We start from the raw sequence: 55,416 nt of genomic DNA on the forward strand, positions 1-55,416 counted from the left end.
CGGCATCGGCGCAGCCGCACTCTGCGGCGGCGGCGGACAAGGCGACGCACTCATCATCCGCGTCCCCAAGGCGTAATCAGTTCCTGCTGACCAGACAGGTCACCGAGCCCTCATCGTGCTCGGCGACCTGTCTGCTTCACGCCGGAGTCACGTCGGATCGAGTGTCGTCGAGCGGTTACGCAACAACTTCTCGATCTCCGACCGTCGGTATCTCCGATGTCCGCCAAGCGTTCTCAGCGTTCCGACTTTGCCCTCCCTCGCCCATCTCGATACCGTCGTCCGGTCGACGTGGAACAGTGCCGCAACCTGTTTGGTCGTCAGCCACTCGTCGACTGGTGCTGTGTGCTCTTCTTCTCGGCTCATTGACAGGCATTCGTAGCCGCAGCCCGGATGGACGGGTCCGATAACGAATTGGCTACCCCAGGTGCGCTGTGAAAGACTGGCTGCAAAACTTTACTATTCCTTGGGGAAACTATGTCGAAGTCGGTAACTCTGATCCGTTCCACATCACTCTCTTCGGTCGCTGAATATGCTTATGCAGCAACGGCTCCCACCGAAGCCAGACTGATCTTCCTCGCAGGATCTTGCCCGTTGAACGAGGACGGCTCTACTGCCGCCGTCGGCGATTACGCGGGGCAAGCAGCCAAGGCCGTCGACAACCTGAGAACAGCTCTCTCGGACGCCGGCGCGTCGATCACCGATGTGATCAGCACCCGCGTTCTGGTGGCGTCGAGCAGTCAAGAAGACCTCGTTTCGGCGTGGGAGGTAGTCCGCGACGCGTTCAGCGATCATGACGCCCCGAGCACTCTGATGGGCGTGACCGTTCTCGGCTACGACGATCAGTTGGTCGAGATCGAGGCCATCGCGGCCGTCGTCGACTGAACTTGAACCGAACCGGACGTTCCTACCGGGGATCTTCGTGAGCCAGCGCCTGGTAGCCCTTTGCCCCCGCACGATCGACTGCGGCTCGCACAACAGCGAAGATGGCCCCCTGTAGGGCTGCGGCGATCAGGACTTCCTTGCTCGACCTGCTCAAGTCTTTCGGCTCGGGCGCATTCTTGTCGTCACCGATGCGCTTCCACACCTGCTGGAAGACGGCACCGGCCAAAATGCCGCCGAGGACGCTCGTCGCCAGTGAGAGTGGCTTGTACATCGCTTTCGATACTGCGCTCATTGCGCGGATCCTCCATGGTTCGATTTCGTACCGCCTGAGCGGGCTGACCGACTCTCACTACCCCGCAGGCGAACTGTCGAAACATTGCACCGGCGCGCCGCGAAGTCGACTGTCGCACGTTATGTTCCACGGGTTTGCCACTTCGCGGGCCGGGTAGGATCGTCTTAGCGAAAGAAGGTTGTGTAAGTCATGGAAAACTACAGAATCGAACTACCGGACGGTACAACGGTGATGGAAGATTTCGTCTCGGATCGCGCCGCAATCGCATACGCGGTCGATCTGAATCACGGGTGCAGCGAGAAAGTATCGGTATTCCGTATCACCGACGAAGGGGAAACCATCCCGACTCGGATGTGCCCCAAGCCGAATCCCGGTTCGCGGCGTCGCGCGCGAAGCGCCCGATAGAGGCCGGTCAAGAAGCGTCGAGGCGGGGGAAGAGCGTTTCTCTTGCGAGCAGCAGCAGGGCCGCAGCAACCGGAATCGCCAGCAACGCACCGACAATACCGAGCAGCGCTCCGCCCAACAGAACCGCGACAACGGTCACCAGCGCCGGGACCGCCACTGTCTTCCCGATGATCTTCGGAACAAGCAGGTAGTCCTCGAGCAGGCGTAACGCGATGAAGAACGCAACTGTCGCCAATGCCGTTGGGACAGAGACTGTCAGGGAGACCAAGGCGACGATGACCCCTGCGATCGTGGAACCGACTATCGGGATCAGATCGAGCAGGGCGACCAGCAGCGCCAGTATCAACGGGTACGGCACGTCGAAGATCAACAACCATGCGAAGGTACATCCTGCGGTGATCACGGAGATCAGAACATTGCCGAGGACGTACCCACCCACGCCTGCCAGTATCTGATCACCGATGGCGATTGCTCGTGGCCGCCGCGTATGTGGCACCAACCGATACAGATTCGTGCGGATTCGTGGATAGTCGATCAAGAAGTACGTGGTCAGTACAGCAACGATTCCGGCGTCGGCGACTGCGCTGAACACCGCCCGCCCGGCACCGAGCAAACCCGTTGCGAGCGCAGAACCCGAACCGTCCAGTTGCGTGGTGAGGTGCTGCTCGAGGTGATACTTCTCGTCGAGGTCGCTGACGATGGGATACCGGTCCCGAATGTGCGTCAGAAGTTCTGGAGCGTGCGATGCGAACTGACGCCCCTGCTCGACCAGCGGGGTGATCGCAGCAACGAGAAACAGCGCCAACATCACGGCAATCCCGAACAGCACCACGGTGACCGCGATCCAGCGTCGGAAATTTCTCCGCTCCAGCCAGACGATCACCGGTTCTATGCCCACCGCGAGAAACAGGGCCACCACGATCAGGATCAGCATGCCTCGCGCCGCAAGCAGCACTTCGATCACCGCGTAAGTCACGGCAACTCCGGCAGCGGCGGTCAGACCGATGAAGAACGGTGAACGACGATCGAACCTCGGTCCGGGTTCACCCAGCGGCCGGACGGGCGTCGCCAATGCGGCGGCTTCGCGTTCGGCCACCGCCATCGGATCCGGAGCTTGGACTTCGCTTTCGGGGTCGGGTGACGTGTCCGCGGAATTGGGATCCATCCAAGCCACCTCACGATCCGCGCGACTTCCCGGCTCGAGGGTGAGTACCCGTGCCGTAGTCGGATCAACCTCGAGGCTTCTCCGCTCCACTTCGTGTCAGCGCGAGCCCGGTTCCCACAACTCCGATGATCGACACAGCGATGGCGATGCTCGGCCAGCCGTCACTCTGCCAGTAGACGTCGTCGAGAGTGATCAGTAACGCGGCCTCGTCGACGATGAGTCCGAGCGCAATGCCCAACGCGATGCCCATCCATGTTCGTGCGCGAGGGCTTCGGTCTACGAGGCCGAAGATCGCCACCCCGGCCAACAGGAGAATTCCCCACAGGTAATGGTGAAGGTGCGTCCCACCGGCACTGATGTCGCCGACGTCCCTGGTGTCGATCTGGATCAACCAGGTCACCAGACGTGCTCCACCGAACGTCAGTGTGAAGGCCACCCACGCCAACACCAAACCGCGGCGTGACTCGTCAACTTGATTCCATCTGCGAGGAAACCTGAATCTCTCCACAGGTTTCTCTTCCGCATGATCTCGAGAAAGCATCCTTCATGTTTACCCGACGCAGCTCAGAGCGATACTTTCGGGTAGAGACACCGAAAATCAATTGGAGAACGAAAAAGCGGTACTCGATCTCCGAAGAGATCAGGTACCGCCTTCTCAGCTACTCGCGCAGTATCGATCAATACCAGACTTTTCGTCCGCCCACTGCACGCCCGGTAGCACCGAGGATGGACAAAACTGCACCTACGACGACCAGAATGATGCCGACGGTGGTCAGAATGCTCAACCCCGTGAAAAAGCCGATCAACGCCAGAATAATGCCGAGAACAATCATGTGAGAACCTCATCCGGTATGCGTATAGAAATGATCTACTCAACTGACGCTACTACAAAAACTTCACAATCAAGAAATCCCATAATTGACATCATAAATACGAAACTCGTATTACTACCCAATAATGTCGGCGTTAAAACATTGGTCTTTCTTTTTCTTATCCCTCACGGTTCGATGTCTTCGATCTTGGCCTCGACGGCCGGCGTGATGTGGCTCAACACGCAGCGCCAACGACCGCCTCGCCGGGCGAACACGTCGGTGGTCCACTCCTCGGCGTCGTACTGCCTGCCGTCGTAGTGCGCAGTATTGGTGATCCGCGTGGTGAAAAGCGCAACGTCACCGAAGAAACGCACGCGAGCGCGCCCGACGCGATCCATCGCCGAATGAGTCAGGTCGCCAGAGGCCACGAAACCCAGAAACTCCGCCTTGGGGGATACCCCGGATTCGGAGACGATCACCCAGTCGTCGGCCACGAAGTCGCCGATCCGTTCGGCGTCGTTCGAGCACATCGCGACGTTCCACTCGTCTGCAGTTGCAGTCAGCACCGCTGTTTCCTGATCCGACATGGCCTCTCCCTCTACCGTCGTCACCCTCGGCGGGTGATGCCTCGACGGCGGGGTTCCCGCAAGGTGGACGTCGAACCGACGAACTACGAGAGGGCAGAGATGACAGACTCCAGTCGCACCGAGCTTGCAGCTCAGGCGTACATCTACGGATTTCCCCTCGTTTTCAATCTCGACCAGGTCCATCGGTACGTTCACGACGGTGTCGGAGCGAACCCCGCCGCACCTTTCAACACCTTCAGTCACGCCCGCACACTCGCCGGCCCGGCAGATACTTTTGTCACGATCAACAACGACACCGTGTATTCCATGGCGCAGATCGACCTTTCTGTCGGCCCCGTTGCGCTGCACGTCCCCGATACCGATGGCCGTTACTACGTCCTCCAGTTCGTCGACGCCTGGACAAACAATTTCGCTTACGTCGGGCACCGTGCCACCGGCACCACGAGCGGAGACTTCCTTCTCGTCCCACCCACCTGGACCGGAACCCCGACCGCCCAGACTGCAGTGATCAGATTTCCCACGACCGTTGCATCGATCGTCGGTCGGTGGGCGTGCGGCGGCGACGACGACCTCCCCGCCGTGCACGCCTTGCAGGACGCCACCACCCTGACCGTCGTCGACTCCGCCGGGGCTCCGGCCGGTCTACCGGTCCCCGACTCCGAGGTCAGCCAGGACCTCCTCTTCCTCGAGAAACTCCGCATCTGGTCGCAGGCCTTTCCGCCGGCCCCGCGCGATCGAGAACTCCAGGATTCGTTCTCACCGATCGGAGTCACCGAGCACGGGGCCTCTCCCTATGTATCGCTGTCTGCCGACGACGCTGCGGCGCTCGCAGACGGGTTGACCGCCGGAGAGAAGAATCTGCACGAAGCACTCACGCACGGCTCCAGCCCCGAGGCCAACGGTTGGAAGCTGACTTTCCACGCCTTCGACTACAACCTCGACTACTTCGAGGTCGGTGCAATCGACGATCCACAATTCAAGATCGCCGATCCCAGGTTGCGAATCATCGAACGAGCGGCGGCGGCCAAGGGCGGGCTGTGGGGCAACCACCCCTACGAAGCGGCGTACATCATGACCTACGTCGACGATCAGGGAACGCAATTGAACGGAAACCGCACCTACACGATCAGACTCGACCCCACTCCGCCGGTGAGCGCCTTCTGGTCGCTGACGATGTACTCGGTGCCGGACTTCTTCCTCGTGGCGAACCCCATCGACCGATACTCGATCGGCGACCGCACTCCCGGCATCGTCCACGACGCCGACGGTGCGTTGACGATCACGATCAGTCACGAGGAGCCGAAAGATGCCACGGCGAAGGCGAACTGGCTCCCCTGCCCGCGCAGAGACTTCCGACCGGTCCTGAGAATGTACGAACCTTCGCCCGCCGTACTCGATCAGTCCTACGTCGTCCCCGCTATCACTCGCTCGCGAGAATGACGGCTCACGTCTGACGGCCTGCCCCAGGCCAGGCCGTCAGACGGACACAGAATCAGGCGTGCGTGCCGCCGTCCACACGGATCTCCGTGCCGGTGATGAAGGCACCATCGTCGGATGCCAGCATCGCGATAACTCCCGCAACACTTTCCGGCCCGGCCATGGGAGCACCACCGGACTCCAGATCAGTGCTCAGAATTGGCGACAGCTTGCCGAAGAGCGACCAGTCGGTGTCTTCCGGCAGGTACGACGCCGTGGTGTCGGTGATCCCGCTCTTCACACTGCCCGGAGCTACCGCGACGGCGCGCAGACCCTGCTTGCCGTATTCGAGAGCCAGTGCGTGAGTGAAGGACTGGATTCCTCCCTTACTCGCCGCATATGCGGCCATGTACGGGTGCGCGAAGGCTGCGGAGGTGGAGCTGAAATTCACCACCACTGCGTTGCCGGTGGCCAGGAGAGCTGGCAGTGCCTGACGAGTGACGAGGAAGGTGCCGGTCAAGTTCACGGAGATCACCCGATTCCACAAGTCCAGTGAGGTCTCGTGGGTGTGCCCGCCTCGCAATATCCCGGCGGCGTTGACCAGTACGTCCAATCCCCCGAGAGCCGAAATTGCCTGACCCACAACCGTGATGACGGAACTCTCGTCACCGATATCGACGACGACGGTGTCGAGACGACCCTCCGTCGAGGCATGTTCAGCCGACCTCCGGGTGTCTGCCAGACCCTTCTCGGAGATGTCGGCAGCGACCACGCGGCCACCTTCGGCGAGCAACCGCAGCGCGGTGGCCTGCCCGATTCCCGATCCTGCGCCGGTGACGAGAATACGACGACCTTCGAAACGATTCATTGCTGTGTACCTTTCACGAAAACGAGTTGGCTGGTAATCCAGGCTCGGCGGCGCCGACACTCACAACTCACCCGCGAGAAACTTCAGGTACGGGAAATACGCAGCACTGCAACAGGTGTGGCACTGCGAAATCTCGGCGAGGTAATGCTCGCCGAAGTGGCGAATGTCAGACGGATCCGGCCGGTGCGGCCAAGGCTCTTTCGATCCAGACAAGACCAGAGGGGCGGCGGTCGATCGCCTTACGCCCCCGGCGGAATGTCGCTACGCCGAATCGGGCCGTGCGCAGTGCACGGCCGGAATCGAGAGTGCAGCGGCGTATGGACATCACAGGCACCGTAGCAGCGCGAGTACAAGTCGCTCAAACGCGTTGTTCGCGACGCAGGTTTGATTCAGGTAATCAGATGTCACTTCTGGACAACTGTGCCGACTTAGGCAGCACTAACCTGATGGCATCTCGAAAACCCGATCCAGGAGCACAGTCGATGACACATGCAGACGCCACGAGCACAACAACTCCCCGGGCGAGCGTCCTACGAACCGCTGACCACAATCGCGGACTCAACGACGTTCTCGCCGTCGTCGAAGCAATGGAGCGACCGAGCGACCACCTGCTGCGGATCACGGCTCGTTTGACGGAGTCGACCGACGATCCGACCTGGTCACGCCCGAACGTCACCGTACGTATGAATCTCGGGCCCAATTTCGACGACGCTTCGCGTGTGTACACGGTGCGTTCCTACGGTTCCGCCACCGGATCGATCGTCATCGACGTGGTCCTGCACGGACAGACCAGCCCGATGATGAGGTGGGCAGCGGCGTTGACCATCGGTGACACCTTCGGTCTCACCGGTCCGCGACCACACTTCTTGGTCCCCGACGTTCCCGGTCGACGGATCGCACTTTTTCTGGACGGCACCGCAATACCTGCGCTGTACTCGATCATCGAGCAGCTACCTACCGACGTGGTCGGAATCGGCTGGGTCACAACAGATGACGAGGTCGCTTTCGCCGAACTGCCCGCCCTCCCCGGCCTGGAGCTTCACCGCGTGAGCGCAGATCTCGCCGAGCCCGACGGCCCACTGGCGGTACGAGCACGCGAGCTCGCCGATCCCGCGAGCTACGTCGTGTGGGGAGCCGGTGAACGCAACGAGATGCGCGCAATCCGTAGGCACTTTCGGTCGACCGTCGGACTCGACAAAGACGACGTCGCGATATTCGGATACTGGAAGCGCGGCATCAGCAACACCGAAATCGACCTCCGTCGGCGCGAGAACTACGAGCGCATCCTCGCCGGCGGTGGAACCCTCACCGACATCGACGACCTGGCCATCGAGATCTGATCGCGTACACCGGCCGACCTGACCGGCCGTGCACTGCGGTGATAAGTTCCTCTGTGCCAGCGGACCTCCACACAGGGGGTCAGGGAATCCGGTGTGAATCCGGAACTGACGCGCAGCGGTGAGGGTGACCGCCCGGGCTTACGCCACTGGATGAAAATCTGGGAAGGCGCTCGGGTGGGGCGATCTCGAGTCCGAATACCGGCTGGCAGCAGGGGTCAACAGGCGCCTGTTCACACGGTAACGGGCTCCGCGAACGAGCCCCTGCGAGAACGAGATTCCATGCGTCTGTCCAGACTTCGCCTACCCGCCGCTACCGTCGCGGCCTTGTTGAGCGCGTCGTTGGTTGCCTGCTCCTCCGACGACAGTGCTGCCCGACAATCCAACTCTTCCGAACAATCGCGCGTGACAGTCCAGAACTGTGGCCGAGACGTCACCGTGGAGCGACCGATCGAACGGGCGATCGCGGTAAATCAGCCTTCGGCCGAAATGCTGTTCGCACTGGGAGTGCAGGACCGGATGGCCGGCTACGCCATGAGCGACGACGACGTACTCCCCGAGTTACGTGAGGCACGCGGTCAGGTTCAAGCTTTCGACACCGAGTTCCCGTCCTTCGAGAGTGTCCTCGAACGCGAACCGGACATGGTCTACACGACATTCAATTACACGTTCACCTCGGAAGGCATCGCCGACCGGACCAAGTTCACCGACCTCGGGGTCGCGACGTACCAGTCGCCCAGCGAGTGCACCGGTCAGGATGCCGAGCAGAGCAAGGCCCTCACACTCGACGACTTGTACGCCGAAATCGGCGACGTGGCAACACTGTTCGACGTCAAGGACAAAGGTGTCGAGCTGACCGAGAGTTTGAAGGATCGCGCGGCCACCGCCACGGCGTCGCTGGGAGCCGAAAACGTGACGCTGGCGTGGTGGTATGCAGCCACGAAGACTCCGTACTTCGCCGGGTGCTGCGGTGCACCGGGAATCATGACCGACGCGGTGGGCGCGAAGAACGCCTTCGACGACAACAAACAGTACTGGCCCGAAATCGGTTGGGAGAGTGTGCTCGATCGAGACCCGACCGTGCTGGTGCTCGCAGATCTCGACCGCGGCGGAGACGGCGACAGTGCCGCAGACAAGATCGCGTTCCTCGAATCGGACCCGGTCGCCAGCAAGCTCACCGCAGTGAAGAACGAGCGTTACATCATCCTCGAGGGAACGACGATGGATCCCTCGATCCGCAATGTCGGTGGCATCGAACAGCTCTCCGACGGGCTGCGCCAGTTGGGTGTGGTCTAGATGTCCGCGGAGATCAGTGAACTGGTGCGTCAGTGGGACGACCAGCAGGCGGCATACATCGCCGACCGCGAAAAGCGATTCGACGCGATTCTCGACGTTCTCGAATTGCAGTACGCGCACACCCCGTTCACGGTTGTCGACCTGGCCTGCGGACCGGGCTCACTGAGCGCCCGGATCCTCGAGAAGTTCAAGCACGCGAGCGTTGTGGGGATCGATTACGACCCGATGCTGCTGGAAGTCGCCCGCCAGTCGTCGACTCGTTTCGGAGACCGACTGCAGCTGGTCGACGCAGACCTGCTGAGCACCGATTGGCCGACTTCGGTGACTGCGCCGGTGCAGGCGATAGTGTCGACAACTGCGCTGCACTGGTTACAACCACAACAGCTCGTCGAGGTGTACCGGCAGTGCCGCGAACTGCTGAGTCCTGACGGAGTCCTGCTCAACGGTGATCACTTTCGCTTCGACAGCCGCTCCCCTGTCATCGGTCGATGGGCGAAGGCTCACGACGAGCAGACGCAACGCTCCGCCTTTGCTGCCGGCGCTCCCGAGTGGGACAGCTGGTGGGACGAGCTGCGGGCAACTCCCGGCATCGGACCACTGACCGACGAGCGTGAGCGCAGATTCGCCGGACGCGACGCTACCGCGCCCACTGCCGTCGACTTCCAGTTGGCGGCGCTCGCGCAAGCAGGTTTTCGAGAGTCGGGAACGGTCTGGCAACTGTTCGACGACTACGTGGTCTACGGCGTGAGATGACGACAAGAGTTCGCCTGCGTGACAAACCTACAACCGTCACCCTGCTGTGGGTGATCGGTGTTGTCACGCTGGCCGGGTCGGCCGCCGTGGCGATCACGTTGGGGCCGGCCGGTCTGTCGGTCGGTGAGGTGGCCTCGATCGTCGTCGGCCATCTCGGCGGTACCGCGGCGGACGTCACCCCTATCCGCGACGGCATCGTGTGGGATCTTCGTCTGCCACGTACTCTGCTCGCCGCGCTCTGCGGTGCGGGCCTCGGGCTGTGCGGGGCGATCATGCAGTCTCTGCTTCGCAATCCACTGGCTGATCCATTTGTCCTCGGTATCTCGTCCGGCGCCTCGACCGGTGCCGTACTGATCGTGATCCTCGGAGTCGGGTCGGGGGTGATCGGCTTGTCGAGCGGCGCTTTCATCGGCGCGGTGATCTCCTTCGCCCTTGTGTTGCTGCTCGCCCATGCGGCCGGCGGCACGCCGGATCGGGTGATCCTGGCCGGAGTCGCCGCGACCCAGCTGTTCTCGGCGCTCACCTCGTTCATCGTGATCACCTCGGCCGATCCCGAGCAGACTCGCGGCGTGATGTTCTGGCTCCTGGGCTCACTCGGCGGCGCCGACTGGCTCGACGTCGCGCTCTGCGCTGCGGTGGTCGCCGTCGGCCTCGTGGTCTGTCTGACTCACTCCCGCGCACTCGACGCCTTTGCCTTCGGCGAGGACGCGGCGTCGTCGCTGGGGGTGAACGTGTGGCGAGTGCGCGTGACCCTGTTGTTGGCAACAGCTTTGATGACGGCGGTGATCGTGAGCGTCGCAGGCGCCATTGGCTTTGTGGGCCTCGTCCTCCCGCATGCGGCACGGGCTCTCGTCGGTCCGAGCCATCGGCGACTGCTGCCCGCGTCCGCACTGATCGGCTCGATCTTCCTGGTCTGGGTCGACGCTGTGGCACGTACAGCCATTGCGCCGCAGGAACTCCCGGCCGGTGTGGTAACCGCGTTGGTCGGCGTGCCTGCGTTTGCCGTCATCCTCTGGAGACGAAAGGCCAGGCCATGACACTCGAAGCGGCCGGCGTCAGCTGGCGGGTCGGCGGGGCGCTCATAGTCGACGCCCTCGACGTGTCCCCCACCGTCGGAAGTACGGTGGGGCTTCTCGGCCCCAACGGTTCGGGAAAATCGACACTGCTGAAACTGCTTGCCGGGCAGAACCGTCCGACAATCGGGGAGGTGACTCTGGACCGAACTCCGTTGCCTGACTGGAAACGCCGAGATGTCGCGCGTCGGATTGCCACCGTCGATCAGCACAGCAACACGGAGATCGACCTGACGGTAGCCGAGGTCGTCGAATTGGGACGCACCCCGCACCGCGGATTGTGGGGCGGGCATTCAGGTTCCGACCGCGACGCCGTCCGCGCGGCGATCGAACACACCAACCTCTCCGGGATGCTCGACCGGTCGTGGCACACCCTGTCCGGCGGGGAGCGCCAACGCGTGCAGATCGCGCGCGCCCTCGCTCAGGAACCTCACGAGTTGCTGCTCGACGAACCGACCAATCACCTGGACATCAACCATCAACTCGAATTGCTCGCGCTCGTGCGTCGCCTGCCCACCACCACGATCATGGCATTGCACGATCTGAATCTGGCCGCCATGTTCTGCGATTCGATAGTGATGCTGAACCGTGGCTCCATCGTTGCCCACGGAAGCCCGACCGAGGTCCTCACCGCCGACCTGATAGCCGAGGTCTACCAGGTCGATGCCGAAGTCCGCCTGGACGGTCCCGGCGGAGTACCCACCGTGAGATACCTTCCACCCAGCTCGGATTAGACGCACGCGGATCTGTCATTCACGCGAGAGCATCGCCACTGCTTCGCGTTCGAGGTCGACGTACGGTTCCCCACTGACGTCGATCGCCACCCGGCTGAGCGTTCCACCGGTAAACGCCCATGGTGAGGTACCCGGGTAGTCGTCGGTCACAGGCTCCCCGCTGTCACGGCCTGCATTGAGCCCTTCGCCGCCGCCGATGCTGAACTTGCCTGGCTGAGTGCGGATTCTGCCCTCACCGACTTTCCGATCGCCGTAGTAGAGGCCGAGCACCCCGTGCGCAGTGCCCGACGGATCCTCACCTTCCTTGTCGAAAGTTGCTGCCAAGATTACATTTTCGCCGATGGGAAGGTCTTCGGTGGCATCGATCTTCTGCTGTTCACTGCCGAGGAAGTTGTACACGTAATGCAGTCGGTTGTCCTTGACGTACAGCGAGTGACCACCGAACCTGCCGCCATGCGAGAACAGCACACCGGCCGCACCCGGTTCGGCCAAGTCGACAACTGCCCCGATCGAGTATGAACGATTACGAAGGTTGACAGCGACGGCTTCCGGTACCTCGGCTCCCCCTGGACGGTAGACGTACCGGTTGCGCGGCGGAGCCAGCTGGGGGCGAGGTGTGGTGAGGAGTTCGACACCGGACCGATCATCCAGTGGCAGAGCTTGATTGGCGCCGGCCTCGTGGAACCACAACCCCACGAGCTCGGCGAGCCTGCCGGGTTCTTCGCCGGAAAGGTTCCGGAGCTCGGCTCGGTCCACCTCCGTGTGGTAGAGCTCCCAGGTGTCTTCGGAGAAATGACCCCACCCGCTCAGAGTCGGGTGCGTGGTGACGGCCTTCCACCCGTCATGCCAAATCCCTCGTCCTCCGAGCATCGAATAGAACTGGGTGTGCTTGGCGGTGGGGATGTTGCCTGCGTCGAAGCTGTACCGCATGCTCACGCCTTGGATCGGGTGCTGGGTGTATCCCTTCACCGTGTCGGGCAAGTCGACACCGACGCAGTCGAGCAGAGTCGGGACGACGTCGATGGCATGGTGGTACTGATCTCGAATCTCGCCTCGGGCGTCGATGCCCTCCGGCCACGAGATGATGCAGGGGTCGCAGGTTCCGCCGTTGAACGAGTACCGCTTCCACATCTTGAAGGGGGTGTTGAACGCCATCGCCCACCCGTTGGGATAGTGGTTGTACGTCTCGGTGCTGCCCAACTCGTCCAGCTTTGCCAGGTTCTCGGCGAGGTCGTCGGGTATCCCGTTCGCGATTTTGTTCTCGTTGACTGAACCGTCGGGTCCGCCCTCACCACTGGCACCGTTGTCGGAAACCACCACGATGATCGTGTTGTCCAGCTGCTCGATTTCTTCGAGGTATTCGAGCAGGCGTCCGATCTGATCGTCGCAGTGCGAGAGGAAGCCCGCGTACACCTCCGCCATCCGTGAGAACAGTCGTTGCTCGTCAGCGGACAGGGTGTCCCAGGGGCGGGTGAAATCCAGCGGCGGGAACGGTTCGCCGTCAGGTCCGGTGCGGGTGTCAGGAGTGCCTATCGGGTTGAGTGAGGGCAGAGTCGTGTCGTTCGGGACAAGTCCCACGTCCTTCTGCCTCGCCAGAATCTCATCCCGCATGGCTTCGTACCCTGCGTCGAACCTGCCTGCGTAGCGATCGGCCCATTCGCGGGGCGCGTGATGTGGAGCGTGTGCGCACCCGGGTGCGTAGTAGAGAAATACAGGCCGGTCCGGAGCTATCGACTTCACGTCGCCGATGTATTCGAGCGCTCTGTCGGTGATGTCGACGCTGAAGTGATACCCCTCTTCCGGCGTCGACGGCTGTTCGACGGGGTGGTTGTCGTGGACGAGGTCGGGATACCACTGATTGGTCTCGGCACCGAGAAAGCCGTAGAACCGCTCGAATCCGCGACCGACCGGCCAATTCCGTTTCGTGGAAGCAAGATTCATCTCGTCTTCGGCGCAGAGGTGCCATTTCCCGACCATCGCGGTACTGAACCCCTGCTCGACCAGAACCTCGGCGAGCGTGGCACATTCGGGAGGGATGTGACCGTTCCCGCCGGGAAACCCGACCGCGCACTCACTGATGCAAGCCATTCCGTTGGTCGTGTGGTTCCGGCCGGTGAGCAGACACGATCGCGTCGGTGAGCACAGCGCTGTGGTGTGCCACTGCCCGTACCGCAATCCGTTGCCCGCGATGCGGTCGATGTTCGGCGTCTCGATCGGTCCCCCGTAGCAACCCAAGGCGCCGAATCCGACGTCGTCGAGAACGATGTAGAGAATGTTAGGCGTGCCGGCGGCAGCCTTCGGCTGCTCGTACGGGCTCCAGTCGGGAATCGAATCGCGAATATCGAGGTTGACGACGCCTTTGAATGCGTTGGCCATGACCTGGCTCCTTGTAGGTGATCTGAATGCCAGCCTCTACGGCTGCATGGTCAATCGCATACCCCGATTGTGCTCACCGAAGCGCTGTCGCCCGAAATGGGCGATGCCATCTTCGGCAGGAGGTCCGAGTATGAAAGTGCTGGGTCTGTCATCGCCTCACTGGAAGCCAGGGACCACATGAGCAGTCAATTCGTTGAAGCCTCCACCTCCGATAACCCTGACCCGCTTCCGAGCTGGCAGGACGGCACGCCGAAACAGGCCATCAGGCAATTCGTCGAACGCGCGACGACTGAGGGAAGTCCGGACGAAATCGCACCGGAAGACCGGATCGCAGTCTTCGACAACGACGGAACTCTGTGGTGTGAGAAGCCGATGCCGATCCAACTCGACTTCATCTTGCGCCGCCTCGTCGAGATGACCAACCAGGATCCGACTCTTCGCAACCGTCAACCGTGGCAGGCGGCCTTCGAACAGGATTACGTCTGGTTGAACGATGTGATCTCGAAGCACTATCGCGGCGACGACAGCGCACTGAAGGTGCTCGCGGCCGGTGTCCTGGCGGCATTCGCCGAAGTCACAGTCGACGAATTCGAAACCCACGCCGATACCTACCTGCGCACTGCTTCGCATCCCACTCTCGATCGCAAATATTTGCACTGCAGCTATTCGCCCATGGTGGAGTTGCTCGATTACCTTGCGGCCAACGGCTTCTCCAACTACATAGTCTCTGGCGGCGGACGTGATTTCATGCGGCCGATCAGTCAGGAGGTCTACGGCATCCCCCGAGATCGCGTCATCGGCAGCGGCGTGGCATTGACGTGGAAGGACGACGGTCACAGCGGCACGATACTTCGTCAGCCCCAAACCGATGTCGTCGACGACGGGCCGGCCAAGCCCGTACAGATATGGAACCGAATCGGCCGACGACCTGTCATCGCGGCCGGAAACAGCAACGGTGACCTACCTATGTTGCAGTTCGCCGAACACCCGAACATTCCGGCACTTCGTCTTCTGGTGCTCCATGACGATCCGGAACGCGAGTTCGACTACGTGGACGGAGCCGAGCACGCACTCGACGCCTCGCGCGCAAACGGGTGGACAGTGGTGAGCATCAAAAACGACTGGAAGACAGTCTTCGAACCACTCGCCGAATGACAGTATGGACGTGTGACCCTCGATGATGTCGCCGACGAACTCTACGGCCTCGACCCCGGCGAGTTCGTCGAGGCGCGTACAAAGCATGTGAAGGCTGCCCGGGAGGACAACGACCGCACACTGGCCGCGGAGATCGGAAAACTTCGGAAGCCAACCACCGTGGGATGGTTGGTCAATCTCATTTCGCGCAATCTATCCGAAGATCTGGATGCACTTCTCGCGCTTGGCGAATCGCTACGCGACGCCCAACGCCATCTCTCAGGTCAGGACTTGCGACGGCTGACGACACAGAGGCAGCAGGTGGTGCGAAGTCTCGCCCACAAATCCGGTGAGATCGCGGCTTCGCGTGGAAAGAATGCCGGTGAGGATGCGTTACGTGATGTCGCGCAGACCCTCAATGCCGCCCTGTCCGACGAGGAGACTGCCGCGCAGGTCCGACTCGGACGAGTTGTGACCGCTGCCAGTTACAGCGGTTTCGGGCCGGCGGGACTTGCTGTAGTGGAGGAGAATTCCGTACAAGATGCCCCTGCGATCCACACCGAAGACAGCGCTCCGGCCAAATCCACTGCTCCGGATCGCAAGGCCGAACAAGCCAAGGCGAAAGCAGAATTGAAGGAAGCCAGGGCAGACCTCGAGAAAATCCGACGACGGGTCAAGGCCGAGACCGCCCAGTTCGAGGATGCCAGGTCAAAGCTGTCCGACCTCGACCGCCGCATCGAAGAACTCCGCGCCGATCTCGAACACGCAGAACAGGAACGACAGTTCGCCAAGAACACAGAGAAGGCTGCCGGTGTCGCGGTTCGAGAGTCCGAGGATGAGCTTCGCGAGGCCGAGCGCCGGGTCGACGAAGCAGAAGAGAGCCTTGACGAGACGGAATGAGTTGCACGTTCGGAGATCTTGACCTCTACAGCAGTTCAGGTTCTAGCGTGATTTCATGACATTCACCCGAATCGAACTCGACTACCTGGCCACACAGACTCTCGGACGCCTCGCGACGGTTCAACGGAATGGAACGCTGCAAGTCAGTCCGGTCGGATTCCACTACAACCCGGATACAGCCACGATCGACATCAGCGGTTACAACATGACGGGCAGCCGTAAGTTTCACAATGTCGCGGAGAACGGGCGGGTCGCGTTTGTCGTGGACGACATCGCATCTGTAGATCCATGGCGGGTCAGGTGTGTCGAAATCCGTGGACGGGCAGAGGCTTTGGATGTTACGGGTGCTGGTGCGCATGGTCTCGACGCACCGATCATCCGTATCCACCCCGAACGCATCATCAGCTTCGGCCTCGACGACAAAGAACTGGACGTCCACCAGTTGGTCGTCAACGGACGTGACGTCTGAATGCCCGAATCGAATTGATCAGCCTGCTGCGGCTTCTAGTTCACTCAGTGATTCCTCGAGGTGACCGAGAAGCCGCTGCAGGTGCGGGACATTGCGGCGGCAACCGACGAGACCGAACTGCATGGTGTCCGCATAGCCGATGACGGTGATGTTCATTGCCTGCCCGTCCAACGGAATCGATGCCGGATAGCAGCTCTCGAGCTTCGCGCCGTTCCAGTATCGCGTCGTCGTCGGGCCGGGGACGTTGGAAATCACCAGATTGAAGACTGGGCGCCCAGTGATCAGTCGGGATGAACCAGGGATCAGCGGCAACCCGAGGCCGGCAACATTCAATGCACTGAGCGCCGTGATCTGCAGGGGCGTCAGGCCCGACATCAGGGACTTGGCGCTACTCATCGAGTCGTGAACTCTCTGAAGTCTGGCCGCCGGATCCGCCAATTCGGTTGCCAGATCACACAACACCGCACCAACAGCATTGCCGGAAGCCTCACCCTCATCGCCTTTACGAAGTGATACCGGCACCATCGCGATCAACGGTTTGTCCGGCAACTCGTCCAGTTCGATCAGGTATCGCCGCAGCGCGCCCGCACACATAGCCAACACCGCATCGTTGAGCGTCACGTCTGCAACGCAACTGACCTTGCGCAGGCGCTCGATCGGCCACGACTGTGCGGCGACACGCCTCGCTCCGGTGATCGGGACGTTGAAGATCGATTTCGGGGCAGCAAACGGCAACGGTGCGACGTGGTCCTTCACTGCCGAGGCAGCGGCGTTCACTATCGCAGGGCCCACCCCGACCACATCTTGCACGGTCTCGATCACGGAGCCCACCCGCCTCTGCAGGTCCAGCCCGCGACTGGTTCGAACCCGCCCCGAAGAAGGTCGCTGCGCCCACGGAGGCATCGATTCTCGATCGAGCGGGTCCGACGATAGGCTGCGGTACCACGCCTGAACAGCAGACACACCATCCATGAGTGCATGGTGCGTCTTCATGTACACGGCAACTCGGCCGTCGGCGAGACCTTCGATCACGTACGCCTCCCACAGCGGCCGATGCCGATCGAGCAGCGTGCCGTGGAGCATGGAGGTCAGCTCGAGCAATTCGCGGACTCGTCCCGGCTTGGGCAGCGCGAGCAACCGGACGTGATACTCGAGATCGACATCCGTGTCCTCCGTCCAACGCACCGGCGCGAAGTTCGACAAGAACTGCACCGGCTTGCGGCGGAAGAGGGGGCGAATCGAGTCGACGTCGGTGAGCGAACGGTAGAGCGACCTGGCGAATTCGCCGTCGTCTCCTTCCGGCGGAACGAAAAGCGACAGTCCACCGACGTGCATGGGATGCTCCCGCGACTCCATCAGAAGGAACATCGAGTCGAGCGGCAGCATCAGCGTCATGGCGATCCGTTCTCTCGGGCAGCTGCCCGGAGTACCGATCAGCCGCTGTTCGACAAAGTTACTCGCCCTGACTTCCCACATTGGCGACTCCGACAAAACATTGCCCCCTCGATTTCGACAGGAGTCCGATATTCCCGTCGACGAACGCCTTTTCGGGTCGTAGCACCTCACAGCGATGCGTGGGTGAATGACGAGACACAGAGCACTGCAACAAATTTCAATCCTCACAGCCACAAGTAGTAGCGAAGGCGATCGCAGTAATACTTTTGTCGGAATTGTTTCAAATTGTCTGTACATCCAAGTCACACGTGACTACCGTCACTCATCATCACAATCCCGACTGGTCGGTTGCAACCAAAGGAGAAATACATGTCCCGACGTTCGACGTCGCGTGGGCTTTTCGGCGCACTCGCCACCGCAACTGTGTTCGCCACCGTCACAGCGGTGGGAAGCTTGTCAGCAGGTATTGCAGGAGCCGCCCCGGCAGCGGAGATCCCCTTCGGAGGTTGGGATTCATGTCCGATCGACAATCCCGAGACCAGCACCTGTATGGACGTCACGGTTACCGGCGGAAACATGAAGATCGGCAAGCTTTCCGTCGGCATTCCCGCCGGAGCGATGCGCATCGCAGGCGGAGTTGCCTACCGCGAGAATCCAGAGGCTGAATTCGGATTCGACCAAGTCTTCATCCCACCGAACGACAACAGTCGGGGGATCTACGCCGAACCTATCGACATCCCCGGGGGCGCACTCGGAATCGACCTACCATTCAACAATCTCTTCGGACTGAACAAGGCCTCGGCCACCGTCGAGTCGACGTCTGCACTCCCCACCGTGGATGCATTTCAGCTTGGCGTGAAGCTACCCGTCAAATTGAAGATCGCGAACCCTCTCCTCGGCGGCAAATGCTACCTGGGCTCGGACAGCAACCCCGTTCAACTCAACTTGGATGTGACCGAATACGGCGTCCTCGAAGAGGTTCCAGGTTTCCCGGATACTGCCGTCGTTCGAAACACCGGACACACCGGACAGCCCTTCGCCGTCCCGACAGCTTCCGGATGTGGCCCGTTCGGCGTTCTGAATCCAATCGTCAACTGGCGCGCCGGGCTTCCCTCGTCCACCACGTCCAACTCCCTCACCACGACGAGTGACGTCTACAACATCGGTGCCGACAGCCTCAGGCCACAGCCGGCCGGCTCACCCGAACCTGCTGCCGTCGCCGCCGAACGTAGCGCCAAGTAAGTAGGTCGGACTTCATTCATCGCCGGCTTCGGTGGCGTCGAGTAACGCACCGAGGGCGCGGTGGAGCTCGGCCAGTTCCCGCCCACCGGTTTTCGTCAGCACTTCCGTATTCTTTGCATCCAATTGGCGGACAATGTCTTTAGCGAGTTCTATGACTCGTTTCCCCTCGTCACTGAGATCGAGGCAAACGGCTCTCGCATCGCGACTGTCTCGTTCGCTGACAACAAACCCGCTCTTCTCCAACGCTCGCACGAGCTTGGATATGTAGATTCGCTGCAACCCCGTGTGCGCGGCGAGTTCTCGCTGACTAGGCCTCTCCCCCGCACTCACCAGACCATGGAGAGACGCGAGCACCGAATACTGGGCGTGGGTCAACCCGAGGTGGGCGATCGCTCGGTCAACCCCCGCCCGCCAGCGCAAGCCAAGGTGCCACACCAGCGACCCCGTCGTCCATAATTCTCGATCTTGCATTCAAATAGAATACATGGCTACTATCTCAATTAGGGTACATGGAAACTATTCGAGGAGTCGCAATGCCCACAATTCCCGTGCTCGACTCGTCTGTGGCCTACCGCTCGTGCGGAGACGGAATACCCTTCGTACTTATCCACGGGAACCCCACATCCTCCTACCTGTGGCGAAACATCCTCCCGCAGATAGGAAATCTCGGCCAAGCGCTTGCCCCTGACCTCATCGGAATGGGCGCGTCGGGCAAACCGCCAATCGACTACGGTTTTCTCGACACCGCCCGCTACCTCGACGCATGGTTCGACCAGATGGATCTCGACGACGTCGTACTCGTCGGACACGACTGGGGCGGGGCACTTGCACTGGACTGGGCTGCCCGCCATCCCGAACGCGTTCGAGGTGTTGCCTTCTTCGAAACGATCCTGCGTCCGATGACCTGGGACGAGCACTTCCCGGGAGACGCACGAGCGCGGGTCGAGGCCCTGAGAGCTCCCGGTATCGGCGAGACCAAGGTACTCGACGAAAACTTCTTCCTCGAAATTGCGCTTCACAGAACAGTTCTCGGAGAACTGTCCGAAACCGATGCTGAAACCTATCGCGCCCCTTACCCCTCGCCGGAGAGTCGCCGGCCCCTTCTCGAGTGGCCACGGTCCTTCCCCGTCGAAGGAAGTCCAGGCGACGTGAATGCACGAGTGGCGGCGTACAGCGATTGGCTCGCAGAAAGCAGCGAGGTACCCAAACTCCTTCTCACCTTCAGCGGCCCCGCCGAACTTCTCATGATCGGACCTGACGAAGTCGCGTGGAGCCGATCGAATATCGCAAACCTCGAGGTGAAACAGTGCGGTCCCGCAGGACATCTCGCCCCCGAGGATCAGCCTGCGGCCATCGCGGCGGCGATCACCGAATGGACACAGCGGCAACACTGCTTCAGCCGCGACTGAAGTGGGACCGTCGCCACGTACTCTGAGCGCCGGTTTCCCCGACCCATGCGGTAACGATCCAGACGGTGCTCCGAAATATGGGACCGACACCACCTCCGCCGGATTTGTCCGATATAACTAACTGGCGAGTACGCCGGTTGGGACGAGGTCGAGAACGAGGGGGCGTGTGTGGTGAACGAGGACGGGTTGGGGCGAACGTCGGGATCGGGGGCTCCACACCGGGTGGGCGGCTTTCTTTATCACCGCAACGGCGACCGGTGGGAGTGGTCGGACGAAGTCGCACGGATTCACGGATACGAACCCGACCAAGTGGCTCCGACGACGGAATTGATGCTCGCGCACAAGCATCCCGACGACCGAAGACACGTTGCCCAAACACTGCATGCCATCCGCACTTCAGGCGGCCCGTTCAGCAGCCGCCACCGCATCATCGACACCGCAGGGGACACTCACTCGGTAATCGTCGTCGGCGACAGCGTCGTGGACGAGTCGGGTGCTGTGGTCGGCAGCTCAGGCTTCTACATCGACGTCACCGAAACCCTGGACAGCACGGTGAAAGCATCTGTCGACGTGCTGGTCAACGAAATCACTGCTTCTCGCGGGGTGATCGAGCAAGCCAAAGGCATGCTCATGGTGATCTACGGAATCTCTGCCGATCGAGCTTTCGACATCCTCGTATGGCGTTCGCAGGAGACCAACGTGAAACTCAGGGATGTTGCCGAGCAGTTGATAGTTCGCACGCTGGACGATTTCCGGGTCCCGACACTTCTGCGGACCCGGTTCGATCACTTGCTGTTACAGGGTTGAACTTCTCACCCGGCTGAACCACGAACTGGGAGATGCTTAAGGCGGTTCCCGTGGCTGGCTGCTCAACCTCGAGGAACCTCGCCCGCATTGATTCCGGGACGGTCCGATGCGGCCTATCCCCGTTGTTACCCAACGCGGAGTAAAAGGAAACTACTTGTCGTCAGACTTCTTCTCGGAGTTCTCCTCGACCAGTTCAGGCGCCTGTTCTCGAGTTGCCATTCCGCCGTCGCCGCCCTTGTCCACGGGCCCTGGGTGCCCACCCTTGGGCGACTGGTCGTTGTTGTCTTTCTCGGTCATGCGGTCATCCCCGTCATTTGGTCCTGTCAGTCATACGGCGTGCGGCCTTTCAGGAGCCTCGGCCCGCCTCCCTCTCAATCTAACGCTCTCAGCACTTCCCGCAACCCTCACCGGTTTTGTTTGCATTTCAGCGCTTTCGGGCAGGTGACTGCGAACAGCATTTCCGCGATGAGAGGTCGATCCCAGTGCGCGCAGTGACTTGGCAAGGCAAACGAAAAGTAAGCGTCGATACGGTTCCGGACCCGAAGATCGTCGAACCCAGTGACGCGATCATCAAGGTCACCACGACGAATATCTGCGGATCCGATCTGCACCTGTACGAGACTCTGGGTGCGTTCATGAATGCCGGCGACATTCTCGGTCATGAACCGATGGGCATCGTCGAAGAAGTCGGCTCGGAAGTCACGAATCTCGAGATAGGCGACCGCGTCGTGATCCCGTTCCAGATCTCGTGTGGCAACTGTTTCATGTGTGATTCGAGCCTCTACACACAGTGCGAGACGACTCAGGTCCGCGATCAGGGAACGGGCGCAGCGTTGTTCGGCTTCTCCGAGCTGTACGGCTCGGTGCCAGGCGGGCAGGCCGAGTACCTTCGAGTACCGCAAGCACATTTCACACACATCAAAGTTCCCGAAGGTCCCGCGGATTCGCGATTCGTCTACCTCTCCGACGTGCTTCCCACAGCCTGGCAGTCGGTTGAATACGCCGACATCCCGCCGGGTGGGTCCGTGACCATCCTCGGTCTCGGACCGATCGGTGACATGGCGGCCCGCATCGCTCACCACAAGGGATTTCGAGTAATCGGCGTGGACCGTGTACCCGAACGCCTTGCACGCCTTGCCGAACGCGGGATCGAAACCCTCAATCTCGACGACTACGGCAGCAAGATCGGTGACGCAGTCAGAGATGCGACGAACGGCCGTGGAACCGATTCGGTGATCGATGCTGTCGGAATGGAAGCTCACGGGTCTCCGATCGGAAAGCTCGCGCAGCAGTTCGTCGGACTCCTTCCCGATGCTCTTGCCGCGCCTGCGATGCGTAACGCAGGAATCGATCGACTCGGTGCGGTCTATTCGGCCATCGACATCGTTCGGCGCGGGGGGACGATTTCTCTGATCGGTGTATACGGCGGCATGGTTGATCCACTGCCGCTGATGACTATGTTCGACAAGCAGATTCAGCTCAGGATGGGTCAGGCGAACGTCAAGAAGTGGGTAGACGACATCATGCCTTTGCTCACTGATGACGACCCACTCGGCGTCGACACCTTTTCCACTCATCAGCTGCCGCTCGATCAGGCGCCACACGCCTACGAGATCTTTCAGAAAAAGCAGGAAGGCGCGGTCAAGATCCAACTGAAACCGCACGGGTAATAATCAGCACCGATTCCATCCACGTTCGACAGAAAGAAACTGAAACCGAAATGGCTCGCGAACTCACCGTCTCCGACAGCGTCGTCGTCAATGTCGACGCGCTTTCTCTCTACGAGCTCATCAGCGATCCCACTCGCATGGGCGACTGGAGTCCCGAAAACCTGGGAGCTACCTTGCGGGGAGACCGCGAAAGCGCTTTCCTGGGTATGGAGTTCGACGGGCACAACAAACGTGGGCGCGCGCAGTGGACCACAAGATGCACCGTCACCGCTGCCGACACCGGGAAACTGTTCGAATTCCGTGTTCACAAGATCGGCCTTGCCACGCCACGAATCTCTGCCGCTATTGCAACCTGGCGGTACCGATTTCAGCCCGTCCCCGGTGGAACCCGAGTTACCGAAACGTGGATCGACGACAGACGGGGCTGGCCGGATTTTGCGGCGGACATATTCGACAAGGTTGCCACCGGCGGAAAGACGTTCGCCGACTTTCAGCGCGGCAACATCCGCAAGACGCTGCTGAACATCAAGAGCGCCGTTGAGCAGGAGGTATCCGGCATCGAAGGCAGCACCGGCTGACCGACCGGCACAGCTTGTGGCAGTTTCTGCCACTTTTGGTACAGTGCGGATATGGCAACAGCCCGCCGCACTGCACTACTTCTCCGCGTCTCGCAGAGTTGCGCTGCCGCTTTCGTCGAACGCGGCGACACTTCGACGACCATCGCGGAGCTCGCCGAACGGGCAGAAATCTCCGAGCGCACCTTCTATCGCTGCTTTGCCACCAAGGAAGAGAGCATCTGGCCGATGCTCGATGAGGGAAACCGCAGTCTTGCCACCGCCCTCAGCGCGCAATCCCGCGAATACGGACTCTCAGCGGCAGTGAAGACGGCCTTTATCGCATCGGTCGGCGAGTCCTTCGAGCCGATGACTCGGTCACTGATGCCCATCATCTTCGGCGACGCGGCGCTCCGGAGAGTTTGGGAATCAGCAACTTTCGAGACGATGGAACTGATCCGCCCAGAAGTTGCACGTCTGATCGATCGGCCAGAAGGCTCGCTCGACACGACAGCGGCTTCGGGCCAGGCAACACTGGCGGTAGTGGCCGCACTGCGCGAGATGGCAGACCTCCGGACCCCCGCACCCAAGGCCATCACCCGCGCGCTCGGCGCGTTCTCGAAGCCATATCTCGCAACACCAACAGGTTAGGAACAATCATGACTCAGGATCTCTCCGGAAAAATCGTTCTCGTCACTGGCGGCGCACGCGGCCTGGGCGAAGCGTTTGCGCGCGGCATCGTCGCGGGTAACGGCCGCGTCGTCATCGGCGACCTACTCGACGACGACGGCCGAGCAGTGGCCGAATCTCTCGGCGACGCAGCACGTTACGTTCACCTCGACGTCACCGATCCGACGTCTTGGAAGTCCGCCGCCGAGTACGCGGTATCCGAATTCGGCGCGATCAACGGTTTGGTCAACAATGCCGGAATCTCGGCTTCCGGCCAGACGGTCGCCGAAGAACCGCTCGAGACGTTCCAACGCATCATCCAGATCAACCTGGTGTCCGTACACACCGGTATCCACACGGTGGTGCCGTTCATGAAGGCAGCAGGCGGCGGATCCATCGTGAACATCTCCTCGGCCGCCGGCCTGATGGGCATGGCTCTGACCAGCGGTTACGGCGCAGCCAAGTGGGGCGTGCGTGGGCTGAGCAAGATCGCCGCCGTCGAACTCGGTCGCGACAAGATTCGGGTCAACTCCGTACACCCCGGCATGGTCCTCACCCCCATGACTGCGCCGACGGGCATCAGCCTCGAAGAGGGCGCATTCCCCAACAATCCGTATCGCCGTGTCGGTCGCCCGGAGGAGTTGGTCGGTGCGGTCACCTACCTACTTTCCGACGATGCCTCGTACACAACAGGTTCCGAGATCGCCGTCGACGGTGGTTGGACCGCCGGACCGTCGATCGAATACATCGCCGGCCAGTAAGGCAGGGATCCGTTCCCGCCTGAACCTGCGCATTCCGAACGTCCTCAGGTAGATACCAACGTCTCCCTGATTGCATTCGGAGAACTCAACTTTCGCAGGCGCTGCAGCGCACGATGCAGGTCGAGTGACACCTGGTCGGTCGTACGGGCGAGCGATGTTGCCGTCGCCTCACTGTCGAGGCCGACGATCAACCGCAACACCAGGACATCGCGTTCGACAACCGGGAGCGCTGTTGGAGGCGGGAGCGGCCCACTGCTGAACCGGTCGGATGCCGCCCGAGCAATCGCGACGCTTGTACTCACGTACAGCAGGCGCAGGAAAGGCTGATTCGCCGCCGATCCGTCACAAACTGCCGTGAGAACAGAGATGCATGCAGCATCCGCGGCGGAGTCGGAGACGGCCCGATCAAGCTCGGCGCGGCACCGCAGCACAACCATCGGGCGAAACACTGCGTACAAATCGGTCATGGCTTCATCGATACCGCTCCGTGCCGCGGCGGCCAACATCTCGAGCGAGCCTTCCTGCAACATGGGCTTACAATCTCTCTCGACCCGAAATTCGTCGTGTAGCCGGGGGATCAGCTGGATCCGAACAGTCCGGCGAAGGGGTTCACTGTCGGCGCGGGTGCCTGATCTTGCCCGCCTTGCCATTGGTTCTGATTGCCCCAGTCGTTGCCCTGATTCCAGTTACCACCCTGGTTCCAGCCGCCGTTTCCACCACGGTCCCAATCGTGCGAGTGATCGCCCCCCTGATCTCCGGGCCAACCGTTATCGGCCTGTGTTACATCATGATTCACAGTATCTGCCGAGGCCGGTGCGGCGAGCACGGCAATGGGTACGGTCAATACCGCACCCGTCACCGCGAGCTTGGTCCAGAAGTACTTCCTACGTTGTTCCGGTGCGGATAGTCGTGTCATGATCGATCCCTTCTCCGAAGATTTCTCCAGACTCTCTCTGGCTGTCCCGAACGGGGCACACACCAGTGAAGTCCTGCATCCTGGCCGTCCACTGGCACAACCCTGGCAGATTCCTGGCAGGGCTGACTTCAAACCGAACGCCTTGCACTACACAATGTTCCGATGCCGGCTCGTTGTTGTTCGCGCCCCAGTTCCGACCGTTCCGTTCCAGGCGGCAAGGGGTCGCTCGGGCGTAAAGTCGAGAGGGTTCGGCTCAGTCGTCCAGAGCGGAAGGACACCCAGAAAATGCGGAGCGATGGAGATACGTGGGACATCGTCAGTAGCGTCGGACTCACCGCGCTTGCAGTGGCGACCTTCCGCGCATTGGAAAGCGCCCGCTCGGACGCGATCATCGAAGACAAGTTCGCATCGTGGTTCGTAGAAGCTGCAGCGGAGCCGCATTTCACAGCTCTTCTGAAAGATCCGGCACTCCTCGACGACACACCCTTCGGCGGTTTCATGGGATTGCGAACCAGGTTCTTCGACGAATTCTTCTTGTCGTCAACCGAATCCGGAGTAAAGCAGGCGGTAATCGTTGCGGCGGGGTTGGATTCGCGTGCGTACCGGCTGGATTGGAACTCAGAATCCACAGTGTTCGAAGTAGATCAACCAAAGGTACTGGAGTTCAAAGCCGAAGTGCTCGCGGCGCGCGACGCCCAGCCGAAAACTGATCGACGCACTGTGCCTACGGATCTGCGCAACGACTGGCCGGCTGCGCTCGCGGAGGCGGGTTTCGATCCGAAGGAACCTACTGCATGGTCCGCAGAAGGCCTGCTCGCTTATCTCCCCGGCCCGGCCCACGACGCCCTGTTCGAGCGGATCGACGAACTCTCGGCCACTGGTAGTCGGTTGGCAGTGAACGACTTTCCGGCCGGCACGGACCCGAAGAAGCTGGCGACCATCAGATCCAAGTACTTTGCCGAGAACCCGTTCGGAGACCTGGACATTTCGCAACTGTTCTACAGCGACAAACGATCCGATCCCGGCCGGTGGCTCACTGAACACAATTGGACCGTCCGACGCTTCAGCTCGGTGGAGTTGGCAGATCTGTACGATCGCCGGATTCCTGATCTCCCCGAAGAGATCGCCGCACTGTCGACGCAGCCTTCTTTCCTGGCCGCGACCAAGAACTAACTCTGGCAGTCCTCACGAAAGTTACTCGGGTGCAGTATTTCTCCGTCTTGTCCAGCTTCACTATGCGTGTCACCACGACAAGTAGTTGACGGTACTCGAGGATGAACCGATTCAGTACTTCAGGCTGAGTACGTCTACACCTCAGACGGACGCGCGCCGAAGAGAACGCTGATGAAATGAGTCCATGAAACTCGAACACGCACGCAGGAAGAGTCGCCCGCTCACGCTGGTGGCACTTGCCTCCGCAGCGGTATTCGCCCTCGCCGCATGTACTTCCGGGCCGGATTCTGCACAAACCTCGGACAACAGCACAAAGGTCTCCGCCACCGAGACACCCACGACAGTCACGATCCCCGACAGCCCCGTCGGCAAGCAGATCAGCTGGCTTCTCAGTGCGTTCAACACGAGCGCGCCATTGCCCCAGGAAGAAATCGCCGAGCACTTCGGACCCACCGCACCAGTTGTCCTGACGCCTCCGGACTTCGACTCCATCCGAGCCGGACAGCCTTGGGCAACAGTGAATTACAAGGGAGGCGATACCGACGGCACCGTTTCCATCACCAGTACCACCGGCGGCGCGTTCGACATAAACGTCGTCGTCGACGGCGACGGGTTGGTCCTTGGAATGGCGATAACACCGACCAAAGACGATCATGTGCCTGCCGCATCGTGGCAAGAGCTCGAGGCAACTGTCAAAGCACTTCCCGCGCCGACGAACTTGACCGTCACCGAGGTCACCGGCGGAAAGAACGCCGAAGTCTTCGGTGTCGGCGACACCTCACCACAGCCCACAGGGTCAACGATCAAGCTGTACGTTCTCGGCGCGGTCGCGACGGCTGTCCAGAACGGGACACTCTCGTGGGATCAGAAGCTCACCATCACCGACGACCTCAAGTCGATGCCCGGCGGGACAATGCAGGACCTGCCGTCGGGAACCGAAGTCACGGTCCGGGAGACCGCCGGCAAGATGATCTCGATCAGCGACAACACCGCCACCGACATTCTGATCGCTGCTGTCGGGCGCGAGCAGGTCGAGGCGGAGTTCGCCCCGATGGGCATGGCGGATCCTTCGCTCAACATTCCACTGAAGCCGACCCGCGCACTGTTCCAACTCGGCTGGGGCAACGATGGCGCACAACGTATCGCCTGGCGCGACGGAACCCCGGACGAGCGTCGAGCAATACTGGCGGCACTACCTGGCGGCCTGGTGGACATCCCGGCGTCAGCATTCACCACCCCCGCATGGCCTTTCGACATCGACTGGTTCGCCTCGCCCGCCGACCTGCGTGCCGCGTTGGTCTCGTTGCAAGAGATGGCGAAGACCGAGAGCGGTGCACCGGTTCGAGACATACTGGCCGAAGATCCGGCGCTCGGTGACGAGTCCGCGAAATGGTTCACCTACGGCGGATTCAAGGGCGGCAGCTCCATCGGGGTCCTTGCGGGTGCCTACTACGTGGAACACGACGATCGCGCCTGGGTCGTCACCATGCAAACTCATGGTGACGACGCTGCACTGGTTGCCGATCCGGCTCTGTACTTCGATCCGGTCGACGACGCGATGCTCCTGATCCAGAAGGATGCGACCAGCTAGAACGATAGAAGGTTGAGATTTCGCAACAGTCTCCGACTGGGTTGACAGATGAGGTCCGGATACAGAGAAGCCGCTGTGCTTCCAGTGTCGTCCGGATGCACAGCGGCTTCGCCAAGTCTTAGCCCGTGGGGGGCTCGGTCTCGTCCGACGAGAATCCGTCGAAGAATGCGATGACCTTCTGAAGAAGTGCCGCGATGTCGAAATCTTCCAAGCTACCCATTGCGTTCGTCCTTTCGTTTAACACTGGAGGATGAAACGTGCATCTTGCAATTTCCAATGTAAAGCATGAAGAGCATTATTTCTCGACCACGTGGCACTTCGGTTGCAAATACCTCACTCAGCAAGATATGAGCAAATCACCGCAAATAACAGCTCCCACCCGCAATATTTCCACTTTCCACAACCCATTAAATTCCCTAATTCGCAAGTGGGTAAATCTTGAGGAAAATTTCCGGACGCGTCGATTACGAAAGATCCTCCTGGTGAAACTCTCAATCCAAGACCACAAGGCAGAGGAAGTTGCGACACGGATGACACGCAGTTTTCCCTCTTCCAAGAGGCGCCATCCACATACATGGTGGGCATTCGGCGGCGATAACGAACCGTTAGCAACACAATCCCAGGCCCTTTCTCCCACCTTCTGACTTTCACCCATGACCACTGGATATTCTCGCAGATGAAACGCAATACCAGTTCGAAAATTACATATCTTCAGTGGATACTGTGCACGCGATTAACTGATCAAATGTCTGTTGACTCACCGAGTCCCCCAGAACTTCACATCCGAATGCTGGACGTTAGTTTAGATGGGTTCGTATTTCTCGAAATCTGCCCGATAAAGGCGGCCCCACGGATAAACCTCGACTGGACCGCCGCAGGCCACCAGGTCACGATCCGCGCCTCGACGAAGGGCGTGCAGGCACCCTCGTATGAGGGTGAAATCGGGGGTGAGACATGCCTTGGGGTCTCGTTTTACCGAGTCCGACACAGTACGTTTTCCCAGGCACGCCAGTCCCCAGATTCATACGGTGTGCAAGGGCTCGTTGACGCTTCCGAGATGTTGGCAAGACCGACCACAGGCCCCGTTCTCCCGACGAGAACGGGGCTTCCTCGGGTCGGTTTCCGCCTTCGACCGACCGGGTAGACGCGAGCATGGGCGCCACCTGCTCGACCGGATCCACCGCTGGCCGCTACGAATCGACGACCCCGACCGTCGGCGTCGAAGAAGAATTCATCCTCGTCGACCCGACATCCTGGCTGCCGTCCACCGACAATGCCGCGGTTGCGGAAACCGCGTCGACACTCGGTTTGGATCTTCAGCTCGAGTTGTCCCGCTGCCAAGTCGAGACCAACTCTCCCGTGTGCCAGAACATCGACGAACTCCGAACCCACTTGATCGACATGCGTCGGCTCGCGGCGAAAGCGGCCGAGTTGAACGGCTGCAGGCTGTTGGCCGTCGGCGCACCGCTTTCGGGGCCTTCGCGTTTCGAGATCAGCGACTCCCCTCGCTACCGCCAGATGGGCGAACACTTCGGCGCCCTCGCCGCCGAACAAAGTATCTGCGGTTGCCACATCCATGTGGGCGTCGCTGATCAAGTAGAGGCCGTGCAGGTCTGCAATCACGTGCGCATCTGGTTGCCTGCCCTGCTGGCACTGAGCGCCAACTCCCGTATCCACCAAGGAGTCGACACCGACTTCGCGAGTTGGCGGGCGATCCAATGGTCCCGGTGGCCCGTCGCCGGGCCGCCGCCGTACTTCGAGACCGCCGGGGACTTCGACACCGCGGTCGCGAAGATGGTGGATTGCGGCGTGATGCTCGACAAGCGGATGGCCTACTGGGATATCCGGCCTTCCTGCCACCTACCGACCGTCGAGATCCGGGTCTGCGACGTTCAGCCGACGGTCGACGACACCGTATTGCTTGCAGCACTTGTGCGCGCGCTGGTCGCCACTGCACTGCGCGCCGTCGAACGAGGAGTCGTCGCTCCGCGCACTTCCCTCGAGAACCTCCGCCTCGCAACCTGGGTGTCCGCGAAGGAAGGCGTCCTGGGAGCGTCGATCGATCCGGTTACCACACAAAGAATTTCGGCCACGGAACAGTTGCACCGACTCCTGATCCATGTCCGTGACTCCCTCGACGAGACAGGCGAGTACACGAGCGTGGAATCAGCACTGCGCGACAAATGCGTGACCGGCGGCGGCAGCGACTGGCAACAGCGGACGCTTCGCCAGGTCTGCCTGCGGGAACTGATCGCACGTGCCGTTGAGCGCACCGTCCCGACGGGCACGGATACGCATGACGGGCCGACCCCCTGATCAGTAGTAATGCCTCCGACCACCGATAGCGTGCCCGGCCGCGCCCAGCGCGTACAGGATGATTCCGATCACCAACAAGACGACACCGATCGTCCAGAGGATCGGAATGTTCACCACGAAACCGATAATCAGCAGGATTACGCCGAGGATGATCATCACAAGCTCCTTCAGTGCGTTCACTCGGGCGGATACGCCCGCCTCGAGCCGCATACATCAGGGATACCCGTCGGCTGAGCGTTTCATACCCACTCTGACCGGGTATTTCGCTGGGCATCATAATATTTGAAGAATCGAGCCCGCCATGATGAGAATTGTGACTCTGATCGTTCTGATCTGGCTGATAGTCGGGGCCGTCGCGGCCGGCCAACGCGGCTACTACAGCAGTTCGCCGACCAACTGCGCCGGCGTCGGGACCATCGCGCTCACGGTCATCGCCGGCCCGCTGAATTACTTCGGCGTCAACCCCAAAGTCACGGATTGCACGCTCCCCCAGCCCACCGAGTGAGCTGCCGGAAATCCGCGCTAAACCGACTAGTCGTTACCCTGGAGGTGAGTCGACACACTTCGAAGTGAGGGGCCACCATGACCACTGCACCAGATCGCACCCGAATCGAGTTCCCGGACATCAGCTCGCGTGCGTGGGAACACCCAGCCGATCGGGCCGCATTGGTGACGCTCCGGACGCTTCGGGGGTTCGACACTGTTCTGCGGACGCTGTCCGGACTGCTCCAAGAACGTCAGCACCGCCTCATGTACCTCGCCACGTCAGTGCGAGTCGACGAACGCCAGTTCAGTGACCTGAACGATCTGCGCCGTGACTGCGTCGAGATCCTGCAGGCCGACGAGACACCAGAGCTGTTCGTACTCCAGACCCCGATGGTCAACGCCTTCACCATCGGCATGGACAAGCCGTTCATGGTGGTCACTACTGGTCTGCTGGACGTGATGAACTACGAGGAGCAACGGTTCATCATCGGCCACGAACTAGGCCACGCACTGTCCGGCCATGCCGTGTATCGCACTATCTTGATGCATTTGATGCGACTGGCCGGAACCATCGGATGGCTGCCGGTCGGCGGATGGGCACTGCGCGCGATCATCGCCGCCCTGATGGAATGGCAACGCAAGTCCGAACTGTCCGGCGATCGTGCAGGACTACTGTGCGGCCAGGACGTACACACAGCGATTCGCGTGCAGATGAAATTGGCCGCCGGATCCCGAGTCAGTGAAATCGACATCGACGCGTTTCTTGCCCAGGCCGCCGAGTACGACGCCAGCGGCGACCTCCGCGACGGTGTACTCAAGCTCCTCAACATCGAACTGCTCTCTCACCCGTTCTCGGTGCTTCGCGCCGCCGAACTCAAGAAGTGGGTGGACAGCGGAGACTACGCCGCGATTCTGCGCGGAAACTACCCCCGCCGCGGCGATGACGACGGAGCGAAGATCAGCGACGAGTTCAAGAATGCAGCCAAGACCTACAAGCAGAACTTCGACGAGTCGGAAGATCCCTTGGTCCGGATGGTGCGCGACATCGGTAGCGGATTGGGCGGTGCCGTGGGCGCCGTCGGGAACGGCGTCGGCGACGTAGCGACGGACATCAAGGAACGATTCACTCACTGGCGCAAGAGTTCCGACAGGTCGAAGGGCACTGACGACGCCGATTAAGCAGAATCGGGACCTGCCACCGAAGGCAGTCGGCGGCAGGTCCCGGGTTCTTGGCGTGAAGGTGATGCAGGCTTCCCTCTGCACCACCCTCACGTTCACAGACAGTACCAGCAGTCGAACAAACGTGCGAACTGAAAGCGGTCGTGTCGAATCACCAGTTGTCGGGTACGCGGCATAGGACCACTACAGAAGGGAGCCGACATGCATGCTGGGCGGCTGAAGAAGGTCGGTTCGAGTGACGGCCCGTTTGCCTCCGTGTACTTCGAAGACGTCCGCAACCGGGAAGATGCACGCGAGCGCTTCGAACTCGAATGGCGCTCGATGCGCAATCAACTGACGAAACAGGGAGCATCGGAGTCGCTGATCGCGCGACTGGACGAGGTGAAGGACAACCATCACGGCATCTCAGGTCGCGCCGGACGCGCGATCGTCGCCACATCCGAGGCAGTGCTGATCGACGATATTCTGCTCGAACCTGCCGGCTCCACCATCGCGACCTTGGGCGAACTGCCTTACTTGATTCCACTGATCGCACACGGATACGACACCGAACCGTTCCTCATCGCAAAGGTCGACCACACCGGCGCGGACCTGTGCGTGCGCGATGCTCGCGGGCGTGACGTGTACGGCGAAACGGTAGACGGCGACGGCTTCCCGGTCCACAAGGCACACGTGGGCGGCCAGGAGCGGTACACCGACAGCCAAAGCCTCGTGGAGGAGAACATCCGAAAGAACCTGACACAGGCCGTGGAGCGCGCGGCGGCGCTCGCCCGCGAACACAAGGTCGCACTGGTGGTCGTGATCGGAGAAGTACAGTCCCGCAAAGCTTTTGCACAGCTCCTACCGTCGACGCTACGGGTGGTGGACGTCGAAAAAGGTTCGCGTTCAGTCGGTTCGACACCCGCCGAGGTGTCGAAGTCGATTCGTGAACTGATCGACACGCAGCGACTACGCAGAATGGATGCGGAAACCGAACGCTACGTCGCAGAGCAGGGCCGGGACTCCGGCCTCTCCATCGACGGGACCGCACGCGTCCTCGACGCCCTCGAACAGGGCAAGGTCGAGACACTGCTGCTCACCGATCCCGACGACAAGGAAGTCACCAGTGGAAAGCTGATCGGGCCCGCCGATCGCGTACTCCCCTACATCGCAATCGGGACCGGCACCGAGCTGGTACAGATCGACGAACGCCTCGTTCTCGCCGACGGATACGGCGCGATACTTCGGCACCCCTGAACACCGGCCTGATGATCAGATTCGGGGGCGAGCACGTTCAGCGAGAAGCGTGCTTGCCCACCGAGTCCGGGAAACCATCGGCAATCGCTGCGACGAGTTCCAGATATGCCCGTGCAGTGCGCTTGTTCAACAATTTCAAGTCGATCGGACCACCCTCACCGAGGTGATCGTCATAGGGCAACGTCTTGACCGCTCGCACTCCACGCTGAGCGAAAACGTCCTCGAGTTGGTCGAGGTCGAGCGAAGACGAACCCGGCCGCGTCGCATTGATCGCCACGACCGACCTGCTCACCAGATCTGCGTAGCCGTGCTTGGTCAGCCAACTGAGCGTTGCTGCAGCACTACGGGCACCGTCCTGCGCCGTCGGGCTGACGACTACCAAAGCGTCTGCTTCGTCGAGAATTCCGTACATGGCCGAGTGCATGATTCCGGTGCCACAGTCGGTGATGACGATGTTGTAATGCACCTCGAGAATTCGCAGAGTATCGAGGTAGTCCTGCTCGTTGAAAGACTCCGAAGTTTCCGGATCTGCCTCACTCGCAAGGATTTCGAGTCGGCTGTCGCCTTGCGAGGTGTAGTAGCGAACATCGCTGTACGTACGAATGTCACCGTCGGCCAACAGATCACGAACGGTCAGGTGATGTTCACGTCGTTCACGATCAGCCAGAGTTCCCAGGTCGGGATTGGCGTCGATGGCTACGATTCGATCGCCACGGATCGACGCGAACGTCGAACCGACGGTCTTGGCCGCCGTGGTTTTTCCCACACCACCCTTGAGTGAGATGAAAGCAATCTTGTACACGCCGCGCACTGTTCGGTTGGCACGGCGCACCAGAGCTTGATGTTCGAGTTCGGCGGCCGACTGCCCAGTGTTGATCCGACCCCCGGTTAGTTTGAACAGCACACTGCCCAAACCGCGTTCGGGTGGACGCTTCGCCCGCTTGATGATGTCCAGATCGTCGACGGACGTCATAGCCCTGGGCGTCGAGGTCCGAAAATCGGTCGGCTCTTCACGACGTTGCTGGCGCATCCGCTGACTGGGCAACGGTTTTGCCGCGGGTTCGTCGAATTGCGGCGTGAAGGTGACGGTTCGAATCGACGTTGCGTAACCGTCGTCGGACGCGTCGAAAAGGCCGTCGCCCTGAGTCGTTCCGGAGTTGTTCCCCAGGACTCCGTTATTCGAACCGTTGTTATCGCTGCGCACCGTTTTCCTAGGTCGAGTTCGGAATCATTTCGGACATAGCCTCTCGGACGCTATCACTCTGGCGGGCTTGCCGTTCTCTGCTCAATACCGTCACGGCACAACAGACCGTTACACCCGCACTTCGATGACTTTGGTCCCCACGCGTGTGCCGATCTCAGCAAATACGAACGTCGTAACGATATGCGGCACATATATCTTCATCTGCCGCTGAAAACAGCCTTCCGCAATGTCAGGGCAAATCCCTTGGTAACAAACGAAAAAAGGGAGGGTGATCACCTGGGTGATCACCCTCCCTTCATGGACAAGTGTTCAGCTGCTGCTGAATTCCGCACTCTCGAACGAAGTGCCTCCACCCCTACGGATCACTCGTACCATTCGACCGCCATCACGGGCAGAGCACACTCTCCACGTATGCACCACTCGGTTTGACGGTGCCGTCCGACCTCACTGCGCCGAAATATGACTCTCGATCCGTCGTTGCCCCGTAAGGCGCGTAGTCGTTGAGACGGTAGAAGATGAGCGGCCCCAACCAAGACTTGGTTTGCTTGTCTGCCATCGCTGCCTGATAGATCTCGAGTTGACGTGCTTCGCTGACGCTGTCGGGAGTCCCACTTGTAGGCGCCCCGAACTCGGTAATCCAAATCTTTTTTGCAGAATCTCCGTTGGCAGTCATGATTCCGCGAAGGCTCGGCCGAACGATCCCGCCGCCCGCGAACGACTCGACACTCATCTGAGACCACGAGTTCCAGTCATGTTCATCTGTAGGCAGCGCCGGATACGAGTACGGATGATGACCGACAGCGTTGAACGATGACCGTGCACCATTCGTATACAGGGATTGCAAGAATGTGAGTGGCGCGACCTGACTGCCGTCGGCAGCATCCGCGGCAGGTGACATACCGCCGCTGATTACGGTGATCGAGGGATTCGCCGCGCGGGCCGAGGTAGCAGCCGCTTTCAGCAATTGCGCGTACCGCACGGGATTAGGCTTCGGATTAGCAACCGAGTCCTTCCAGAACATACTGATATTCGGCTCGTTCCAGATCTCGTACGACATGATGCCTTTAGGCGCGTACCGTGCAACAAGCTTGTTCACGAACGTCGCATATTTGGAAATGTCGGCCGGTGCATACTTGTCGTCCGCAGGAGCTCCTGCGGGTCGAGCCCACGTCGGAGTTGTATGTGGCAGGAGAATAATCTTCTTTCCATGAGCGAGAGCCGCGTTCACGACCGTGTCGAGCGGACCCCAGCTGTAGGAATTAACACCCCCAGATTGAATCTGCGACCAAAACGCATCGATACGAACCCAACTCACGCCTGCGCTGTCAATCAGGTTCAGCGCAGCTTCACGCACAGCTGGAGCGGACGATTGGTTCGCGTAGACAATGCCGTAATCACTGACCGGACAAGCCGTTGGCACGGCACTCACAGACGGTGGATTGATCAACAATGACATCAACCCCAGAACCGCTGACACGGCAAATAATCTCATTCTGGACATTTCACTCCCCCGTTGAAACCTGAATGTCTGCCGAACGTAACGGCGCCCGTCAACGGCGTCAAACCGACTCGGCCGGGCTCGACTACTAGCCCTCGTAGTAGCTGCCTGTATCCTTTCGCGTATGACGCCGGGTCCGAAAGATGTCGCGCAGCTGCGCGGCGCTTTCGTGGGCGGTACCTCCGGCGCGGTTTCCGTCGCAGCCCACGCGCTCGGTGGCGGCGGCATGGCCCCGTCCGAGAGCGCGGTGGTGTTGTTGATCCTCGCGTGCGCGAGCGTCGGCGCGGTGGTCACGTCCATCGACACTCGCCGATCCCCTGCCCTCTTGCTCGCCCTTATGCTCGCTGCGGGTCAGGCCATCGGTCACGCGACATTGACCATCGCTTCGGATCATCAACACGGTCTGCTCCTGTCGCTTCCGATGCTCGCAGCGCACATCGCTGCCGTCGGAGTGTGCGCAGTTCTGATCCGCGGCGCAGAACACGGGTACGTCGTGGCGGCATCGACGGTGGCGGCAATCGTCGCCGTCCTATTGCGCCCGTGGGCACCTGAACCCTCGCCGTTCACTGCCCGTACTCGATACCGCGCCAAAGTTGTTCTGCGTCAACTTCTCACCTCAGGCCTGGGCACTCGCGGCCCACCGGCATTCGTGTAACTCACCTTCCCTTTCCTCTCACGCACGTGAATACGTGCGCCACTTTGCTGTGCGCCTTTATTAACCGCGGGCGGTTAATAAAGGCGCACGGCGGGATCGAGTACACGCATGTCCGCACCCGAATTGGAGCGCGCACAGACACGCGCTTCCAACGACAGCTCTCCCCCGAAGAAGCAGGTCGGCGGCGCCAGACCGCTGATTCTGCGCCTGCACTTCTATGCCGGAATCCTCATCGGGCCGTTCATCCTCATCGCCGCGCTGAGCGGTGGTCTCTACGCGATGGCGCCCACCATCGAGAAGTTCGTCTACAGCGACTATCTCCAGACCGACACCACCGGACAGATCGCATCACTGAACGACCAGATCCGTTCCGCTGAGCAGTACCGCCCTGACCTGACCGTCTCGGCAGTACGTCCGTCCCCTGCGGCCGGAGAAACCACGCGGGTCCTGTTCACCGATCCGTCGTTGGGCGAATCGGAGAGGCTCGCAGTCTTCGTCGATCCAGTGCTTGCACAGCCGGTCGGCGAGCTGGCGGTCTACGGAAGCAGTGGTTCGTTGCCACTGCGCACCTGGATCTCTCAGCTGCATCGCCACCTTCATCTCGGTGAACCCGGCCGCCTCTACAGCGAATTGGCCGCGTCGTGGATGTGGGTGGTCGCACTCGGTGGCGTCTACCTCTGGTTCCGTCGTTACCGCACCGCCCGGAACGCTCGACTGCTCACGATCGACCGAGCATCCGCCGGACGAAGCCGGACCCTGAACTGGCACGGTGTCGTCGGCATCTGGATAGCAGTTGCATTGGTCTTCCTCTCGGCGACCGGCCTCACGTGGTCGACCTACGCCGGAGAGAACGTCAGCAATCTGAGAACCGCATTGAGTTGGACGACGCCCTCGGTCGTGAAAACTCTCGGCGACGCTCCACCACCGGCAACGGGCGGGCACGAGGGTCACGACATGGCCCCCGCCGCCGCCGGCACGCTGACAGACACCAACGTCGGACGTGTCGACACCGTCCTCGGTATCGCCAGGTACAACGGGATCACCGGTCCGGTCGAAGTATCGATACCCGCCAACGCCGAGACAGCCTTCACCGTCGCCCAGACGCGTCAGCCGTGGGTGTACAGCAACAACACCATCGCAATCGACGGAGCGACGCAGAAGGTCACCGACGAGTTGTGGTTCTCGGATTGGCCACTCGCAGCCAAACTTTCGGCTTGGGGAATCCAGCTCCACATGGGCCTGCTGTTCGGCCTTGCCAACCAGATCGCACTCACCGCACTGGCACTCGCGTTGGTCAGCGTGGTCATTCGTGGCTACATCATGTGGTGGCGCCGACGCCCCACCCGTGGCTCCGACTGGGCTGTCGGCCGGGCCCCTGCCCGCGGCGGGATTCGCAACCTCTCCCCGCTCAGCATTGTTGCGCTGGTTGCGGTAACCGCACTGGTGGGCTGGTTCGTTCCGCTACTCGGCATCAGTCTTCTCGCATTCCTGCTGATCGACGTTTGCATTGCGGCGTTCAAACGCCGCGTCACCACCTGACACCTCACGAATCACGGAGACACACATGACTGTTCGAACAAAGATATTCGCAGCTGTTGCACTGACCGCAGCTCTCGCCTTGACCGGCTGTTCTTCGAACTCCGACAAGGAAACCGAAGCCGCACAATCCATCACAGTTCAGGATCAATGGGTCAAGGCAGCACCCGAGGGAATGAGTGCGGCGTTCGCCGAACTGGTCAACTCCAGCGACAAGGACGTACGCGTGGTCTCGGCAACCAGTCCCGCGTCATCGCGACTGGAACTGCACGAGGTCGTGACCGGGGACGGCGGCACGATGACGATGCGCCCCAAGGACGGTGGGTTCCTGGTCCCTGCCAACGGGTCCGCCAGCCTCACCCCGGGCGGTGACCACCTGATGTTCATGGACCTGTCCGCGCCGCTGCTCCCAGGCGCAGAAACCGACCTCACATTGATCTACGACGACGGTTCCAGCACCACGTTCACAGCCCAGATTCGCGACTTCTCCGGTAATCAGGAGAACTACGACCCGAATCACGGTGGCTGAGAACACGAACCCGCCCAGCCGAGCACTCAGCCGGCGGCGCCTTCTCGGAGGAGGTGCCGCCGCGCTCGGCGTCGCGGGAATAACTTGGGGCGCAACCACAGTGGTGGAGCGCAGCGAACACGAACAGCAAGCAGGCAAGCTGGTGGAACCGTTCTACGGCGTCCACCAAGCTGGGATCGCCACCACTCCGCAAGCGCACGGCACGTTCATCGGGTTCGACCTCTTGCCTGGAGCCGATCGAGCAGTCGTGGTCGGGATCATGAAGATGTGGTCCGAGGATGCGTCACGGCTGACCGCCGGTAACCCGGCGTTGGCCGATACCGAACGGGAACTGGCCGTGGATCCGGCTCGCTTGACGGTGACCGTCGGCTACGGCCCTGGCCTGTTCACCAAGCTGGGATTGCAAGCACGTCAACCGGACTGGTTCGAGCCGTTGCCGAGCTACGAGATCGACCGACTTGACGATCGATGGGGCGGATCGGACCTGTTGCTGCAGATCTGCGGCGACGATCCGGTGACCATTGCTCATGCTGTGCGAGTTCTGACCAAGAACGTCCGATCACTGACGACAATCCGGTGGACACAAAAGGGATTCCGCAACGCTCGCGGCACCACGCCCGAGGGAACCACGATGCGCAATCTCATGGGCCAAGTGGACGGGACGGTCAATCCGGCTCCGGGAACAGTGGATTTCGATTCACTGATCTGGCACGACGGCGCCGGTCAACCGTGGCTGGCGGGCGGAACCTCGTTGGTACTACGACGCATTCGCATGGAAATGGATACCTGGGACGAACTCGATCGCTCGGGGCGTGAACTCACCATGGGGCGCACGTTGTCCAATGGCGCTCCGCTCAACGGAACCAACGAATTCGACGAAGCGGATTTCACACTCACGGACAAGTTCGGCATTCCGGTGATCCCGCCAGGATCACACATCGCGCGAGCCCACCAGACGCATGAGAAGGAGCAGTTCTTCCGTCGGGCATACAACTACGACGACGCACCCGAGGGCGGGCAGACCTCGAACTCGGGATTGATCTTCGCAGCATTCCAACGGGACATCGCCGAGCAATATCTACCGGTCCAACAGCGATTGAGTGACTTCGACGCACTCAACGAGTGGACGACGCCGATCGGTTCTGCGGTGTATCTCATTCCGCCGGGATGCACCGAGAACGACTATGTGGGAAGCGGATTGCTCGGCTGACAACCCCGGGTAACGATACTGTGGGGGCGGGATCCGAACGGATCCCGCCCCCACAATGCCTTGTACCTGAAGTTGTTGCGTTACTTGGACTTACGAGGTCCCGGCAAAACCGCCCCCGGACGAGCGGTAGTCAACCTCGTGACCCAACCGCTGACGGGCCACTTCTTCAGGCCGACGTTGTGCGGGGTCACCTCGGTTCCGACGTACTTGGTAGCGAGCTCGTCGTCGACGGTTCCGTTGAACCGCCACAGTTGGCTTCCGTCGGCATTGCGAGTGGACACCTCCCATGACTGAGCGCGGAATGCACCACGAATGATGCTGTCGGCAAACACCAGAACGGGGATTCCGATCTCGGCACGAACAGCTGCACCGGCAGACCACTCGGCGCGCGCGAGTTCGTAGATCTCTTCCGGCGTTGCTCCCGGACGAGCGGAGGCCGGCACGTGGAGGACGATGCTCGGCGTCGGGAGTTCCGGCGCGGGATCGGCCGAGTAGCGCAACGCGAGTTCCTCGACGCGGGTCGCACGGGCGTCCTTGTCCGATGTATCGCCCGCGAGGTTGGTCAGGCCGTCTCCCGCATCGGTGATTCGCAAGGCTTCCACGATGCCGCGGACGACCTCGTCGGCAGTGGCGGCCGAATCCGTGGCGGCAGCGACCGAGCGGAGAAGAACGAAGTGCTCCACCGCCGAACCCGCGTCGTAGATTTCACGGATGCGGGCGATCTTGGCTGCTGTCACAGCAGCATTCGACTCGGCTGGGCCGTCCGCTCCTTCGAGATTCGCAAGTTCACCGAGCGCTTCGAATACCGGCGCGAACACTTGATTTCCCGTGCCGTGCCCGACATGGAACACCTGATCGTTGCGCGGGTCACGCAGGGCAAAGACGTACTGCCCCAATCTCTTCCCAACCTTTTCGGTGAACGGCTGCGGAGCCGGCTTCCTGACGACCACCTCGGTGGACAGAGTGCGCATCACGGCCAGACGGAGTGCGTCGGGCACGCTGGTGGAACCGGCAGCACCGGAAAAGATTGCCGCCGAAGCAGCGCTGATCGAGGTGAACGTGCGGCCGACTTGCTTCTCGAGAGATGCCGAGACCGTACCGACCGCAGTCAGTTTTGCATCGAGGGTGCCGTCACCCTCGACAAGGAACTCCTTGATCAACGGAGCAACGAGCAGGGTGGAGCCGATAGCGCGAGGAACTGTCCAGACAATAGCCATGCCACGAGCCTAGGCGATCACCTCGAGACGCGAGGCGAACGCGACTCAGCCCGCCGCTGCCGGCCCGGCCAGTCCCTGCACAAGAAGGTTCCAGGCCGAGTGCGCGACTTCTTTCCGCGAGCTCTCGGCAGTCCGTTCCATGATCGCGGCGAACATGGCGATCGCCAGGATCACGTCCTCAGCAGTCACGGACTCTCGTATCTTCCCAGTTCGACGCGCCTCGTCGAGGCGCCCTTCGAGGAGATCGGTCAAACGGGCGCCGGCCGAATTCAGTCGCGAGTCGCCGAAGGAGACCGGCTTGATGACCTCCACGAACACGATGGAGGTAGTGATCTGGTCGACCAACAAACGAAAAAGATCGTCGAGAGTCGAATCCGGATCAGCCGCCAGATCTTGCAGTTCGACGATGTTCTCGTCGAACACCGCGAGTGCGAGACTTTCGCGAGTGGGAAAGTGCCGGTAGAGGCTGCCCTGGCCGACGCCGGCCGTGCGGGCGATCAGGCTGAGCGGAGCAGCAAATCCCTGGGTGGCGAACACCTCGCGAGCTGCTGCAATGAGTGCAGCACGATTGCGCGCGGCATCTCTCGGCCCTCTGTTGAGCGATCCGCTATTGACGCGGCCAGACGATGTCACGCACACTACGATACCAACCGGACAGCATTGTCCGGTTGGTTGCGGCCCGACACCGGTTCACACCCCGACCCGATCGTCGTGAGCGCTCGAACGCGCGCCTGCCCTCCGTGCTGCCTGTCCGTGAGATACGTCTGCCCGTGAGATACGTCTGCCCGTGAGATACGAAAGGCAATCCCGCACCGGGAGTTGGACTCGATGAAATCGTTCACGACCATCAGAACCAGATCTGCCATCGCGCTCGTCACCTTGATCACCGTCCTTCCCGTGTGCGTCGCTTCTGCTGAGCCCGCCACTGCCCCGGGCTCGATCCACGAGAACCCGGGTGTCGCTTCCAACGCTGCAAGCCGCGCCGAATGCGGCCCGGGCTCGATGCCCGAGACCGGGTTGCAGGGTGATGTTCCGGCCGAGGACCGAAACAGCGGACGCAGCCGAGACGGATACAGCTGCAACATGTCTCAGATCGGCGGCTACTCGGGTCGCGGCGGCGGGATCACGTCCACCAACTTCGAACACTGCTCGTACGTCGGCAGCTTCTTCCCCGGGAACCTCCTGGGCCCCGCGCAGGGCGTGCAAGTTCTCGACGTGTCGGATCCTGCCAATCCTGCTCTCACCGCCACGCTGACCGAACCTGCGATGCTGGCCGGAACGTGGGAGAGTCTCAAGGTCAACACCGCGCGAAAGCTGCTGGTGGGCACGGGCGTTCCGCTCTTGACCGGCGTCGGCCTGATGTCGGTCTACGACATCTCCGATTGCGCGCACCCGAAACTGCTCAACCCCGGACCAGGAACCGATCTGGGGATGCTGCTGCCGATCACCAATCACGAGGGTGGATTTTCACCGGACGGGAACACCTACTGGTCTTCCGGCACCGCTCCCGGCGTGGTGAGCGCCGTCGATCTCACCGATCCCGCCAACCCGCGTGTCGTCTGGCAGGACCTCATCGGGTTGTCGACCCACGGCTTCGGAATCACTCCAGACGGAAATCGCATGTACTTGTCGAACAATCTCGGCGGAATACATGTTCTCGACATCAGTGAGGTTCAGCGCCGCGTCCCGAATCCTCGGGTGCGCCAACTGTCCCAGCTCTCGTGGACCGACGGTTGGGCCACCCAACACAGCATTCCGGTCACCTACGACGGTTCGCCGTACCTGTTCACCGTCGACGAAGGTGGTTCCGGCGGAGTGAAATTGATCGACGTCTCCAATGACGACGAACCGGCGGTCGTCAATTCGGTGAAGCTCGAGATCAATCTGCCGGAGAATCAAGATGCTGCGCTGGCGTCTGCTGCCGGCGGATCGCTGTTCGCGTACGAATCTCACTACTGTTCGGCCGATCGCCCGGTCGACCCGACGGCGCTGGCATGCGGATGGATCTCGAGCGGGATTCGGGTCTTCGATGTTCGAGATCCCTTCGACGTCCACGAAATTGCGTACTTCAACCCACCCGCTCGGACCGGCGACAATGTCGAACTCGCCAACTCGCCGCACGCTCTCGCCTCGCTCATCGGGGTACCCATTCTCAGCACGCCGGCAATCGCGCAGTCGATCGCGCAGGGCCAGTTCGACCCCGGCCAAGCGCTGAGTTCGCGATCGGGCATGCTCGCTCTCGGCGACATCTCGACCGATTGGTGCTTCTCCCCACCCGAATGGCGCGGTACCACGTTGTGGGCGACGTGCGCCGACAACGGCTTTGTTGCCATGCAACTCGAAAACGGTGTCTACACACCACCCGCTGACCAGAAGACGACCGTGGGATCATGACGGCGCCGCGATCGGTCAAAGCCGTCGCACTCGTGGCTGCGGCACTGATGCTGCTCGTACTCGGCGCAGCATTACGTCCGCTGTTCGCACCCGAGAACCACACGCAGACAGCTGTTCTGAGCGAAACCGAAATCGGATTCGTGCATGACATGGCGGCCCACCATCAACAGGCCCTCTTCATTCTCGCGCGTCTGAGTCCCGATGTGGACCCGGCGGTTACGCGACTGGCCCAGCAGATCGACGATGTTCAGAGAACGGAAATCGGTGTCATGCTCGGCTGGCTGAGGTTGGCCGGTGTCCCACCGAACAGTAGAACGCCGATGGCGTGGATGGAGGCGTCACCGAGCGGCGCTGGCGACTCTCATCATCACCCGGCAACGCTGGACACCGAGGCCGCCTCCATGCCGGGTATGGCTACGACCGAAGAACTCGAGAAACTGAGTAGCGCTCGCGGGTTCGACGCCGAGGTTGTGTTCCTTCAACTGATGGAACGCCACCACCGTGGCGGGATCGCTATGGCGCAGGCCGCCGATGCTCTGCTCGAGCGCGGACCGGTGAAACAGTCGGCCCGCGACATGATCAATTCCCAGAGTCAGGAATCCGGGCTGATGACACTGATGCTCGGACAACGTGGGGCGCAACCACTGCACTGAACCGCATCTGCACTGACTAGCATGGGTGTCGACCTGTGAACTACAGAAGGAATCGACACTTCAATGACCCTGCTCGTTCGCGGAATCGAATGGTCGAACCCGACAGCACCGCGGATCCGATGCGTCGACGACACCACTTCCGCTACGACCTTCTACACTCACGACTCGGTTCTGCGATTCTCCGTCGACGAGAAGAAGGGCCGCCGCTGCCTCGGCTGGCGAGATCTCACCGCAGAAGGTCGAGGACACTCGCCGTGTGACCGCGGGGCCACGGTCGTTACCGGGCGCCAGTGCGATCGGTGCCGAAATCGTGAGGGATTCACCACCGTTCATCAGGCACATGTCAGCGGCGCGCACATTCATCCGAACGTGCGCACCTATCTCACGCAACCACAATGGCTCTACATCGACATCTTCGCCGGCGGTCAGATGAAGGTGGGGACGGCGGCCGAGTTCCGCAAGCATCCGCGAGTCGCCGAACAGGGAGCGGTCTGCGCATTGTTCGTAGCGCGGTCGACGGACGGTTACAGCATTCGTTCCCTCGAAGCCCGAGTTTCGGAGCACTTCCGCTTGAGCCAGGCCATACGTACGTCTCGGAAGATCGAAGCGCTGACAGGACCCTTGGATCGCGAGAAACTGCGAAAGTCGTTGCACCACTTCGTATCGTCGATCAAAGACGAGCTGAATGACATCGGATCGGACATCGACGGAATCGAGATCCTGGAGGCTCCCGAAGAATGGACGGCGCCGGCGTGCGCCGACGTTGTCTTCGATGCGGCACCGTTGATCGCGTATCCGCACACTTTCGAGTCCGGGGAACATTCCTTGTACTTGGAGGGCCTTGCCGGTTCGATCGCCTCGCTGCGGATCGACCCAGATCCTGAATCGCCACGCTTCGTCGCGGATGTGTCCGGACTGGTCGGTCGAACCATCACCGTCGGCGAGTTCGAGTCCCCTGGCGTGGCGATTCAGGAATCGTTGTTCTGAAAGTAGGTCAGCAACTTCCCGCGGTCGCTGCGGCGAATCCGCGAGTGACCTCAGCCTGCTCGTCGGCAGACAAGCTCGACCACTCGGGATAAGCCTGGATGGAGGTCAGCATGTCGTTTGCCAATGATTCACGCGTCATGCCCATTTCCTCGCCCGACTCGTCAATTGCCGGCTGGTATGCGTCGAGGTACCGGAGAACGTCGGAGCACGCCTGCGCGTAGGTCCGTGGCAGTGCCGAACTCACATTCGGGTCCGACGGGACCTCAGCCGGGACGCTCGCGTCGACCGACGGTGCCTCGGTAGTCGATTCCGACGATGTCGCCGGAGCCTCGGATGACGTCGTCGGTGACGCAGTGGTGGTCGCCGAAACGGAGGAAGTGAGTGTTCCGACCTCGGTCGGCTTGTCTCCGTCAGAACCGCAGGCAACCAGCGCCACCAGCGAGCAGGCACCGATGAACCCGGTGATCGTTTTCTTCATCCTTCAAGGATGCCAGAGGGCGTCTGGCGCTCGAACGGACCGGCATCGTCGACCGGCGAGAATCGTCCGGGCAGCCTGTCGATTCCGAGCGCCTCGTCGGCCCGCCTACAGGATTGGACCATATGCCCCGTCTGCGAACCCATGCTACGGTGACTTAACTGCAAAGTAACTATGGGTGGGATTGTCCGGTCTGCCGCGTTCATCCGGAACGCTCTGATCGGAAAATAGTTCGTCTTTAAGGGGCTGGAACGAGTGGGACTTTTTCGTCGACGAGGCTCCCGGGAGGAAGACGACGATCGCGGGCAGAACCTCGATCGCAGCGACCCCGGGTATGCCGCCTGGTTCGCGAACGTCTCCGACGCGGGCGGTCAGCCGGTTCCGTACAAGCGGCCGCTTACCGCGCCGGTGTATCCGCAACTTCAGACGCCGGTGCCGGACTTCGAGACGGATACGAGACGGCCGCTCAGCGCACCCCCCGGGGACGGCTGGCTGCCCGCAGACCGCATCGACGAATTCGAGTCGTCGAATGGCCGCTCATCTGCACCGAACGGAACGAGCCCACAAATCTCACAAGCTGAACAGTTGCCGCCCAGCCCACTCCCGACACCGCAACCAACGATTCCACCTCGAAATGTACCGATGACTTCATCACCGAAGCATCACCTGGAGTCGCCCCGCGCGACTCTGCCCTACCAAGGAGAAGCAATGAGCAACATCGACAAGATCCTCGGCGAACTGATGCGCATCGACGGTGCCAGCGGTGCAGCCGTCGTCGACGCCGACAGCGGGATGGTTCTCGGTATGAGCGGCAACCCGTCATTCAGCCTCGAGTACGCCGGCGCCGGCAACTCCGAGGTTGTGCGAGCAAAGCTCCGCACGATGAGTAACTTGGGGATTACCGACACCCTCGAAGACATTCTGATCACCCTGAGTAACCAGTACCACCTCATTCGCGTCCTCGAGACGCCCGGACTGTCAACGCTGTTCGTGTACCTGGTTTTGGATCGCGCGCGTGCGAACCTGGCACTGGCCCGCCACAAGCTGGGCGAACAGACACCCAAGATCGAGATCTGACGCTTCCACTCCCTTCCCGACAATGCCCGGTCCTCGCCAACGGCGAGGACCGGGCATTGTTCGTTCCGCATCGTCGATTGGTGAACGTCGCGCCGGCACCGATACTGGGACAGTGACTATCGCGGATACTCCTTGCGTGTGGTTGACCACCCTTCGAAGCGACGGCTCGCCGCACACGACTCCGGTCTGGTTCTTACTGCGTCAGAACACATTCTGGATACCGAGCGCCGAGCAGAATCGGAAGGTTCGGAACCTGCTGGACGATCCTCGGGTCTCGTTGGCAGTCGACGGATCCTCTCGCGACCCATGGGTCGCACAGGGGCTCGGGACAATTCATCACAACGTCGGCGAGTTCGGCGGTCTCCTGAGACTTTTCGGCGAGAAGTACGACGGCTGGGATGCCGCAGACGAAACTCGTGAAGGTCCGCGAGTTCTCGTGGCGGTTCCGGTGACGCGATGGCTACTTCGACCGGACTGACAGACAGTGCCGGTTCAGCCCGAAATGTCGTGAATGACATACTTGTAGTTCATCTCTCGCAGAAATGGACTCTCACACATGGCACGCACGGCACATCACAGGCGCGGCATCACCGGCGTCACCATCGGCATTGCTGCCGTGATCGTGCTGGGAGGTTGCGCCAATTCCAACGCCGACGCACCCGAAACATCTTCTCTCGGTTCGGGAATCGGATCCGGCGTCACGACGACGGTATCAGCCGGAACTTCGGCTCCGTCGTCCGCCGCAATTGAACTGCTGGCACAGATCCCCATCAAGGGACGCGCACCCAAGACCGGATACGACCGCGCACTGTTCGGTACCGCCTGGACCGACGACGTCACCGTCGAGTTCGGCCACAACGGCTGCGATACCCGAAACGACATCCTGCGGCGCGACCTCACCGACCTGACATTCAAAGACGGCTCCAAAAGCTGCTCGGTCCAAACCGGTACGCTCCGTGACCCGTACACGAACAAGACCATCGCCTTCACCCGCGGCCAGGACACGTCTTCTGCAGTCCAGATCGACCATGTTGTCGCACTCTCGGACGCCTGGCAGAAGGGCGCGCAGCAGCTCGACACGCAAACGCGAACCAATCTGGCCAACGACCCTCGAAACCTGCGCGCTGTCGACGGGCCCACCAACCAGAAGAAGTCGGATTCCGACGCGGCGTCGTGGCTGCCGCCCAACAAGGCATACCGCTGCCAGTACGTGACTGCTCAAGTGGAAGTGAAAGCGGCATACGGTTTGTGGGTTACCCAAGCCGAACACGACACCATCGCAGACATTCTCGCGACCTGCTGAACTCTTGCGGTGATCAGCCACATTTGATCAGACGACTCTGATCAGCGACATTTGATCAGAGGACTCTGATCAGCGACCTTTGATCAGATACCGCACAATCGCCATCCCGAGCGCGAGGCCCAACACGGTGGCCAGCGCTGCAACCAGACCGTGGCCGGTCAGTGCGACGAACACACCGGTTATGACTGCGACGACGGCAATGATCCCCGCGTCCACTCTGCTTTGACCACGTTCAGGCATGGCACTCTCTCGTGCTGTCAGGTCCGTCCGCTCCCCTCATAGCGGACGGACCCAGCGGCAATCTGTCGAAATGCGCGAACTCTGGTGGCCTCACCGGGCTGACTTTGCGGGCGGTCCTGCGAGGCCGGCACGTCCCCCGGAGCCAACTCACATCAGTTCACGAAGTCCGTACCTTCGCAGAATATACCGATTGGTAGGTAATTACTGAGGGCTAAAGTCCCTGGTCATGGACTCATGCGACGAGTGGTCGAAAACTCGAGACGAACGAGCGCATCCGCGAGCCGAGCGTTCAATCGAGATGGCAGAGGGCCGTGGTCACCTCCAGAGGTCCATCTCGACATAGAGCGGAGACGTCTAGGACCCGAAAAGCGATCCGAGATCCAACGATCCGACTGACGACACTCTCTTCCAATCAGCGCAATACGCGGTGGTGAAGCGAGAATCCGTCAAGAGAATGGTGACTGTCGCCGGTTCGAGGGTGCTTTCGAACTCGAGGACATTCAATTCACCGTCGCCGTCGACTTTTGCCCGACCGTATATGCACGGCATATCAGCTGATACGGGCCCAGACGTCGTGTAGGTTCCCGGCAACACCTCCCACGGCACGTCGAACAGCCCATGACCGGGAATCGTTCCCGGCGCTGCTGAGGCCGCAGACGTCCCGATCATTGCCACACCGACAGCTACTGCTGCAGCGGACGCGAGCAAACTAACCTTGCGCATTTTCCCTACCTTGTTCATACCTGAACCGCAGCGGCGAGTTCGAAGGCTTGTTGACGTAAGAACCCGCGGTTCGCGCAGTTCTTCAACTAACGGTAGTAAAAGGGCACGAGTTTTGGTGAGCTACCTTTTGTGGTTCTGGCCCGATTTCCGTGACGGAGACTCCCATTGAGAAAAATAGGGAACGCCGGCGTTGCGGCTCTCGGCATGATTCGAACCTGTCATTCCAGTATTCGATCACACAACCGTATTCGAGCCGAAACGTCGACGCTCCCCTGCCGTTTGGGTGACTCAGCCTCCAAGTGAGCCCGTCGGCAGCTTCGAGAAGATGTCCCCGAGGCTTCCGGTTCCACCAGGAGTTTCCGGTTCCGTCGGATCCACCGGCTCGACGACGATGACGCCGGGCACGGTGACGGTCACGGTCTTGTCCGCAGATTCCGAAGAACTGAACTTCTTGGTACCCAAGAACTTTGCGGTGATGCGATGCTCGCCCTGGTCGCGGAACGGCCAGACCAGTTCTGCATGGCCATTGGAATCGACTGTGGCGCTACCGATCTTCGTCTCGCCGTCGAAGAACTCGACCGTGCCCTCACCCGGGTTCGGGTCGATACTCGCCGCAATCTTGACGTCTTCGCCCGTCAGTGCCTCCAGTGCGACAGCGACCGTCGTCTCGGTCTGGTTGGTCGCGAATACCTCGGTAGTCGAGAGGGCGCTGCGTCCCTCGCCCGAAGCAACACAATACCCAGCGGCATTGACCCACCGGGACTCACCGAAACTCATGCTCGTGTCTTTGATCTTGATACTCGGGCTCGTCGCCCCGGCGCGCAGGTGCGTCGTCGCGCTTCCCTCGTCGGACCGAGCTTCGAGTTTCAATTCGACTGCCGGCAAACGAAAGTCCGTGTTGGCCTTGACTTGCAGCCCTTCCTTTGGCTTGTTGTCGTTCGCGCTCGGACCGTCGTTGACTGTCTTGTTGCCGGTACCGGTAATTCGCAGGTACTCACCCGCCGGGTTCGCGTTTCCGTCTGCGCCCACCCGGAGCAGCACCGCAGTCTCGCCGGTCAAGTTCGACGACGAATCACCGACGAGGGAGTACGAAACCAGGGTTGCCCCTTGCGGTAGTGCGATGTCGTACTTGATACGACCGGTGTCCGAATCCGAACTACGCATGGTGCCCGGATGCAGTTTCACTGTGAACTGTTCGCCGGGACGCACGGACGTGGGCGCCGTGACCTCCAGGTTGTCGGAGAACGACGAATCCCAATCGGTGGCGCCGTCGACCCGGCACTTGTGTTCGAAGGAAACTGTTCGCGTCACGGTATCGGAAGCCGCTGCTACCGGAGCGGACACAGCGAGGAGTCCGGCCGCGACAGCTGGTACGACTGCGCAAACAGCCAGAGAACGGGAGTTCATATGTTGCCTTTCAAAAAGACTCGGTCATCGAGTGTTCGGTGAAGTAGGACCGTGATCACTTGCCACCGAGCGAACCTGTGGGCAGCTGCGGCAGAACGGACTCGAGGCTGCCGAGACCACCCGGAGTGCCCGGATCGGTCGGGTCGGGATCGACCGGGCCTGTTGAATCCCCGGTCACCGTGAGCATGTGTGCCGCCGACGTGTACTTCGCCTCGTCACCGGTAGCTGTGAAGACTGCAGTCACGGACTTGGTACCCGCCTTACCGAAGGTCAGATCCAGGCGGGCAATACCGCGAACCACCGGCCGCGGGTCACCGACGGGCTTACCGTCGACCATGAACTGTACTGTTCCCGTTGCGTTTTCCGGATCGACGTGAGAAGCAAAAGACACCTTGGTACCGGTGGCGGCCGTCGTCGGTCCTTCGAGCGTCGTCACGATGTCTGCTCCAGGCTCGGGATCAACAGGTCCGAGGTCTCCGTCGATTTTCGTGGATGCCAATGCGCCGGCACCGGCGTTGAGGGGACCCGTCTCACCGTCGCGAGGAGAACAGGATGTGGGCGCCCAGATGGTTCCCGCGAGCCAGTGACTTACCTGAGGGAGGAAGGTCAAAAACGACTCCGGTCCGCCGAAAGTACCTGCAGCACCCGAAGTCCGGACATTGGTTTCGACTGCGCCGGACGGCCCGGCCTTTACGGTGATTCTGATCTTCGGAAAGACGATGTTGGTCTCGGCTCCGGACTGAGCGTTGATCGCAAGCCCGCCGTGCGCACCCGACGACGATGACGGACTGTTGCCGATCGCTTCGTTTGCGCCGGACAACCGGAGTATCGGACCGTCCGCTGCGGGAGTGCCGTCTTCGTTGACACGAATCACCGAAGCAGGTTTCCCGGCAACAACATTGCCCGGATCGGTGACCGTCGCCGAAACGAACTCCGCGTTGGTCGGAATTGGCAGATCGATCTTCAGACGCGAGATCTTCTTGACACTGGCGCCGCTCACATCGTTCGGGATCTGGACGCTACCTGGATCCACGTCGATGTCGAAGACTTGACCTGGCGCCACGACCGAAGGAGCCGAAACTCGCACCGTAGCAGGCTTTCCGTCTGACGAAGGACCGGAGAACGCACTCGGAACTGCGCGGCACGTGACCTGAAACGTTGTCGACGTGGTTTCTGCAACGGGCGCCGCGGTCGCCGGAATCACGGCCACAGCGGTTCCACCGGCAAGGAGGCCGGTAAGGAGCGCAGCATTCAGTAGGCGTTTTGACATGATGTCCTCTCGGAACAACCTGATTGACGTTTGCCGCCGAACTGTAACGGAGCCAGCGCCCGAGTTGACCCGTTTTCAATAAACAAAAACCACACAGTAGGTAAATACTTGGTAAGGGTTACTGGTCGTCACATCTGACCGCCACCGCGAGCCTTGCCCCTCTCGATCAATCTCGCGATTTGAGATTCACTGCAGGGAAACATAATTCGACAGAAATCCGCGCCGTAGTGAGAACTCCGTTCATACTCTACCCTTACGGGAGGGTAGAGTATGAGAACCTCGTCAGGACGGAATTTCATGGCAGTAACCATCGCTTCATCCACCAACGACAATTCGGTTCGGGCCGCGCTCCGGTCACCTCGCCGTCTCAAAACGGAAGTTTTGGCCGGACTGGTCGTGGCGTTGGCACTGATTCCCGAGGCGATCTCGTTCTCGATCATCGCCGGCGTCGATCCGCGGGTAGGACTGTTCGCGTCGTTCACGATGGCAGTGACCATCGCCGTCGTCGGCGGACGACCCGCAATGATCTCCGCAGCTACCGGCGCCGTCGCACTGGTCGTCGCTCCACTGACGCGCCAGTACGGAATCGACTATCTGATTGCGACAGTCCTTCTGGCCGGCCTGCTCCAGATCGTGTTGAGCCTCCTCGGCGTCGCCAAGCTCATGCGCTTCATCCCGCGCAGCGTCATGGTGGGATTCGTCAATGCACTGGCCATCTTGATCTTCATTGCCCAACTCCCCCACCTGATCGATGTTCCGTGGCTCGTCTACCCACTTCTGGCCGTCGCCCTCCTGATACTCGTATTCCTGCCGAAACTGACCAGCGCGGTCCCGGCTCCACTGGTGGCGATCGTGTTACTGACCAGCGCCACAGTCATTTTCGCGTTCAACGTCCCCAATGTCGGCGACGAGGGCGAGCTTCCGTCGAGCCTGCCGACGATACTGTTCCCCGACGTCCCTCTGGACATGCACACACTGTCGATCATTGCTCCGTATGCATTGGCCATGGCGCTCGTCGGCCTCCTCGAATCGTTGATGACGGCCAAGCTCGTCGACGACGTCACGGATACTCACTCGAACAAGACCCGAGAAGGGTGGGGCCAAGGCGTCGCGAACATCGTCACCGGCTTCTTCGGAGGCATGGGAGGGTGCGCGATGATCGGCCAGACCATGATCAACGTCAAGGTCTCCGGCGCTCGCACTCGAATCTCGACCTTCCTGGCGGGCGTGTTCTTGCTGATACTCGTGGTCGGCCTCGGCGATGTCGTGGCGTTGATTCCCATGGCCGCATTGGTAGCCGTCATGATCATGGTCTCGGTCGGCACTTTCGACTGGCACAGCGTCAATCCGAAGACCCTGCGCCGCATGCCGATCGGCGAGACAGTGGTCATGCTGGTCACCGTGGCGGTCACCGTCGCGACCCACAATCTTGCCTACGGCGTGATCGTCGGAGTGATCACCGCGATCGTCATCTTCGCCCGCCGCGTCGCGCATCTCACCGAAGTAGTCGACGTCGCGCATCCGGACGAGGACACCCGTGTCTATGCGGTTCGAGGCGAGCTGTTCTTCGCATCCAGCAACGATCTGATCTACCAGTTCGACTATGTCGACGACCCGAAGAACATTGTCATCGATCTGTCCGAGTCTCATGTCTGGGACGCGTCGACCGTGGCGACACTGGACGCGATCACCACCAAGTACGCGGCCAGAGGCAAGAATGTCGAGATCGTGGGGCTCGACGATGCATCGGCCGAGCGCCATCTGCGCCTGTCCGGACGCCTGGGTGACGGTCACTGAGAGTATGGAAGCCCAGCGCGACGAAAGTAGGAGTGATGTCTGAGCCGGAACATGCGGTCCAGGGACAGAACATGCAGATCGGGCAGGTTGCCGAACGCACCGAACTGTCGATCAAGACGATCCGTCATTACGACGAGGTCGGTCTGGTCACTCCATCGGAGCGGACCGCCGGAGGATTCCGCTTGTACACCGAGGCGGACGTCCAACGTCTACTGGTAATCCGACGAATGAAGCCGCTCGGATTCAGTCTCGAAGAAATGAAACAACTCCTCAATTCCCTGGCAGTGCTCGGCGACGAAGCTTCGGACGCATCAACACGAACCGCCGCAACCGAATTCGTCACCGCCTGCCATACCCGGGCGGAAGAAAGCTGCACACACTTGCGTAAGCAACTCGCCTACGCCGAAGAGCTGACGGGATTGCTCGCCGACCACAGTCTGAACGGTGAACGGCATTCGTGATCTTCAAGCTGAACTAAGCTGGGTTGATGGCCCGATATTTCGACGTTCACCCGGAAAACCCGCAGCCGCGCGCGATCAGCCAGATCGTCGAAATGCTGCGCAACGACGCGGTCATCGCCTATCCCACCGACTCCTGCTACGCCCTGGGTGCCCGAATGGACAATCACTCGGGCACCGATCGGATCCGCGAGATCCGTCACCTGCGGTCGGATCACCACTTCACGCTGGTCTGTGCCGACTTCGCGCAGCTCGGGCACTTCGTCCACGTCACCAACTCGGCGTTTCGCGCGGTGAAAGCGGCTACGCCTGGGCAGTACACGTTCATCCTTCCCGCCACGAAGGAAGTTCCGCGTCGACTGGCACACGCCAAGAAGAAGACCGTCGGAGTGCGTATCCCCAGCCACCCGGTAGTGCGGGCGCTCTTGCAAGAGTTGGGTGAACCGATCCTCTCCAGCACCCTTCTCCTACCCGGCGCCGAGGAGCCGATGACGGACGGCTGGCAGATCAAGGAAGAACTCGACCACCAACTCGACGCCGTCATCGACTCGGGTGACTGCGGCACCGAGCCCACCACGGTGGTCGACTATTCGTCCGGTGCCCCCGAGATCGTGCGCATCGGCGCGGGAGATCCTTCCCGTTTCGAATGATCCCCCCGCCCGTGCCACATCACGGATGGCAACGTGTCACGGCGTCACGATGTCGAACCACAGATCGAAGTCCTCCAGCAGCGAGATGAACGTCTCCAGTTCAGACTGATCTCCCAAAGCTTTTGCCGTTCCGGCCTTGATGGATTCGGTGAGCGAGGTCGTTCCCAGATACACCTCGTTGAACACGGCACGGGTCAAGGTCAGAGTCAGGGCGGCCGAAGCATCTGCCT

At 61.0% G+C, this 55,416-nt stretch carries 61 protein-coding genes, 1 pseudogene and 1 riboswitch (1 of these 63 only partly in view); of the genes and pseudogenes, 37 read left to right on the forward strand and 25 right to left on the reverse strand.

Translation table 11 applies throughout. From position 1 onward, the window contains the following. Positions 1–147: 147 nt before the first annotated feature. Positions 148–363 carry a BldC family transcriptional regulator gene (locus QM596_RS15715; RefSeq protein ID WP_095971307.1) on the reverse strand — a complete coding sequence of 72 codons (216 nt, stop codon included), beginning with the start codon at positions 361–363 and terminating at the stop codon, positions 148–150. 111 nt (positions 364–474) lie between these two features. On the opposite strand from QM596_RS15715, the gene QM596_RS15720 reads away from it, so the two are divergent. Next, on the forward strand, positions 475–882 hold the full coding sequence (locus tag QM596_RS15720) for a RidA family protein (protein ID WP_283309359.1): 408 nt from the start codon (positions 475–477) through the stop codon (positions 880–882). Positions 883–904: 22 nt separating this feature from the next. Here QM596_RS15720 and QM596_RS15725 read toward each other — a convergent pair whose 3' ends face one another. Beyond that, positions 905–1,174 carry a DUF4235 domain-containing protein gene (locus tag QM596_RS15725; protein WP_007734706.1) on the reverse strand — a complete coding sequence of 90 codons (270 nt, stop codon included), beginning with the start codon at positions 1,172–1,174 and terminating at the stop codon, positions 905–907. Positions 1,175–1,363: 189 nt separating this feature from the next. Between QM596_RS15725 and QM596_RS15730 the strand changes: the two genes are divergently transcribed. After that, positions 1,364–1,579: a hypothetical protein gene (locus QM596_RS15730; protein WP_095971309.1), complete on the forward strand. Its 216-nt coding sequence runs from the start codon at positions 1,364–1,366 to the stop codon at positions 1,577–1,579. Between the two features lie 7 nt (positions 1,580–1,586). On the opposite strand, the gene QM596_RS15735 is transcribed toward QM596_RS15730, so the two are convergent. The 4 genes from QM596_RS15735 to QM596_RS15750 form a co-directional block, all read right to left on the reverse strand. Next, the gene (locus tag QM596_RS15735) at positions 1,587–2,744 is read right to left on the reverse strand and encodes an AI-2E family transporter (protein WP_283309360.1); all 1,158 of its coding nucleotides are present in this window, start codon (positions 2,742–2,744) and stop codon (positions 1,587–1,589) included. A gap of 64 nt (positions 2,745–2,808) precedes the next feature. Next, a complete protein-coding gene (locus tag QM596_RS15740) occupies positions 2,809–3,285 on the reverse strand; it encodes a hypothetical protein (RefSeq protein WP_349307322.1) in 477 nt (158 codons plus the stop codon). Positions 3,286–3,421: 136 nt separating this feature from the next. Continuing rightward, positions 3,422–3,577: a DUF6131 family protein gene (locus QM596_RS15745; RefSeq protein WP_003945564.1), complete on the reverse strand. Its 156-nt coding sequence runs from the start codon at positions 3,575–3,577 to the stop codon at positions 3,422–3,424. Positions 3,578–3,741: 164 nt separating this feature from the next. Continuing rightward, entirely contained in the window at positions 3,742–4,143 is a 402-nt protein-coding gene (locus tag QM596_RS15750) for a nuclear transport factor 2 family protein (RefSeq protein ID WP_283309363.1), read from the reverse strand. 99 nt (positions 4,144–4,242) lie between these two features. Between QM596_RS15750 and QM596_RS15755 the strand changes: the two genes are divergently transcribed. After that, on the forward strand, positions 4,243–5,583 hold the full coding sequence (locus QM596_RS15755; RefSeq protein WP_283309364.1) for a DUF1254 domain-containing protein: 1,341 nt from the start codon (positions 4,243–4,245) through the stop codon (positions 5,581–5,583). Positions 5,584–5,635: 52 nt separating this feature from the next. Here the strand turns inward: QM596_RS15755 and QM596_RS15760 are convergent, their stop codons facing one another. Together QM596_RS15760 and QM596_RS15765 are read right to left on the reverse strand one after the other, a co-directional pair. Then, positions 5,636–6,427, reverse strand: a complete 792-nt coding sequence (locus QM596_RS15760; protein ID WP_020968659.1) for an SDR family NAD(P)-dependent oxidoreductase — start codon at positions 6,425–6,427, stop codon at positions 5,636–5,638. 166 nt (positions 6,428–6,593) lie between these two features. After that, positions 6,594–6,752, reverse strand: a complete 159-nt coding sequence (locus QM596_RS15765) for a hypothetical protein (RefSeq protein WP_283309366.1) — start codon at positions 6,750–6,752, stop codon at positions 6,594–6,596. 157 nt (positions 6,753–6,909) lie between these two features. Here QM596_RS15765 and QM596_RS15770 point away from each other — a divergent pair, with 157 nt between their 5' ends. From QM596_RS15770 to QM596_RS15790, 5 genes are all read left to right on the forward strand, one after another. Beyond that, positions 6,910–7,767 (forward strand): siderophore-interacting protein, encoded by an 858-nt coding sequence (locus QM596_RS15770; RefSeq protein WP_283309368.1) that lies wholly within the window; start codon positions 6,910–6,912, stop codon positions 7,765–7,767. Between the two features lie 40 nt (positions 7,768–7,807). After that, positions 7,808–7,988, forward strand: a riboswitch (cobalamin riboswitch). A gap of 58 nt (positions 7,989–8,046) precedes the next feature. Further along, a complete protein-coding gene (locus tag QM596_RS15775; RefSeq protein WP_283309370.1) occupies positions 8,047–9,060 on the forward strand; it encodes an ABC transporter substrate-binding protein in 1,014 nt (337 codons plus the stop codon). Continuing rightward, a complete protein-coding gene (locus QM596_RS15780) occupies positions 9,061–9,813 on the forward strand; it encodes a class I SAM-dependent methyltransferase (protein ID WP_197941669.1) in 753 nt (250 codons plus the stop codon). It begins immediately after the preceding gene. Further along, positions 9,810–10,850, forward strand: a complete 1,041-nt coding sequence (locus QM596_RS15785) for a FecCD family ABC transporter permease (RefSeq protein ID WP_283309372.1) — start codon at positions 9,810–9,812, stop codon at positions 10,848–10,850. Before QM596_RS15780 ends, QM596_RS15785 begins: the two co-directional genes overlap by 4 nt. Next, positions 10,847–11,620 (forward strand): ABC transporter ATP-binding protein, encoded by a 774-nt coding sequence (locus QM596_RS15790; RefSeq protein ID WP_019747215.1) that lies wholly within the window; start codon positions 10,847–10,849, stop codon positions 11,618–11,620. The genes QM596_RS15785 and QM596_RS15790 overlap by 4 nt, the downstream gene beginning before the upstream one ends. Before the next feature lie 15 nt (positions 11,621–11,635). On the opposite strand, the gene QM596_RS15795 is transcribed toward QM596_RS15790, so the two are convergent. Then, positions 11,636–13,996, reverse strand: coding sequence for an arylsulfatase (locus QM596_RS15795; protein ID WP_283309375.1), 2,361 nt, complete (start codon positions 13,994–13,996; stop codon positions 11,636–11,638). Between the two features lie 177 nt (positions 13,997–14,173). On the opposite strand from QM596_RS15795, the gene QM596_RS15800 reads away from it, so the two are divergent. From QM596_RS15800 to QM596_RS15810, 3 genes are read left to right on the forward strand one after another with little or no spacing between them, the layout of a single operon-like run. Next, the gene (locus tag QM596_RS15800) at positions 14,174–15,151 is read left to right on the forward strand and encodes an HAD family hydrolase (protein ID WP_283309377.1); all 978 of its coding nucleotides are present in this window, start codon (positions 14,174–14,176) and stop codon (positions 15,149–15,151) included. Between the two features lie 12 nt (positions 15,152–15,163). Then, a complete protein-coding gene (locus QM596_RS15805) occupies positions 15,164–16,030 on the forward strand; it encodes a hypothetical protein (protein ID WP_283309378.1) in 867 nt (288 codons plus the stop codon). A gap of 55 nt (positions 16,031–16,085) precedes the next feature. Further along, positions 16,086–16,499 carry a PPOX class F420-dependent oxidoreductase gene (locus QM596_RS15810; protein ID WP_019747211.1) on the forward strand — a complete coding sequence of 138 codons (414 nt, stop codon included), beginning with the start codon at positions 16,086–16,088 and terminating at the stop codon, positions 16,497–16,499. Between the two features lie 18 nt (positions 16,500–16,517). Here QM596_RS15810 and QM596_RS15815 read toward each other — a convergent pair whose 3' ends face one another. Further along, positions 16,518–17,894 carry a WS/DGAT/MGAT family O-acyltransferase gene (locus QM596_RS15815; RefSeq protein ID WP_070387167.1) on the reverse strand — a complete coding sequence of 459 codons (1,377 nt, stop codon included), beginning with the start codon at positions 17,892–17,894 and terminating at the stop codon, positions 16,518–16,520. Between the two features lie 369 nt (positions 17,895–18,263). Between QM596_RS15815 and QM596_RS15820 the strand changes: the two genes are divergently transcribed. Then, positions 18,264–19,136 carry a hypothetical protein gene (locus QM596_RS15820; protein WP_069147093.1) on the forward strand — a complete coding sequence of 291 codons (873 nt, stop codon included), beginning with the start codon at positions 18,264–18,266 and terminating at the stop codon, positions 19,134–19,136. Positions 19,137–19,148: 12 nt separating this feature from the next. Here the strand turns inward: QM596_RS15820 and QM596_RS15825 are convergent, their stop codons facing one another. Beyond that, positions 19,149–19,607 (reverse strand): MarR family winged helix-turn-helix transcriptional regulator, encoded by a 459-nt coding sequence (locus QM596_RS15825; protein WP_175413858.1) that lies wholly within the window; start codon positions 19,605–19,607, stop codon positions 19,149–19,151. 62 nt (positions 19,608–19,669) lie between these two features. On the opposite strand from QM596_RS15825, the gene QM596_RS15830 reads away from it, so the two are divergent. Both QM596_RS15830 and QM596_RS15835 read left to right on the forward strand, forming a co-directional pair. Next, positions 19,670–20,545, forward strand: coding sequence for a haloalkane dehalogenase (locus QM596_RS15830; protein WP_019747204.1), 876 nt, complete (start codon positions 19,670–19,672; stop codon positions 20,543–20,545). 168 nt (positions 20,546–20,713) lie between these two features. Further along, entirely contained in the window at positions 20,714–21,352 is a 639-nt protein-coding gene (locus QM596_RS15835; protein WP_019747203.1) for a PAS and ANTAR domain-containing protein, read from the forward strand. A gap of 150 nt (positions 21,353–21,502) precedes the next feature. On the opposite strand, the gene QM596_RS15840 is transcribed toward QM596_RS15835, so the two are convergent. Further along, positions 21,503–21,649 (reverse strand): hypothetical protein, encoded by a 147-nt coding sequence (locus tag QM596_RS15840; protein WP_211918362.1) that lies wholly within the window; start codon positions 21,647–21,649, stop codon positions 21,503–21,505. Between the two features lie 185 nt (positions 21,650–21,834). On the opposite strand from QM596_RS15840, the gene QM596_RS15845 reads away from it, so the two are divergent. Genes QM596_RS15845 through QM596_RS15860 form a run of 4 tightly spaced genes read left to right on the forward strand, consistent with a single transcriptional unit; the run spans position 21,835 to position 25,006 of the window. After that, complete coding sequence (locus QM596_RS15845) at positions 21,835–23,022, forward strand: zinc-dependent alcohol dehydrogenase (RefSeq protein ID WP_019747201.1); 1,188 nt, start codon at positions 21,835–21,837, stop codon at positions 23,020–23,022. A 50-nt stretch (positions 23,023–23,072) separates the two neighbouring features. After that, positions 23,073–23,600 carry an SRPBCC family protein gene (locus QM596_RS15850; RefSeq protein WP_019747200.1) on the forward strand — a complete coding sequence of 176 codons (528 nt, stop codon included), beginning with the start codon at positions 23,073–23,075 and terminating at the stop codon, positions 23,598–23,600. Between the two features lie 51 nt (positions 23,601–23,651). After that, complete coding sequence (locus tag QM596_RS15855) at positions 23,652–24,227, forward strand: TetR/AcrR family transcriptional regulator (RefSeq protein WP_019747199.1); 576 nt, start codon at positions 23,652–23,654, stop codon at positions 24,225–24,227. 8 nt (positions 24,228–24,235) lie between these two features. Continuing rightward, positions 24,236–25,006 carry a glucose 1-dehydrogenase gene (locus QM596_RS15860; RefSeq protein ID WP_019747198.1) on the forward strand — a complete coding sequence of 257 codons (771 nt, stop codon included), beginning with the start codon at positions 24,236–24,238 and terminating at the stop codon, positions 25,004–25,006. Between the two features lie 44 nt (positions 25,007–25,050). Here the strand turns inward: QM596_RS15860 and QM596_RS15865 are convergent, their stop codons facing one another. Further along, positions 25,051–25,536: an RNA polymerase subunit sigma gene (locus QM596_RS15865; protein WP_283309383.1), complete on the reverse strand. Its 486-nt coding sequence runs from the start codon at positions 25,534–25,536 to the stop codon at positions 25,051–25,053. Between the two features lie 47 nt (positions 25,537–25,583). Next, a complete protein-coding gene (locus QM596_RS15870) occupies positions 25,584–25,922 on the reverse strand; it encodes a hypothetical protein (protein ID WP_019747196.1) in 339 nt (112 codons plus the stop codon). 285 nt (positions 25,923–26,207) lie between these two features. On the opposite strand from QM596_RS15870, the gene QM596_RS15875 reads away from it, so the two are divergent. The 3 genes from QM596_RS15875 to QM596_RS15885 all read left to right on the forward strand — a co-directional run bounded on the left by QM596_RS15875 (position 26,208) and on the right by QM596_RS15885 (position 31,002). Beyond that, complete coding sequence (locus QM596_RS15875; protein WP_029537649.1) at positions 26,208–27,095, forward strand: SAM-dependent methyltransferase; 888 nt, start codon at positions 26,208–26,210, stop codon at positions 27,093–27,095. A 184-nt stretch (positions 27,096–27,279) separates the two neighbouring features. Continuing rightward, positions 27,280–28,686, forward strand: coding sequence for a serine hydrolase (locus QM596_RS15880; RefSeq protein WP_283309387.1), 1,407 nt, complete (start codon positions 27,280–27,282; stop codon positions 28,684–28,686). A 1,152-nt stretch (positions 28,687–29,838) separates the two neighbouring features. Next, positions 29,839–31,002 carry a carboxylate-amine ligase gene (locus tag QM596_RS15885; protein WP_047889156.1) on the forward strand — a complete coding sequence of 388 codons (1,164 nt, stop codon included), beginning with the start codon at positions 29,839–29,841 and terminating at the stop codon, positions 31,000–31,002. On the opposite strand, the gene QM596_RS15890 is transcribed toward QM596_RS15885, so the two are convergent. Continuing rightward, positions 31,003–31,158, reverse strand: coding sequence for a DUF6131 family protein (locus QM596_RS15890; RefSeq protein ID WP_003945912.1), 156 nt, complete (start codon positions 31,156–31,158; stop codon positions 31,003–31,005). A 145-nt stretch (positions 31,159–31,303) separates the two neighbouring features. Here QM596_RS15890 and QM596_RS15895 point away from each other — a divergent pair, with 145 nt between their 5' ends. The 3 genes from QM596_RS15895 to QM596_RS15905 all read left to right on the forward strand — a co-directional run bounded on the left by QM596_RS15895 (position 31,304) and on the right by QM596_RS15905 (position 33,903). After that, positions 31,304–31,507: a hypothetical protein gene (locus QM596_RS15895; RefSeq protein ID WP_003945456.1), complete on the forward strand. Its 204-nt coding sequence runs from the start codon at positions 31,304–31,306 to the stop codon at positions 31,505–31,507. A gap of 77 nt (positions 31,508–31,584) precedes the next feature. Then, a complete protein-coding gene (locus QM596_RS15900) occupies positions 31,585–32,667 on the forward strand; it encodes a M48 family metallopeptidase (protein ID WP_283309388.1) in 1,083 nt (360 codons plus the stop codon). Positions 32,668–32,868: 201 nt separating this feature from the next. Then, positions 32,869–33,903: a baeRF2 domain-containing protein gene (locus tag QM596_RS15905; RefSeq protein WP_019747188.1), complete on the forward strand. Its 1,035-nt coding sequence runs from the start codon at positions 32,869–32,871 to the stop codon at positions 33,901–33,903. A 37-nt stretch (positions 33,904–33,940) separates the two neighbouring features. Here QM596_RS15905 and QM596_RS15910 read toward each other — a convergent pair whose 3' ends face one another. Both QM596_RS15910 and QM596_RS15915 read right to left on the reverse strand, forming a co-directional pair. Then, positions 33,941–35,107: a MinD/ParA family ATP-binding protein gene (locus QM596_RS15910; protein WP_020906466.1), complete on the reverse strand. Its 1,167-nt coding sequence runs from the start codon at positions 35,105–35,107 to the stop codon at positions 33,941–33,943. Between the two features lie 385 nt (positions 35,108–35,492). Next, the gene (locus QM596_RS15915) at positions 35,493–36,833 is read right to left on the reverse strand and encodes a cellulase family glycosylhydrolase (RefSeq protein WP_349307323.1); all 1,341 of its coding nucleotides are present in this window, start codon (positions 36,831–36,833) and stop codon (positions 35,493–35,495) included. Here QM596_RS15915 and QM596_RS15920 point away from each other — a divergent pair. The 4 genes from QM596_RS15920 (at position 36,730) to QM596_RS15935 (ending at position 40,535) form a co-directional block, all read left to right on the forward strand. Then, positions 36,730–37,260 carry a hypothetical protein gene (locus QM596_RS15920; protein ID WP_020906463.1) on the forward strand — a complete coding sequence of 177 codons (531 nt, stop codon included), beginning with the start codon at positions 36,730–36,732 and terminating at the stop codon, positions 37,258–37,260. The two genes, QM596_RS15915 and QM596_RS15920, sit on opposite strands and share 104 nt — an antisense overlap. Before the next feature lie 108 nt (positions 37,261–37,368). Beyond that, complete coding sequence (locus QM596_RS15925; RefSeq protein ID WP_283309391.1) at positions 37,369–38,799, forward strand: PepSY-associated TM helix domain-containing protein; 1,431 nt, start codon at positions 37,369–37,371, stop codon at positions 38,797–38,799. 25 nt (positions 38,800–38,824) lie between these two features. After that, positions 38,825–39,325 (forward strand): copper chaperone PCu(A)C, encoded by a 501-nt coding sequence (locus QM596_RS15930; RefSeq protein WP_019747182.1) that lies wholly within the window; start codon positions 38,825–38,827, stop codon positions 39,323–39,325. After that, positions 39,318–40,535: a Dyp-type peroxidase gene (locus QM596_RS15935; RefSeq protein WP_019747181.1), complete on the forward strand. Its 1,218-nt coding sequence runs from the start codon at positions 39,318–39,320 to the stop codon at positions 40,533–40,535. The genes QM596_RS15930 and QM596_RS15935 overlap by 8 nt, the downstream gene beginning before the upstream one ends. Positions 40,536–40,615: 80 nt before the next feature. Here the strand turns inward: QM596_RS15935 and QM596_RS15940 are convergent, their stop codons facing one another. Further along, a complete protein-coding gene (locus QM596_RS15940) occupies positions 40,616–41,752 on the reverse strand; it encodes a GIY-YIG nuclease family protein (protein WP_021333182.1) in 1,137 nt (378 codons plus the stop codon). Between the two features lie 45 nt (positions 41,753–41,797). Beyond that, a complete protein-coding gene (locus tag QM596_RS15945; protein WP_264613978.1) occupies positions 41,798–42,385 on the reverse strand; it encodes a TetR family transcriptional regulator in 588 nt (195 codons plus the stop codon). A 195-nt stretch (positions 42,386–42,580) separates the two neighbouring features. Here QM596_RS15945 and QM596_RS15950 point away from each other — a divergent pair, with 195 nt between their 5' ends. The 3 genes from QM596_RS15950 (at position 42,581) to QM596_RS15960 (ending at position 45,786) form a co-directional block, all read left to right on the forward strand. Further along, a complete protein-coding gene (locus QM596_RS15950; protein WP_021343092.1) occupies positions 42,581–44,146 on the forward strand; it encodes an LVIVD repeat-containing protein in 1,566 nt (521 codons plus the stop codon). Then, positions 44,143–44,799, forward strand: a complete 657-nt coding sequence (locus tag QM596_RS15955) for a DUF305 domain-containing protein (protein ID WP_020906457.1) — start codon at positions 44,143–44,145, stop codon at positions 44,797–44,799. The genes QM596_RS15950 and QM596_RS15955 overlap by 4 nt, the downstream gene beginning before the upstream one ends. 63 nt (positions 44,800–44,862) lie before the next feature. Beyond that, entirely contained in the window at positions 44,863–45,786 is a 924-nt protein-coding gene (locus tag QM596_RS15960; RefSeq protein WP_283309396.1) for a DUF2797 domain-containing protein, read from the forward strand. 7 nt (positions 45,787–45,793) lie between these two features. On the opposite strand, the gene QM596_RS15965 is transcribed toward QM596_RS15960, so the two are convergent. Continuing rightward, positions 45,794–46,264 carry a hypothetical protein gene (locus QM596_RS15965; protein WP_019747175.1) on the reverse strand — a complete coding sequence of 157 codons (471 nt, stop codon included), beginning with the start codon at positions 46,262–46,264 and terminating at the stop codon, positions 45,794–45,796. A 705-nt stretch (positions 46,265–46,969) separates the two neighbouring features. Between QM596_RS15965 and QM596_RS15970 the strand changes: the two genes are divergently transcribed. From QM596_RS15970 to QM596_RS15980, 3 genes and pseudogenes are all read left to right on the forward strand, one after another. Next, positions 46,970–47,338, forward strand: coding sequence for a roadblock/LC7 domain-containing protein (locus tag QM596_RS15970; RefSeq protein ID WP_020906454.1), 369 nt, complete (start codon positions 46,970–46,972; stop codon positions 47,336–47,338). 22 nt (positions 47,339–47,360) lie between these two features. After that, entirely contained in the window at positions 47,361–47,816 is a 456-nt protein-coding gene (locus tag QM596_RS15975) for a pyridoxamine 5'-phosphate oxidase family protein (RefSeq protein WP_283309398.1), read from the forward strand. A 78-nt stretch (positions 47,817–47,894) separates the two neighbouring features. Beyond that, positions 47,895–48,638, forward strand: a pseudogene (locus QM596_RS15980) (HNH endonuclease family protein); the annotation flags it as partial. A gap of 72 nt (positions 48,639–48,710) precedes the next feature. Here QM596_RS15980 and QM596_RS15985 read toward each other — a convergent pair. The 4 genes from QM596_RS15985 to QM596_RS16000 form a co-directional block, all read right to left on the reverse strand. Further along, a complete protein-coding gene (locus QM596_RS15985) occupies positions 48,711–48,881 on the reverse strand; it encodes a hypothetical protein (protein WP_020906453.1) in 171 nt (56 codons plus the stop codon). 354 nt (positions 48,882–49,235) lie between these two features. After that, positions 49,236–49,604 carry an Rv1352/Rv1906c domain-containing protein gene (locus QM596_RS15990; protein ID WP_029537646.1) on the reverse strand — a complete coding sequence of 123 codons (369 nt, stop codon included), beginning with the start codon at positions 49,602–49,604 and terminating at the stop codon, positions 49,236–49,238. A 288-nt stretch (positions 49,605–49,892) separates the two neighbouring features. Further along, positions 49,893–51,011, reverse strand: coding sequence for an Ig-like domain-containing protein (locus QM596_RS15995; RefSeq protein WP_113682210.1), 1,119 nt, complete (start codon positions 51,009–51,011; stop codon positions 49,893–49,895). A gap of 55 nt (positions 51,012–51,066) precedes the next feature. Continuing rightward, the gene (locus tag QM596_RS16000) at positions 51,067–52,281 is read right to left on the reverse strand and encodes an Ig-like domain-containing protein (RefSeq protein ID WP_020906451.1); all 1,215 of its coding nucleotides are present in this window, start codon (positions 52,279–52,281) and stop codon (positions 51,067–51,069) included. A gap of 297 nt (positions 52,282–52,578) precedes the next feature. On the opposite strand from QM596_RS16000, the gene QM596_RS16005 reads away from it, so the two are divergent. Genes QM596_RS16005 through QM596_RS16015 form a run of 3 tightly spaced genes read left to right on the forward strand, consistent with a single transcriptional unit; the run spans position 52,579 to position 55,186 of the window. Further along, positions 52,579–54,078 carry a SulP family inorganic anion transporter gene (locus tag QM596_RS16005; protein ID WP_283309400.1) on the forward strand — a complete coding sequence of 500 codons (1,500 nt, stop codon included), beginning with the start codon at positions 52,579–52,581 and terminating at the stop codon, positions 54,076–54,078. A gap of 35 nt (positions 54,079–54,113) precedes the next feature. Continuing rightward, positions 54,114–54,539, forward strand: a complete 426-nt coding sequence (locus tag QM596_RS16010; protein ID WP_019747166.1) for a MerR family transcriptional regulator — start codon at positions 54,114–54,116, stop codon at positions 54,537–54,539. 26 nt (positions 54,540–54,565) lie between these two features. Next, complete coding sequence (locus tag QM596_RS16015) at positions 54,566–55,186, forward strand: L-threonylcarbamoyladenylate synthase (protein ID WP_029254604.1); 621 nt, start codon at positions 54,566–54,568, stop codon at positions 55,184–55,186. 36 nt (positions 55,187–55,222) lie between these two features. On the opposite strand, the gene QM596_RS16020 is transcribed toward QM596_RS16015, so the two are convergent. Further along, positions 55,223–55,416, reverse strand: the end of a protein-coding gene (locus QM596_RS16020) for an alkyl/aryl-sulfatase (protein ID WP_283309403.1). 1,594 nt of this gene lie beyond the right edge of the window; only the last 194 of its 1,788 coding nucleotides appear in the window; its start codon lies off the right edge, out of view — the gene reads right to left on this strand; it ends in the stop codon at positions 55,223–55,225.

The sequence above is a fragment of the Rhodococcus sp. IEGM 1406 genome (genome assembly GCF_030056745.1).
GTDB lineage: Bacteria > Actinomycetota > Actinomycetes > Mycobacteriales > Mycobacteriaceae > Rhodococcus_F > Rhodococcus_F erythropolis.

Bases quoted from the DNA above. Each gene is read 5' to 3' on its own strand.
- QM596_RS15715 (WP_095971307.1), bottom strand. From the start codon at position 363: ATGAGCCGAGAAGAAGAGCACACAGCACCAGTCGACGAGTGGCTGACG.
- QM596_RS15720 (WP_283309359.1), top strand. From the start codon at position 475: ATGTCGAAGTCGGTAACTCTGATCCGTTCCACATCACTCTCTTCGGTC.
- QM596_RS15725 (WP_007734706.1), bottom strand. From the start codon at position 1,174: ATGAGCGCAGTATCGAAAGCGATGTACAAGCCACTCTCACTGGCGACG.
- QM596_RS15730 (WP_095971309.1), top strand. From the start codon at position 1,364: ATGGAAAACTACAGAATCGAACTACCGGACGGTACAACGGTGATGGAA.
- QM596_RS15735 (WP_283309360.1), bottom strand. From the start codon at position 2,744: ATGGATCCCAATTCCGCGGACACGTCACCCGACCCCGAAAGCGAAGTC.
- QM596_RS15740 (WP_349307322.1), bottom strand. From the start codon at position 3,285: ATGCTTTCTCGAGATCATGCGGAAGAGAAACCTGTGGAGAGATTCAGG.
- QM596_RS15745 (WP_003945564.1), bottom strand. From the start codon at position 3,577: ATGATTGTTCTCGGCATTATTCTGGCGTTGATCGGCTTTTTCACGGGG.
- QM596_RS15750 (WP_283309363.1), bottom strand. From the start codon at position 4,143: ATGTCGGATCAGGAAACAGCGGTGCTGACTGCAACTGCAGACGAGTGG.
- QM596_RS15755 (WP_283309364.1), top strand. From the start codon at position 4,243: ATGACAGACTCCAGTCGCACCGAGCTTGCAGCTCAGGCGTACATCTAC.
- QM596_RS15760 (WP_020968659.1), bottom strand. From the start codon at position 6,427: ATGAATCGTTTCGAAGGTCGTCGTATTCTCGTCACCGGCGCAGGATCG.
- QM596_RS15765 (WP_283309366.1), bottom strand. From the start codon at position 6,752: ATGTCCATACGCCGCTGCACTCTCGATTCCGGCCGTGCACTGCGCACG.
- QM596_RS15770 (WP_283309368.1), top strand. From the start codon at position 6,910: ATGACACATGCAGACGCCACGAGCACAACAACTCCCCGGGCGAGCGTC.
- QM596_RS15775 (WP_283309370.1), top strand. From the start codon at position 8,047: ATGCGTCTGTCCAGACTTCGCCTACCCGCCGCTACCGTCGCGGCCTTG.
- QM596_RS15780 (WP_197941669.1), top strand. From the start codon at position 9,061: ATGTCCGCGGAGATCAGTGAACTGGTGCGTCAGTGGGACGACCAGCAG.
- QM596_RS15785 (WP_283309372.1), top strand. From the start codon at position 9,810: ATGACGACAAGAGTTCGCCTGCGTGACAAACCTACAACCGTCACCCTG.
- QM596_RS15790 (WP_019747215.1), top strand. From the start codon at position 10,847: ATGACACTCGAAGCGGCCGGCGTCAGCTGGCGGGTCGGCGGGGCGCTC.
- QM596_RS15795 (WP_283309375.1), bottom strand. From the start codon at position 13,996: ATGGCCAACGCATTCAAAGGCGTCGTCAACCTCGATATTCGCGATTCG.
- QM596_RS15800 (WP_283309377.1), top strand. From the start codon at position 14,174: ATGAGCAGTCAATTCGTTGAAGCCTCCACCTCCGATAACCCTGACCCG.
- QM596_RS15810 (WP_019747211.1), top strand. From the start codon at position 16,086: ATGACATTCACCCGAATCGAACTCGACTACCTGGCCACACAGACTCTC.
- QM596_RS15815 (WP_070387167.1), bottom strand. From the start codon at position 17,894: ATGACGCTGATGCTGCCGCTCGACTCGATGTTCCTTCTGATGGAGTCG.
- QM596_RS15820 (WP_069147093.1), top strand. From the start codon at position 18,264: ATGTCCCGACGTTCGACGTCGCGTGGGCTTTTCGGCGCACTCGCCACC.
- QM596_RS15825 (WP_175413858.1), bottom strand. From the start codon at position 19,607: ATGCAAGATCGAGAATTATGGACGACGGGGTCGCTGGTGTGGCACCTT.
- QM596_RS15830 (WP_019747204.1), top strand. From the start codon at position 19,670: ATGCCCACAATTCCCGTGCTCGACTCGTCTGTGGCCTACCGCTCGTGC.
- QM596_RS15840 (WP_211918362.1), bottom strand. From the start codon at position 21,649: ATGACCGAGAAAGACAACAACGACCAGTCGCCCAAGGGTGGGCACCCA.
- QM596_RS15850 (WP_019747200.1), top strand. From the start codon at position 23,073: ATGGCTCGCGAACTCACCGTCTCCGACAGCGTCGTCGTCAATGTCGAC.
- QM596_RS15855 (WP_019747199.1), top strand. From the start codon at position 23,652: ATGGCAACAGCCCGCCGCACTGCACTACTTCTCCGCGTCTCGCAGAGT.
- QM596_RS15860 (WP_019747198.1), top strand. From the start codon at position 24,236: ATGACTCAGGATCTCTCCGGAAAAATCGTTCTCGTCACTGGCGGCGCA.
- QM596_RS15865 (WP_283309383.1), bottom strand. From the start codon at position 25,536: ATGTTGCAGGAAGGCTCGCTCGAGATGTTGGCCGCCGCGGCACGGAGC.
- QM596_RS15870 (WP_019747196.1), bottom strand. From the start codon at position 25,922: ATGACACGACTATCCGCACCGGAACAACGTAGGAAGTACTTCTGGACC.
- QM596_RS15875 (WP_029537649.1), top strand. From the start codon at position 26,208: ATGCGGAGCGATGGAGATACGTGGGACATCGTCAGTAGCGTCGGACTC.
- QM596_RS15880 (WP_283309387.1), top strand. From the start codon at position 27,280: ATGAAACTCGAACACGCACGCAGGAAGAGTCGCCCGCTCACGCTGGTG.
- QM596_RS15885 (WP_047889156.1), top strand. From the start codon at position 29,839: ATGGGCGCCACCTGCTCGACCGGATCCACCGCTGGCCGCTACGAATCG.
- QM596_RS15890 (WP_003945912.1), bottom strand. From the start codon at position 31,158: ATGATCATCCTCGGCGTAATCCTGCTGATTATCGGTTTCGTGGTGAAC.
- QM596_RS15895 (WP_003945456.1), top strand. From the start codon at position 31,304: ATGATGAGAATTGTGACTCTGATCGTTCTGATCTGGCTGATAGTCGGG.
- QM596_RS15900 (WP_283309388.1), top strand. From the start codon at position 31,585: ATGACCACTGCACCAGATCGCACCCGAATCGAGTTCCCGGACATCAGC.
- QM596_RS15905 (WP_019747188.1), top strand. From the start codon at position 32,869: ATGCATGCTGGGCGGCTGAAGAAGGTCGGTTCGAGTGACGGCCCGTTT.
- QM596_RS15920 (WP_020906463.1), top strand. From the start codon at position 36,730: ATGACGCCGGGTCCGAAAGATGTCGCGCAGCTGCGCGGCGCTTTCGTG.
- QM596_RS15915 (WP_349307323.1), bottom strand. From the start codon at position 36,833: ATGCCGCCGCCACCGAGCGCGTGGGCTGCGACGGAAACCGCGCCGGAG.
- QM596_RS15925 (WP_283309391.1), top strand. From the start codon at position 37,369: ATGTCCGCACCCGAATTGGAGCGCGCACAGACACGCGCTTCCAACGAC.
- QM596_RS15930 (WP_019747182.1), top strand. From the start codon at position 38,825: ATGACTGTTCGAACAAAGATATTCGCAGCTGTTGCACTGACCGCAGCT.
- QM596_RS15940 (WP_021333182.1), bottom strand. From the start codon at position 41,752: ATGGCTATTGTCTGGACAGTTCCTCGCGCTATCGGCTCCACCCTGCTC.
- QM596_RS15950 (WP_021343092.1), top strand. From the start codon at position 42,581: ATGAAATCGTTCACGACCATCAGAACCAGATCTGCCATCGCGCTCGTC.
- QM596_RS15955 (WP_020906457.1), top strand. From the start codon at position 44,143: ATGACGGCGCCGCGATCGGTCAAAGCCGTCGCACTCGTGGCTGCGGCA.
- QM596_RS15960 (WP_283309396.1), top strand. From the start codon at position 44,863: ATGACCCTGCTCGTTCGCGGAATCGAATGGTCGAACCCGACAGCACCG.
- QM596_RS15965 (WP_019747175.1), bottom strand. From the start codon at position 46,264: ATGAAGAAAACGATCACCGGGTTCATCGGTGCCTGCTCGCTGGTGGCG.
- QM596_RS15970 (WP_020906454.1), top strand. From the start codon at position 46,970: ATGAGCAACATCGACAAGATCCTCGGCGAACTGATGCGCATCGACGGT.
- QM596_RS15975 (WP_283309398.1), top strand. From the start codon at position 47,361: ATGCCCGGTCCTCGCCAACGGCGAGGACCGGGCATTGTTCGTTCCGCA.
- QM596_RS15985 (WP_020906453.1), bottom strand. From the start codon at position 48,881: ATGCCTGAACGTGGTCAAAGCAGAGTGGACGCGGGGATCATTGCCGTC.
- QM596_RS15990 (WP_029537646.1), bottom strand. From the start codon at position 49,604: ATGCGCAAGGTTAGTTTGCTCGCGTCCGCTGCAGCAGTAGCTGTCGGT.
- QM596_RS15995 (WP_113682210.1), bottom strand. From the start codon at position 51,011: ATGAACTCCCGTTCTCTGGCTGTTTGCGCAGTCGTACCAGCTGTCGCG.
- QM596_RS16000 (WP_020906451.1), bottom strand. From the start codon at position 52,281: ATGTCAAAACGCCTACTGAATGCTGCGCTCCTTACCGGCCTCCTTGCC.
- QM596_RS16005 (WP_283309400.1), top strand. From the start codon at position 52,579: ATGGCAGTAACCATCGCTTCATCCACCAACGACAATTCGGTTCGGGCC.
- QM596_RS16010 (WP_019747166.1), top strand. From the start codon at position 54,114: ATGTCTGAGCCGGAACATGCGGTCCAGGGACAGAACATGCAGATCGGG.
- QM596_RS16015 (WP_029254604.1), top strand. From the start codon at position 54,566: ATGGCCCGATATTTCGACGTTCACCCGGAAAACCCGCAGCCGCGCGCG.